The sequence below is a fragment of the Cerasicoccus arenae genome (assembly GCF_014651635.1).
GTDB lineage: Bacteria > Verrucomicrobiota > Verrucomicrobiia > Opitutales > Cerasicoccaceae > Cerasicoccus > Cerasicoccus arenae.
Genome location: NZ_BMXG01000015.1, coordinates 57,672 through 105,374, shown reverse-complemented (window position 1 = coordinate 105,374; position 47,703 = coordinate 57,672). Strand labels below are relative to the sequence as shown.

Here is a 47,703-nt window from a genome sequence, read left to right as displayed (position 1 = left end):
CGTACAAAATTGGATTGGCTTGAGCGACGACTCCAAGGCCAAGAATTGATAGGGTCGAAATGAGTGAAACGCGGTTATTCATAATCAATTAGGGTAGGTGTTTTGTTTTTTGGAGGACTGAACATCAAATAAATGCAATCCGGCTAACATTCAGCAATATGGCTATCTATCAGGCATAATAAACGATTTTCTCGTCATGACAGGTTAAAAAAAGCTGTGATTCTTGCACAAATTTGATGCCACACTAGACTACTTTTCTGGTGCCACCTCTTGAAAACTCGCACCAATTCGAATTTCGTCAAAGAGAAGTGCTTTGTCCTCAGGATCCTCCGAATTAATGGTCCCAATTCTCATGCGTGTGAATTTCACCGGCGCATTTGGTTTCCATATGTCCTCACCATCTACCTTTAACGCAGCGGCGCTGTCATCAGGCTGTCGACCGAGTAGAGGATTGATCCATAGGAATACTGAATCGCTTTTTCCTTCACGAGTATCGACTTCGATGCGTGCGACGAAAAAATTAACATCATTGGTGTAGATCCCAGAAGCGCCCTCCGTAAATTTTTTCTGCGAGCCATTGCTGAGGCGAATTCTCCAAGCATCCAAACGCCCCATTACGCCAAAGGTGACCCAATCAACGTTCTCCGGGCTACGCAATTGAAGAGAAACTTCGTCGCCACTGGCATCAAAAGGTCCCCCCTCAGCGCTAGCCAGAAAAGATACCCACATAACTAACGGCTCATCATTACCTGCTTCTATCGCCTCGAAATCACGATAGGTACCAGCAGTGGTAGCGCCTTTGACCGACGTGTATTCCCCCAAGACATTAAGCGACTTACCCGATCGATCCTTATAGGTAAAGGTTGGTGATTTTAATTCGACGCCACCAGCCCCGCTACGACGCCAATAGGATGTCCAAGAACCGACACCACCATCAGCACCATCCAGAAGCTTGGTATTGTAGTCAAAACCATCGTATAACGACCATTCAGCGCGTAAGCTCAGGCCAAAAAACAGGGAGACAAAAAGTAAGGGTAGGATTCGTGTATATTTCATAATATTATTCTTATCGTTCCCAAAAGGGCAGTAACTGTGCGTTTTGGTTTAATATTGCCACTTCATCGGCAGATATTGCCTGACCATAAACTGAGAACTTAACCATATCACCGGTGAAGAAGCCATTGGCAGGCATTTCATCGACGGCTTTGGTAACGAGAGGATTACCAGCTGGCCCACCTAATGCAAACCCTTCGGTAGAACGAGTGCCGATGCATGCAATGCTATCCTGAAATTCTCCATCCAGATAAAGTGAAAGCTCCCGGCCATTATAACTGATAACCGCATGGTAAAAGCGCCCGGCCTCAAGTGGCTCCTTGCTGAACGCCTTAACAAAAGGATTGGGATGGCGGCGATTTTCCGGTAGCCTTAATGCTGCCAAACGGCCATCTTTCTCAACCACCAATGTGGCCTGTGCGCCACGTTGCATTGCGATCACTTGATAGCGGCCGGTTTCGGTCAGACGAAAAAGCGCCTCGACTGCCACTGGGCCATTAGCCGCCGTATCGTGTTCGGACTTCAATATAGTGCGACCATCGAATCGCAGTGCCCGACCATTACCTGGCAAGTCGATAAAGGTAGAACCCATGTCCTCCGGAATGACAAGATCGTGCCCGTATATTGATCGGTCTGCAATGATGTCCTGAGGTTTATCAAGGCCTTTAACATTGCCCATCAAGGCTGGCTTGGGCCCGGTGAAGACCCATTCTGCCATCAGATTTTGAGTCGACACAATTGGCTCCGCAATGACCGTTGGAGAGTAGGCCCAACTGCCATCTGGAAATTGGGCAACCGCCGCAAAATAATCGGCACCACGCTCTGCAGTGATCCAACGCGTCTGCCACTCAGCGGAACTTTTCGGCATATCAGCCGTCTTCGGTTCGAGCACCACTTGAGTATTGAGCTGCGAAACTTCCGCACCAGATACATCCAATGGAGCTAAAAAACGCATTAAATGTCCTCTCTTTGAGGCAGCAACCAGAGCTGATTCTTGCTGAACATCGTATGCGATACTGTAGAGACCCGATCCGGTGACCTTGCCCTGCCCCACTCCATTGACAACGATACTCAAGCCATCGGCGGCCTTAGCAAGGCGATGTAACGGAATCGAATAGTACAGCTGATCCCCATAACTGGACGTCTGTGCGATAAAAATGTCTGGCAGGTTTGCGTAATCAATTGAGCTACTTTTGGCTCCTTGATATGTTGCACTTATTCGCAAAACGGTCGGTGCTGGAAAATCGGATGGAATATCGACTCCACAGTACCAAGGCTCCATTGATGTAAAATCAATTTCAGGGCTAGTCTCCTCCATCAATGTCTCACCACTTGCAGTCTTCACGATAACCGTCACACGCCCTTTCTTAGGCCCCAACTCACTGGGAAGCGGCAAGACTTCCAACTCAAGCGGTTCTCCCGGATACATTTCCTTTCGATAAGAAAGAACCAGCTCGGGCTCTCCAGATTTCCCCTTTGGCAGTGGCTGCTTAAAATAGTCCGAAAGCATACGTTGGACAATCTCCAGTCTCGCTCCGATATCTGAGTAGGAAGGGCAAAATGTGGTCGCCTCGTTGTAGTCATTCCATGTGGTTAAATGAACGAAATCGGGATTGCCCGCCTTCACAAAATTCCACATTTCGCGCAACTCGGCGGTGTGGCGATTTGAGATAACATTCCGGTTATAAGTGCGATTGGAATAATAGCCTTGGTGTATGGATCCCCCAACGATCAAATCAGGAAAATCATCGCCTAAGTGTTGACGCGCATAGCCCGGGAATCGGCCAGCATCTGTCAGCGAGGAACCACTAAAATGGAAAACACCGTCTGAGACCTTGGCGATTTCTCTGGCCTCGTCCAAATCCACTGTGCCAGAAAGAGCGACTTTGATGCCTCCAAAATTGTAAATCCAAACTGGGTCGAAACCAGACGCTCGCACTTTGCTAGTCAACTTCGTCCATAGCTCCGGCGTCATATCCATGTGAGCCCCGTTATGGTAAGTCAGAATAAACGGACGCCCATCAATCTTAAACCAGCGCGGATCATCACCAAATCGATCCAATAAATAAATCGTTCCATCAATCGCGGCATCAATGTCCTTAAGCTCCAACATTGGTACGATTTTGACAGTATCACTCCCATCTCCTGGAATAGAATCGAGTAGCCTTTTGAAAATAACCGCGCCAGCACGAACTCGATCAGTGTTGAAGAAAACGATGTCCGCCGAAACGACATCGATCCCACTCGCGTGCATGATTTCATATTGGGCAGTGACATTATCATAGTCCGGATTTGGCAAAAGCGGAATCACCGGAAAATCATATTGTCGCTGGTATCCCAGAGCAGTGTAATCTGCGGGGAACCAAGGTAGGTAGCAGGCGAAGGCGGTGTCAGTAATGGTTGCCGGCGGGCTCTCCTCTGCTGCTTCACGCAGTGGCGTACGGTAGCTAACATTTGACATCGCAGCCTGAGAGTCCGTGGCGCGGCGTACTGTGCCATCCAGAATGACGGGGACCTGTGAAGCGTTAATTTCCTCCACGGCACGAATAACGCCTTTTCCCCCAGCCTCAAAGAATAGGCGGTTTCCAACGCGAATAACGGCAAAATCGTAGGGTATATCATCAACCCTTTTCTCGTTCCATCGCTTCACCCAATCACCAGACTTCCAATGCTGTAAAATCGCCTGATTACCATTTAGTCCGAGGCGGTAAAGGCGTTCGCCTTGCGCGTCTCGCAACTCAATCCAAACTGCCTCATTGGCGGCTAATTCAGGTGCACTGGCCTCAAAGGCCCAGTCCGCATTGGGGAGTTGAATCGGCTCTCCGACACTCAAATGTGGAGACAGCAAAAAAGAAGTCAGGGCAATCACAAGTGTGTTAAAATATAGGGGTTTCAAAATAATGAATCGACGCATGAGATGTTGAGTTCGAGGTATGCTTAGAAGGGAAACACTTGTCCAATAATCAGGTAAAAATGAATATTTCTCCAAACAAAAATGTGTTGATAACTTGCACCATTTTGATTTTTTCGATAGATAATCCGCTACACCCCTAAAGCATACAAATAGTTGCTTTAACGACTCGTTACTAAATCATGCCCCATTTTCTTGACCTCATTTCTCCTCATATTCATCGGGTAGGACAAGGCTCTTTCAACCAATGGACCGGTCCGCGCCGCATCATCTATGATCATGAATTATTGCTGATTAGCGAGGGGGAATGCCGTACTACGATTGACGGGGAAGTGTTTATGAATGGAGCAAATAGCTACATCATCAAGCCACCACGAAAGCCCCATTCGGCAGTCCAAACTTCACGCAAAGCCGTGACCTTTCATTGGGTTCACTTCGACTGGGCATACAACGATTCCGTTCAGTATGGAAACATTCCCCTTGTCTGTTATTTGCCCGGCACGCCCAACCCCACGCATCTACGCGAAGCACCAGACTTTATTCCGTCGAACATACTGCGCGGCAAAATCAAGGCACCAGCGACCGCGTTTCAGCTCTTTTCCAGACTCAATGAGCGCTGGAACTTCGGCACCCCGAGGGAGCGCTCAACCTGTAGAGCAATCATGATGGAATTACTAATCGAAATTCTCGGCGAGCAAGAGGATTACTTCCCCAGTACGAACCAGAACTCCAACAAGAATCATACGGCAGAGAAAGTGCGCAATCTCCTGAACATCATGGTACAGGACCCAACTCCTGATCAATTCTCTCTTGAGGTACATATGTCCAAGCTCGGCTACAGCTATCCGCACCTCTGCCGTACATTCAAAAAGGCTTACCGCATTAGCCCAGTAACTTACTTGAACAATCTACGGATGGAACGCGCTAGTATGCTCTTACGCGACACCCAGATTTCCATAGCCGACATTGCAAGCTCGGTTGGGGTGCCCAACCCTGCATACTTCACCAGAGTTTTCACTAAATACTCAGGTAAAAGCCCACGAGAATATCGGTTAAATCCGTAAATCCAACTAAGCTTTTCGCACCAGAAATATCAAGAGCGTGCAACTAATCTACATTTCGTTTCATTGGATTAGTAGATAAGATCAGCAAAAATGATCCGTGATTCTACTAAGGAAACGGATGCAAAAAACTTTATTTGAGAGCTTCTCCAGCCCGGTCGTCGAAAAATGCGATGTGCTGATATGCGGTGGAGGCCCCGCTGGCGTCGCTTCTGCCTTGGCCGCCGCTCGCTCTGGCGCTAAAACGACCCTAATCGAAGTCCACGGATGCCTTGGGGGCGTGTGGACAGCTGGCTGTCTAAGCTGGCTCATCGACTACAAGAACAAGTCCGGCATAATGGCAGAAATCCTTCAGCGCCTTGAGCAAGCCGGCGGGCGGGCCATAACACGTGCCGGTGAGCGCTCCTCGGCTTACGATCCGGAAATCATGAAATGTCTGCTGGAAGAAATGGTCGTGGAAGCGGGTATCCATGTTAGACTCCACAGCCGAATTGTTGCAGCCCATGTCGATGATGAAGGACGTCTGAGCCATGTCATTTCGGAATCAAAATCAGGGCGTGAAGCGTGGTCAGCCAATGTCTTTATTGATGCGACTGGGGATGGAGATCTTGCCGCACAAGCGGGATGCGGATTCGACATGGGACATCCAGAGTCGAAAGAAACTCAACCCATGAGCCTGATGGCCTTGCTCACCGGCCTCGATCCAGAGAAAATAAAGGAATTTTTCGAAGAGACCTCTGGAGATGAAAAAGAGCACGCAAAGAGCCGATTATTTAATCACCTAAAAGCGCATGGACACTCCCCCTCCTATGCATCTCCGACGCTGTTCCGCATCCGCGACGGTCTTTTTGCGCTAATGGCAAACCATGAGTACGGAGTCCTCGGCATCAATGCAGAAGACGTTACTAAGGCGACGTTGAATGCGCGCAGAGAACTCAATTCCATCATCCGTACACTCAAAGAATCCGGCCCCCCTTGGGATAACATAAGCCTAGTTGCAACAGCAGGACAGATAGGTATACGCGAAGGACGTCGCATCCATGGCCGATACAGGGTTACAATCGAGGACTTATTGGAGGGCCGTAAGCATGAAGACTGCATTTGCGAAGCGACGTTTTGCGTCGATGTCCACTCAACGAATCCCAGGCAGGGAAAAGGCTATTCGGACATGGATTTAGAAATCGTCCCTTACCAAATCCCACTTCGCGCCGCAATTGCCGCCGATGTGAATGGCTTGATGATGGCCGGTCGGTGCATCAGTGGAGACTTCTTTGCCCACGCAAGTTACCGAGTAACTGGCAACGCAGTACTGATGGGAGAAAATGTCGGAAAGGCAGCTGCTTATGCATCGGAAAACAGCATTATGCCACACGAAATCATAAGCCATAAACTGGCTACCGTATAAGCGCTGGGACTTCATCCGCTCGTTTAAAAAGTAAAAGCTCAAATTGATGTATAACGTAATTATGGTCCTTGCGGACCAACATAATGCCGACCTGATGGGATGCGCTGGACATTCTCAAGTAATCACGCCGCATCTGGATCACTTTGCTTCCGAAGGCGTGCGTTTTACGTCAGCATACACACAAAATCCGATTTGCACGCCAAGCCGCGTTAGTATTCTCAGCGGACAATATTGTCATAATCATGGCTATTATGGACTCTCCGGGCCAGCACCTACTGGATTAAATAATTTCCTCCGGCATTTCCGAAACCATGGCTACCGTACTGCCGCCCTTGGAAAACTGCATCTACCCGAGTCACCACGCAACTGGATTGCTGACGATGTAGACTATTTTGGCGATGCTTATGAAACCATTGATGGCACGATAGGAGAATCAAAATACATCAGCCACCTCACAGAACTCGGATTACGGGACAAAGAAGACAGCTGGCATAACCCTTGGAACTATGGAAAACCGTCGATTACACATGACGCCAAGCCCTCTGAGCTCCCATACGAACATACCATGGAGATGTGGTGCCTACAGCGTGCGATTCAATTCATGGGTGAACAGTCCGATAAGCCGTTTTGCGTTAAGTTAGACTTTCAAAAGCCCCATCATCCATTGCTGCCAAATCAACAGTTTTGGGATATGTATCCTGAATCGATTGAACTCCCGGAAACTTTTAATCAGGACCCCTCTCATCGGCCTCCCCATTTCCAGAAAGCATTCCAACAATTCCGAGATGCGTCATGGGACTTCGCCGCTGAGGGTGACTCTTTTGAAGATGGTGCGCGACGTGCTTGGCGCGGAACTCTAGCATGTATCACGCAAATAGATGACGTTTTCGGTCAGCTCCTCAATTTCCTTGAGAAGAGTGGTCTCGCCAAGAACACGATCGTTGTCTACGGCAGCGACCACGGAGCCTATCACGGTATCCATGGCATTGAAGAAAAGGCACCCGGCATTTGCTCAGAGGCAGTTTGCCGCGTTCCGATGCTGTGGCGGGTGCCGGGAGTCACGGCTGAAAACACCGTCTATTCCAGTTTAGCTGAGAATATCGACATCGCCCCAACCTTATGCTCAATTTGCAAATTACCAGCGATGGATAGCACTGATGGCCACGACCTCTCAACTGCGTTAAAGGGGAGCCAAGAACCCGTCCGCAATACCGCAGTCACCGAGAATGTCTGGAGCAAAGCTATACGTTGGAAGAATTGGCGCTTCGTCCATTACCAGGAATCACAATTTGATGGAGTAAACACTGGAGAACTCTACGACATAGAGAAAGACCCGAATGAAACTAAAAACCTCTACCATGACACTGCCTTTCAGGGTGTTGTACATGATTGCCGGAAGAAACTCTTGGAATGGATTATTGAGACGCAACGAGTCACAACGGCGATGCCGAACAAGCCGCACTCAGTAAGTCAGGACAACCCACTCGATTCAGAGCCAGACTCTCCGGCTATCGCAAAAAAACGCCATTACCTAATGGAAACCGACAACCGAGGCCCTAATTCTGTCCAACCCAGAAATCGAACCGATCAACTTGAAATGTACCTATGAGCTGATTCGCAAAATGCCCACCAAAACACCAAGAGTTAATGCCACTTCCACCACTACCCCAGTTTGTTCAGAATAACCTAATGCGTCCATGAGTATATCCCTCAGAGAAACTGTTCAATTGGCCGCAAATACTTAAAGTAGATTTTTTATTTTTACCCCTTGACTGAGATTCACTCGAACGTAGTATCGCCCGCTTTCCTTGTTCTTACAAAGATTCTCGACAATTTTGATCGATATGCACTTGGTTTTAAAATGTGCTCGTCTTACAAAAGATGACCGCAGCGTATAAATCGGACGCGTAAACGTCAAAAGACCAATAATAGTCGGAAACATAAGTCTTTGTAAGTCAATAACATGCCTCCCTAGCTCAATTGGTAGAGCAGTTGACTCTTAATCAATTGGTTCGCGGTTCGAGTCCGCGGGGGGGTACCATTTAAATAGCCTGTCCAAAACGAAAAACAGCGCTACAACCAGCATAGATACTAATCTTGCGGTTTTTTTCGTGCCCGAAATTCGACTTTGGCGCATTCGGAGCAATTTTTTCAAAATATCCACTCTCGAACGTTTCATTGTCAATTATCGTTCAATGAATGGGAAGACGCCGACAAGGACCAAAGCTTTATAAGCTGAATCATCCTTCGACCCCATGGCAGGTCTATCTAAATCGTCTAGGTGGAAAGCCGATCAGTAGTATTTTTGATGTGTCTATTTAGCGCTTTGTTTTACATTCAGGCAAGCGCGTCAGCATGGATTATCTGTTTTATAAGTCCTTGGGACTATAGGCAATTAAGTATGGACGCGATAAGGCCATTTAGCACGGCATAACTAGGGCGCAGAAAGAAACCGCCAGAAACGAAGACGAAATGAACTGGGCTAATCGTCCAGTTGGAGCAAATCAAGGCGAAGCTGTCTGCCTTTTCAATGTCCCGATCAACGACCGAATGGGTAGCCATCCTGTCGGCGGACGAAGCTCCAGTAGAGGGCAGCGGCTTCGGTGCGACGGGATGCGTAGAGCTTGCTGAGCACGTTGCTGAAGTAGTTCTTGACGGTCTTTTCGCTGAGATTAAGAGCCACGGCGACTTCTTTGTTGGTCAGGCCTTTGGCGACTTGCTCAAGCACCCGTCGCTCTTGGGCGGATAGGCTATGCACCAAATCTTCCTGCTTACTCTGGTGGGAGTCACGCATATGGTTGACCACGTGCTGGGTGACTGACGGATCCAAAATGCTCTTACCGATCGCAACATCCTGAAGGGCGGAAATGATGGCAGCGCCGTTGATATTCTTCAGAATGTAGCCGTCGATGCCTTGTGCAAAGGCTTCAAAAATGCAGCGGTCGTCCTCACATGAGGTTAAGACGAGAATGCGGGCCTGGTGATCGGAGGCACGCATGCGGCTGCAGAGTTCCACACCATTGCCATCAGGTAGCATGAGATCAAGCAGGACAAGGTCAGGCTTGACCTGATCATAAAGCTGCAAGGCATCTCGGCAATTGCCAGCTTCACCAAGGATTTCAAAATCCTCATTGTCTTCGATAAGCTGGCGTAATCCGATACGCACCACTTCGTGATCTTCAACAATAATAATTGTCGTGGGTGTAACGGATGTCATCATGGTTTATCTATTATCGGCACTTTTATATGAACGCGTGTTCCGGTTGAGGGGCGTGACATAATTTTAACATATGCGCTCATTTGTCGAGCACGATCTTGAATGTTTGCCAGACCACGGCCCTCTAGGCGCAGGTCTTCGTGGTCAAACCCGACGCCGTCATCCACGATACTTAGCTCGACAGCATCGGGCTCGTGGGAAAGCCTGAGGACAATATTTTTCGCCTCGGCGTGGCGGATCGCGTTGCTGAGCAGTTCCCGCGAGAGCTGGTAAATATGAAGCGCCTGGGCGGTTGTTAGAGCGAGGCAGGCTCCGGGATTAATGCGGATATCGATGGCCGTATCCGTGCTCTTACGCGCGTGAATGACGAGCTGCTCCAGCGCATTATGCAGGCTCTGGCCCTGGAGTGGAGCGGGCGTGAGGCCCTTGATGAAGCCGCGCAGCTCGCGGATAATGCTATTGAGGGTGTCCTTGCAATCGTTGATGCGGTCCATCGTTTTAGCGGGGTCACGCTGGGCCATTGCGTTGGCGCGCTCTAGCTGGAGCCCGACCGCGTAAACGCTCTGGATGACCCCGTCGTGGAGGTCGCGAGCAAGGGTTTCGCGCACGAGAGCAGTCTCTTCCTGGATGCGGGCCTGCTCTTGTTGGCGATGCACTTCGCGGGTCAGCTCAAGCCGAGCCTCGGTGGATTCGGTAAGCCGCTGGGCAATGCGGGACCAATCGTAATCCTCGTTGAGGATGGGCTTTAGGACCGTGGGGTCGTCCTTTTCCAGTGCCTCAGATACCAGACGCACCGGATAGGCGAGCCACTTCCAGAGCACAGCAAAAAACAGGACGAGGATGCCCAGCACGCCAAAAGCGATGCGGTTCATCGCCTCCCGACGTTGCCTCAAAATGACCTGCTCGGCGCTGAGATCGAATGTGGCGGTGTAAGCAAAAACGGGCTGGCCCATGGCACCGAGGCCGACCTCGGTGGCGCGATATTCGCGACTACTGTTAATGAAGCCGGGGGGATGAGCATTAATCTCGGTGACCGGAAAGGCCTGCAACGTTGCCCCAGTCGATTCGCCGAGAGATGTCATGTAAACGCGGTCCCAGTAGCGTCCGCAGATCAGGTAGCCCGTCGGTTGGTCGTTGTCCGACTTCAAGGGGGCAAAGGCACATTGCAGCGGCCCACCGCCTACAGAGGTGGAGAAAAACAGCGCGTCTTCGCCTTCGTTGGCCAGATACCGGAGAATGCTCGGCGAAGGGATCAGGGCTTCCGGCGCTAGTTTATTTTTGAACTCGCGGGCGAAAGCAACGCTTAGGTCGGGGCGCAGGACAGCAAAGAAATCCACTTTAGCGTCACGGGCAGCATGGACGATGTCATCGTTGGCGGGAAGACCTTGTAGCGTGTCACGACTGTACTCGTAGGCAAACGATTCCAGAGAACGGGAAATCATTCGACTGGTGCTATAGAGCGAGACATGGCGACTGGCAGCGACGGACCGGAGCAGCTTTTCTGAGGCGGCCCAATCCGATCGAGACTGCCAAAGCAGGAGTACACCAATTATGGCCAGCATGACCACCATGACGCCGAGCAGGCGATTCCAAATACTGATGCCGGGATTCATTCGGCGTCAGACTAAATTAGGCAATCGCATTCAAGCAAGCGTGCGTGCGCATCAAATGGCCCAATTTACAGAGCAGCAAATTCGTTCCGATACTTGGTCTTGTCTGCTTCGGTGGTGAGCTCGTTCCAGCTTTCCATGCGATAGGAGTCCTCCTCAAAGAACAGATTTTTAAGTTGGATGTCGTAATGGAAACCATAGTTGCCAGTAACCTTGATGGTGTTGGCGACAATGGCACCTAGCAATTCACCGCCGGAACCACCGCCATTGAGCGAGACCGCAGCGTTGGGCGCGTAGATGACTCCGGCCAGAGCTGCATTACCGCTGTAGGAAAAACTCTGGCTGCTGTCCCCAGTGCCATAGATGATCAAGCTCTCCGGCTTGGGATAAGCGCCGGTCGTAGAGGGCGTTACGCCAAATGTGCCATTAGGCGTGGGGTTATAAGTGCCAGCCACGTTGACAATGCCGTTTCCAGCCACCGCCATATTGCCATCGATATACATCTTTAGTTTGCCGGTGGACTGGTTTATATTGATGGCGGCACTGGAGCCCGACACTTTGACATCGCCCTTCACCACCAAAGTCACATCGCCGTCGATGTTTAATCTCTTGCTGCCCGTGAGAGTAATCGAGTCAACAATGTAAGTGCCGCTGCTCAAGGTGGTGTTGCTGCTAATGACTGGAATGAATGTTCCACCGGAGGGAGCGTCGATTGCAGGAAAATCCGCTCGGAAGTCATTGGTAACCAGTTCCGGGTTGACGTAGCCGCTGGGGATCAGAGCTGGTGAGCCGTAGTCGTTGACGTCACCGGCGTCAAACACGCGGGCGTTCGGGCCCATATTAACCGTGCCACCTCCAGTTGCCACACCGCCCATCACGTCGCTGTTGGAGATGTTCGCCGCATCGTTGACAATGCTAGTGGTGGCGACTGTTCCCTCGTCTTCCACGCTCCCGATAATGTCGGTTGATTGGGAGTCGTAGGCGTCGAAGCCCACGTTGCCACCCGAAAAGGTGATGGTGTCCTTGGCGGTGAGTCCGTTGGGAGCGACCTGGCGGGGGACCAATTCGATGCGGAGTATTTTGTCCATTATCCGACCATCGGGGAGCGTCAGAACGCCGCGGGCAGTGATGGTGGGATCACCGGTCGGGTCTTCAATGATCATCTGGATCGAGGTGCTCTTGGCTTGGTCGTAATCAAAGCCCACTGCTTTCTTGTAAATGAAGTCGCCACTTGCTGAGGTGGCCCACGAGGAAATGTCGTCGTTATTGAGCGCCCAGATTGCTTCCTCAGCCCCGGCTTCGGCAAGGTTTAGCGCACCGTTACGCAGGAAGGACGTATAGGAGAACTTGGACTCGTGAGTCGCCATTTTCAGGTAGGAGGCGGAAATGACGGCGACAATCGCCGACAGGATCACGGCCAGCATCAGGGCAGAGCCGCGACGTTCAGGAAAAGTGCGTCTCATGATGGAACCTAGTTGGTGATAATGCGGTTGCGCATATTGAACCGGGCAGAAATAATGTGATCCGAGTTGTCATTCTTGACGTTCACACGGATAAGATCGATGCGCAGTTGCACAGCCTTCACTTCATTGATGTTAGACGTTTTGCCTCCCAAAATGTTGTAGTAGCCGATGTCCAGCGTGCTGATGTTATCCAGCAATACCTCTTTGGTGCCACTGGTCAGGGAGGTACGGATCAACTGACCTGGCGCGGACAAGTAGGCGTATTCCACTGTTTCGTCACCTGACGCATTAGCAACCACCACAATGAATGCGGTGCGGCTGATACTATTGACTTGGGAGGCCATCCGAATTTCGCGGCCAAATTTTTCCAGGAAATATGAGCCGTCTCGGTTCATCTCGGCATAATTGCCTAGGGAGACCGAGCTACGCAGCATGAAGATCAAAGTGCTCGTTATACCTGCCATGAGAAACCCCATCATGGTAGTTGCGATCATCACTTCCACGAGGCTGAAGCCTCGGCGGCTAGAAGACGCGTGTATAGTAATCACTGAGGCCCTCCTTTCCATACCATGTGGCATAAGACAGATCATGGCTGGTATGTTTGGAATCTTTCCATGTGGCCGTGAGTGTGATCTGTTTCATGTTCGTCTTCGTATCAACAATCATCCGCGTGGCAACCAAGTCGCGGATACGGTCTTCGTCTCCTTCAAAGTGAACCGTGAACTTGCTGGCTTTGCCTTCAGTGAGGACCAGTGCTTCAACCTCTTCCCAGCTCATTGAGCGGAGGGTTTCCATCTCAGTCTGCAATATTTGGGAGATTCGGGTAGCGTGCCGTGCGTTTTCAATACGGGTAAAGCCGTAGCCCATACTAACCACGGAGGAACCCATCACTAGCCCCATGATCATCATCGCGATCAATACCTCCAAAATCGTTGTCCCCCGATGTGCGCTTGGAACCCGAGTGGAATGGGAGTGAGCCAATGTCATTTTCACGACTCACTATACCATAAATCAAGCAACGAAAATAAGAGCCAATTGGCCACTCAATGAGCCCTAATTTGTCATGGGGTTTCGCTCTTAGTTACTGACCAAGAAGTATTTGGAACGGCTGACCATAGCCCATTAGACTGGGATGTTAGCGGTAGTCCTAGTGAAGTTTAGTCACCGGAAACGATAGGTGCATTTAGCGTCTGTTGTAAATATCCAGTCGTTTCATTTTGCTGATATTACCGACACAATGGGGGCTCAAGAGTCAGTTGTAGTAGGGGAATATGTTGGTACAGGCCAGATATTTTCACTCAATCCACCACATTAGTGATGCCAGATGGCCCTAGAGATACGGGGCCATGAACCATCCTAATGGCCTCTATTGTTTTTGGCCGATCCATAGTATACTCTGAAACTGTGAAAACAAGGCAGACATCGCGGCCCGAGCACGCTGGCATTACGCTCATTGAGCTGATGATTGGGATGATGATCATCGCGATGATATTCCTCTCCACGATGGCGACGCTTTCGATTGGTTTTCGGGCCTCTGAAAATGCCCGACTGAACGGGGACGCGCAGTATTTTCTGGAATCCGAGCTGGAGTACATACGGACCCTAAAATGGGCCGAGATCGAAACGCTCAAACAGGCCTACGAGGCCAATCAGAAGACGAGTGACTCGACGAAGTTTACGAGCATTTCGCCAGATCCACGCCTTTCCGGCATTGTCTCGATTACCGCGCGCAACAGCCGTTCTGACCAAGTAGAAGTATTACTCTCTGTTCAATGGAACGACTCCAAAGGAAAATCACATGACGCCAACATTGTCACCATTGTCACAAAAAGTGGCGTCACCGCATCGTAAAGCGCCCGGCTTCACCTTGGTGGAGTTGATAATCGCCGTTACGATCGCTACCTTTGTGCTCACGGGAGCCACTGCGATGTTTATCCAGTTCACCAAGACGAACTTGAGCATGGCGGCACGTTCTGAATTTGACCGACAGATGCGGGTCACGCTCCAGACCATCGCAACCGACACCCGTGTGGCCGCCAACGCCACGGTCAACGGAAATGTTGTCACTCTGACCATGGCCAGCGGTACGCCTACAATGATCCACTACACTTATGACGCCAGTAACAAACGACTCCTGCGAGCCGAAGACACCAATGCGGACCGCACGATGTTGGACAATGTGACCACGTTTACAGCTTCGAAATCCAACAACGATGTCAGCTACGACATTGTTTTCAGCAAACACGTGGGCGACCGCGACATCACCCTCGATCGCGCAATGACCTTTCGCATGAGGAATTAGCATGAAAAAACTGAATCTGTACCAATCGGGCTCCGGCTCAATGCTGATCGCCGCCATCATTTTTGCCATGGTCGCCTTTATGATGCTGGGCACCGTGTTGCCCAGTTACTTAACCGACTATCGGACTTCGGTGCGCAACCGCCTCCTCTCATCTGCATTCGCCCTAGCGGAAGCAGGAGGCGAGGAAGCCATCTGGTCGGCCTATCAGAATGGTTGGGATGTGGACGCCTGGAAGGCCGATGCTGACTGGAAAGCCATCACAGGGGCCGATGGAGAGACATATTACGTCCGCCGCGTTTATTTCCCCAACGTCAGTCTGGGCGGCACTTACACCGGTTACGCCAAGGTCGCAATCAAGGAACCCGTCAGGGGGGAAAGCATGGAAGTCGTCGCTCAGGGCATTATTATTGATGAAAAGGGCAATGATTACATCAACCAGATTGTCCAGGTAGATACCAATATGCTAAAGCCCTTCGTCGGATTCGTGTCCGAAGACACCCTTGACCTAGGCAGCGGCACGACAGTAAGCGCCACCAATACCGATAATTTCCCCACCATCGCGGAGGCATTGGCCGACCGTGACAGTAATGGCGTGGTCGGCTCTCTGAGCACGAGCAGCAACTCCGTGCAGCTCGCCAATTCCAATCAAAAAACACCGGCCAATGTATCTGCATTTCAAATTGGAACAGTCATCACCGGAGCGAGTGTCTTCAGTGATGCCGTGTCCTACAGTGGTACGGTTCTGAACCAGACGAGTAATTACACAGCGTCCTTTCCGTCCATCGAGCATCCTTCTGCTTCGGGTAACAATGGCCCAACATCCTTCTAACAAGTTTAATAATTTTCCACATTACGCCATGAAAATCAACCAACTCTCACATCTGATTCACACTCTGGCTTTCACTGGCGCGTTTGCCTTTGCTCTGCCCATGTATGCAGGTAACGGAAATGGTAATGGCAATGGCAAGGGGAACAGTGGTGGATCGACCACGACCACCACCACGACTACGACGTCATCCAGTAACGGCAATGGAAACGGTAATGGTAATGGTAATGGAAACAGTGGTGGTGGCATCACTGGCGATGTTGTCGGGGGCGGCGTCGACACCGCTACTGACACGGTCGACAAAGTCTCAAAAAAATCCGGTAAGGTCGTCGATGCGTCGAGTGACTCGCAGAATCCAACGGTTTACCATTTCGATTCCAACTATACCTTGGGTAGCGATGTGGTGATCAATGGACACGCGGTTATTGTAGCCGATGGAGGATTCGACTTCAAAAATAGCGAAATGCAAATTGGCCTTAACTCTTCGCTGATCATGTACGTGAAGGGTGACATCAACCTGCGCGGTAACGGCGAACTGAACACCCTGGCCCCGCCATCCAGCTTGATCATCTATGGCACCGGAGGTGACGGCCAAGCAATCGACGTTGGTGGGAATGCCGGTGTATCTGGCGTGATTTACGCCCCGGACGCGGATATACTCATCCACGGCACTTCTGGCATCCTGGGCGCGGCGATCGGCAAGACGATCACCAACAAAGGGCAAGGGAGTGAAAACAAATCTTTTAACGGGCTCAACTACGACGAAGCACTGAAGGACATGGCCCTGGGCGACGAGGCCATGATCATGGAGGACTATGGCATAATCAAAGCGAACGATAACTTTCAGGGGAATTCAAGTTATGGCGATTACGCCAACTTCTTCTCTCAGTTCTAACAAGCTCCAACATACTATTTTCAACAAGTGACGCTTTCCGAGGGGCGTCGCTTTTTAATATTCTTCTATCAGTGCGATCTTGCACTGCGCCGGGAATCTCTTTAAGATTTGGTCGGTTTACCCGATGAGAGTTAAGAAGTTATGAACTATCGCACTAGAGCCAGTTGGCCCTGTTCCGGCATGACGCTGGTAGAGGTTATGGTCGCTATGTCCTTGGTGGCCATGGTGATGGGCTCTGCTTTCGTTGCGCTAAAACCCGCCATGCGGGCCTCCGAAAACAGCCGTCTCAATGTGACAGCGAACGAAATTCTGATCTCGGAGATGGAGCGCATCCGCGCATTGAACTGGGATGAAGCGATTTCCCTCAAGGATGGCGATGCCTTCAAGACCACCATTTTCGACCCCCGGTTATCCTCCCGAATGCGCGTAAGCGAGCGCGAAAGCCGCGAGGATCAACTACTGGTCGTGCTTGAGGTATTTTGGACGGACTCCACCGGCAAAGCCCAGCATGCCCGCGTCGTCACATTCATCACCCAATACGGAATCAGTGCGTAACCGTCGTCCAGCGTCCATTGCACCCCACTCTGGCTTTTCCTTGGTGGAGCTCCTCATCGCCGCGAGCTTGGCCTCGGTGGTCTTTGTCATCGCCTTCACGGCAATGATCCGCTTCGGCAAAATCCATTACAGCCTGGCCACTCAGGCCGATCTGGACCGAGAATTTCGCTACGCTATCAATCTGATCACCGACGATTTTCGCGGCCTGAGCTCCATTGTCATCGAAGTCCCCGACGAGAAGGAGGCCGATGCGGACGAGCTACCCACCATCACCATTTCACTGCCCTCTCTAGAGAATGCGGCTGGCGTCACGCCTAGCCGCACCGAGGTAATCTACTCCATTGGTGAGGATGATGTACTGCGCCGCGTTTACGCCGAGTATTCCGACCAGGGCATCGTGCTGGCAAGCAAGAGCATACGACTGCTCACAGGGGTAACCGATTTCGATGTCAACCGCGTGGGTGGGTCGTCCAGCTTTGACCTGACTTTAACTTCTGAGCGCAAGGCTGGAGGGCATCAGTATGAGAAAACGTTAAATACACGCGTGGCCTCGCGCAACTAGACCGATGCAAGCCATGCAGCAATTCATCCCCCGACTGACCGCTTTCTACCGAAAGCGCGGCTCGGCTTTGATTGCGGCCTTCCTGTTTTCCATGTTTGTGTTCATTATTCTGGGCTCGCTAATGCCCATGGTGGTGAATGATTACGAAGCCAGCGTCCAGAATCGTCTCTACAACATGGCCTACTCCGCAGCCGAGGCCGGGGCAGACGAGGTTATGTGGTCACTCAACAATAACCGCTTTGATGATTCAGCCTGGTATGCTGACGGCTGGGATGTGGGCGAAGATTTCTATGGCGACAACTACTGGGCCCGGGAAATCCGGTTGCCCAAAGAGGGAGAAAAGCCCGCAGACGATGTCTATGCTGGTGAGCAGCGGGCTGTAATTCGCGTCGTCGTTTCCAAGCCCAACCCCGACGCGGATAGCCACCAATATGCGGTTTACAGCAAAGCCGATGTCAAGGACACCCGCACTGGCAACTCTGCCACCCGCATCATTTCCTTTACCGCCGAACTCAGCCCACCCTTTCGTGGCCTCGTGGTTAAAAATGAGCTCAATTACAATAGCCTGCTGGATAGTTACGATTCATCATACGGCACCTATGGCCTGCCCCCGACCAATATGCTGCGCGAAAATGCCACGGCCGCAACGACTTCGGACGAAGAAACCATCAAAGTATCATTCGGACCGCAGACTGATATTCGCGGCCAAGTCCTTACTGGCGCTGAGGATGCTGTCAACGTGGACTACAGTAAAGCCAGACAGATCACCGGAGGAGTTGCCGATGGATTCAGTGCAGAATTTCCCGTTATCACCGTGCCGGACACTAGCGATGCCACGATCTGGAGAAGTCACTTTTAATCCATTTTTCCCACCCAATAATCCATGAACCCAAAATATGACAACCAGCCTGGACGCATCACGGCGATCTTAATGATCTTCCTTGGGGTCGTTCTGTGCGCAGTTGCTTGGGCAAAAAAGCCCGTCATTGATCCGGTTACGCCTATCATCGAATCAATTACTGGCACAACTATCGGCGGGAGCGAAATTGCGCCGCTCTATTATCATATAACAGAAAACATCGACTTAGGTGACGTCACCTTCATCGGGCCAACGGTGATCGTGGCCGATGGCGACTTTAAGGTTAGCGGCAACCCCACGATCCACGCCAACGCCGAGGTCACCATTTACTTCGCGGGCAATTTCACAGTAAGCGGCTCGGCTTCAATCAACAATCTCGGGCGCCCCCAAAATTTAAAGATATACGCCACCCAGGAATTTGATGCTGACACCATGCTTGATGCCGACCGCCAGAGAATCACGCTCAATGGCAATGTCGATTTTACTGGTGCCATCTATGCGCCGGAGGCCATCTTTACGTCTAACGGTGGCGGGGCTAAGGGAGCCACCTACGGCGCGATCCTCGCCTACAACGCGACCTATAACGGTGCGCCCGGGCCATTCCACTACGACGAATCTCTGGCCGCAGAAACGATCCCAAATCAGCCGTTTTCGACCTCTGGCTACCGCCCAATCCGCGACCCGGATCAGCTAGTCAACAACGACCCTAACATGGGCACATATGCGGAATTTATTGACAGCTTTTTCGGCTCCTAGGAACACCCACCGTTCGTGGTAAGCCCCGTCGATCATTGCCCCGCCCATTGACCGGAAAGGTCGCTTTATTGGAGAGGAAGGATACCCAGATTTGTAATCATCTGCTACTGAAACAATTCACGTTGAGCTTGTTCAAATTCTTCTTTATCTCGCCTAACCTTCATCTTATCTGTGTGTTCTACTATATATAAAATTAGGGGCTGAAGTAGCTAAGCTATAAAAAATCCGCTATAAGCTACCGAAATGTATGAACGCAAAAGTCGTCTGAGTAAACACAAGCAGATGAGATTGATCGAAGATTTTGTCGCTGTCGCAACCGATCGGGCAGCTAGCGAGATCGTAGGGGTGCAGGCCAACATCCTGCACGACAATGTTGACGATTAACGACTAGGCTTGCAAGACTGTGTACATGACTACATCTCGCTCAAACATCATCTGGATTTTCGGAGACCAACATCGAGGCCAGGCGCTCGGATTCCGTGGTGACCCCAATTTACACACACCCAACATTGATCGTCTTGCGGCTGAAGGCGTAGTATTTGATCAAGCAGTGGGCGGTTGCCCGCTTTGTTGCCCGTATCGCGGCTCACTGATCAGCGGGCGCTATCCTCACCAAGCCGTCCCTGGGCACGAACGCCAATTGCCGCCCGAAATGCCAACCGTGGCAACGGCTTTTAATGAAGCTGGCTACGACACGGCCTACTTCGGAAAATGGCATCTCGATGGATTTCATGAGCGCGAGGGCCGTGCGGCAATGCACATCATCCCGCCGGAGCGACGTGGCGGTTTTAAGACTTGGTGCGGCTATGAAAACAACAACGCGCAATTCGATTGCTGGGTCCATGGCGGTGAAGGCGACGACGCCTTTCACTACCGCTTGCCGGGTTATGAAACCGACGCGATGACTGAGCTTTTCATCGACGACATTCGCAAACGCGCGAGTGGCGAACGACCATTTTTCTCCGTACTCTCCGTCCAGCCGCCACACAATCCCTATACCACAACTGAGGACTGGATGGGCCGCCACACGCCAGCCCACATCGAGCTGCGCCCCAACGTGCCGCCCAATCCTGCGATCCGCGAACGCGCCCAACGTGACCTAGCTGGCTATTACGCGATGATCGAAAATCTCGACTGGAATTTGGGCCGTATCCGAACTGCTCTAGACGAACTTGGCATCGCTGACGACACGCACATCATTTTCTTCTCCGACCACGGCGACATGCACGGTTCGCACGGCCAATTACTCAAGACTTCGCCTTGGGAAGAATCGATCCGCGTCCCCTGTATCATCGGCGGCTCCAAACCCTACTACGACAACAAGGTCGGGTGCCGCGACAATCCAGTCAACCATGTTGACCTCGCCCCAACGTCACTTGGCCTGTGCGGTATCGACGTACCCGACTGGATGGCTGGCACGGATTATTCCGCCGAACGTATCAAGGACAAGGCGACTCCCAATTACCCGAACTCTGCCTACCTACAACTCGTCGAGCCAACTGGACATGCCAACAGCATTGACCGCCGTTGGCGCGGTATTGTCACACGCGATGGTTGGAAATACGTGGCTCTTGAGGGGCAGCCCTGGATGCTGTTTAACCTCAATGAAGACCCTTACGAACTGGCCAATCTCGCCTTTAACAGCATCTACGGGAAAGTAAGACAAAGGCTTCAAACCGAGTTGGCAGAGTGGATCGAGCGCACGGACGATTCATTTTCGTTACCAGAATTATAACTCTCGTGATTGACTGGAAGTGAAATGCAAATGCGTCGATGATTCATCTCTCGACGCATTTTTATTAATCCAATGCATGCCGGGCAATTACTTTTTGCCTTGGCAGAGAACTGCCTGTCGACGAAGCTATTAAGTTTCCATCCATGTCTCCGCAACGCAAAGCCAAGAACACCAAGAAACTCGCCTATTTTAATCGGGAACTTAGCTGGCTCGCATTTAACCGACGAGTTCTCGACCTCGCTCAAAGCGAACAGCAGCCACTTTTGGAGCGCGTCAAATTTCTGTCCATTGTCAGCTCGAACTTGGACGAATTTTTTGAAATTCGCGTAGCGGGACTGACACAACAGGTGGAATCGGGCGTGGTCGAAGTGGGCATTGACGGTCTCGGCCCCAAAGAGCAACTCCGCCGCATCCACGCGATTTCATCGTCGCTGGTTAAGGACCAGTATAAATGCTGGCGCGAACAGATAATGCCTCTCCTGAAGCGCCAAGGCATTGTTTTTAAAAACCGGCAAGAACTGTCTCGCCGAGAGTTTGCCTGGGCCCGAAAGTACTTCGACGAGCAGGTTTATCCAGTGCTCACACCGATGGGCATCGATCCCTCCCATCCTTTTCCGCAGCTCATCAACAAGTCACTGAATATCTTGGTCAAACTGGCTGAACCGGGCCGCGGTAATCGGGAGACTCGAGTGGCCGTCATCCCCGTCCCCCGCATTCTCCCCCGCGTGGTACATATCGATCTGGGTTTCGAAACGGATCAGTCTTATATCTTCCTCAGCGACCTGATCAAGATGTTCGATGAGAAGCTCTTTCCAGGCTACAAAATGAAGGGCGCTTGGGCCTTCCGCATTACGCGCAACAGTGATCTCTACATCGACGAGGAAGAGGTCGAAAACCTACTGACCAAAATTGAGGAAGAGCTAAATAAAAAGCGCAAGGGAGACCCCGTCCGCCTGGAGATCGAACACGACGTGGAGGAAGAAATTCTCGATAGCCTACTCAGCGCCAACCAAATTCCGTCAGACTACGTATTCCGCATTGATGGACCGATCAATCAGATGCGCTTAATGAGTGTCTACTCTATGATTGAGCGGCAGGATCTTAAGGACAAGCCACTTCAGGCCTTCGTCCCCGCCCAGCTCAGCGCATCCTCCGATATTTTCGAGAACATTCGGGCGCGCGATCATCTGCTGCACCACCCATTTGATTCATTTAACCCGGTTGTGGACTTCCTTAACCAAGCCGCGCGAGACCCTAAAGTCTTTGCGATCAAGCAGACCCTATACCGTACAAGTGGCGACTCGCCCATCATCGAAGCCCTCAAGCTCGCCTGTCAAAACGGTAAGCAAGTCACAGCCCTCGTCGAACTGAAGGCGCGCTTTGACGAGGCCAACAATATCCAGTGGGCCCGCGAATTGGAAGAAGTCGGAGTGCATGTCGTCTATGGCCTCGTCCACCTGAAAACGCACTGTAAGTGCTGCTTGATTGTCCGCCGTGAAGGCAAGGGACTGCGCCGCTACGCACATCTAGGCACTGGAAATTACAATCCCAAGACCGCGAAAATTTACACGGACCTAAGCCTCTTTACTGCTCATCAGAAGCTGACCAGTGAAATCGCCGATCTCTTTAATACATTGACCGGATTTTCGCGTTCTCCGCAGTTTAAGCACCTGCTCATCGCGCCCTTCAATCTACACTCAGAAATCCAGAAACGCATTAGACGCGAAGTCCGTAATGCCAAAGCTGGCAAGCCCGCGCGCATCATTGCAAAATGTAACAGCCTGATCGAAAAAGAAACGATCAACAACCTCTACACCGCCTCGCGGGCCGGAGTCGAAATCGATCTAATCATTCGTGGTATTTGCAGCTTGGTGCCCGGTGTTGCAGGTATGAGCGAGAATATCCGCGTACGCAGCCTAGTTGGCCGTTTTCTTGAGCATAGCCGTATCTTTTACTTTGAGAACGGCGATCATGAGCCCGAAGTCTTCATTGGCAGCGCCGACTGGATGGCACGCAATTTCTTCCGCCGTATCGAATGTGTTTTCCCAATCCTCGACCCGGAGCTTAAAGCCCGCTTGATCAAGGAAATCATCCCCCCCTATTTGAAGGACACCAACGCCAAGGTACTCAAGTCCAACGGAGCCTATTCGTCGATTCGCCGCACCAAACCAGAAGATGAATTTTCCTGCCAACAATATTTCCTGGAAAACCAATTGGGCGGAACTCCCGCCCCCAATGAAACCTCCACAGTAACGCCCGACATACGGCAATCACTGTAATGCCAGCTTATGGAGCAGCGTAAACGGCCTCAAGCTGCTTCAGGATTTCGTAGCCTGCATCATTCAACGGCTTCTTCTGCGCATGAGCCAGCGCAACTTCCAGCGTATTCTGACGGACGGTCTCGGGAATACGCGCCAGTGCTGCACTTGCCTCAGTCGTCAAAGGTCCTGTCATAATGAGTCCAGTGAGTGAGCTTTGCGCCACCGAATTAGGCTGATTTACCAACATCAGCCAACGTTGACGCGCGGCATCAGAATCACCATGCCACCATTCATAAACTCCAGTGATGTAATTTACACGTGGCGAATAATTCGACAATTGTTGGGCGGCGTTTAATTGTGCCTCCAACTCCAAACCGCTCGGACGACTGCCCTTCTCGATCAACTGCGCAAGGCTTAAATTATACTGGGCCACGACTCGTAATTCTCGGGCGGCCAAGCGAGAGTAATCCTCGGTAATGGCGCGCTCCGCCCATTGGATCGCATCGTGATCTTGGCCAGCTTCCAGCGCAGCGTAGCCGAGTAGCAGATAGTCCTGAATCTCTGTTTTCGGTTCACGAACAGCAAACAGAGAACTGAAGCTCAACACACCAACAAGAAGCATGAGCCCCCCCCCCCCGACAAGACGTTTCCGGCCGAGTTCTCGCCAAGGTAACGTTGCCCAGCCCCCAACAATCACAGCCAACATCGGTGCCAGCGGTAAGCGAAACCGTGCGCTCACATAGGTCAGGATCAGACCTGCTGCGTAAGCTACCGCCGTACCGAGGATTAACATGAGCAGCAGTGGGTTTTTACGCCCCCAAATTAGTAACGGTGCCGTGGTCGTGAGCAACAGCCCCCAGCCAAGGAAATTGAATCGCAACTGTGGCGACAACGCCTTGTGCACAAAATACGTTTTGTTGTTGTACTGCTCGTAGTTATTGAGCAAATAGTAGCCCTTCCGCGCCAATCGACCAAGAAAGCCCACCGGATCCGCAATAATCATTTCGCGTGTACGTTGACGCCAGTAGTCATTGAGTTCATTCCAGTCCATGGAAGCATCCGCCCCTCTATCCTTGCGATAATGATAAATAGATTCAACCCGAGCCGGGTTCTCATGCTCATCGTTCTGATAGACTTCAATTTCCTGCGCAAAATATTTACCATGAGCACCAGGTTTATTGGCCGCCCAAAGATTGAACGGCCCCTGCGTCGGCATGATAACGAACTCGCCCGACACCTTTTTATTGAAAGCCCCCATCATCATGGAGGGCAGAGCCAGGCCGACCAACGTTAGCACAACTGGCCAACGAGGGGGGGGCTTGAGCGGTTTTTCGCCCGGCTGGATAATGTCCACATCGCCCTGACGATGGAAGGAAATCGCCAAAACAGCTAGAATTATCGGAATTGCCAAGGCGACGGACCACATTTGCGGCCGAGTCAAAGCCGCCAAAGCTAATAAGAAACCCGTCGCCAACGCGGATTGCGGGCTCGCAGTACGCAAAAACGCCGTCGCCCGGTCGAGTCCGCCCAATAGCAGAGCAATGCTTAGCGTGATGTCCAACGGATCTCCCAAGAAAAATAGCCCTACCGGATACAGAGCCCACACTCCGGTCGCCAAAAGTGCCGCACGCTCATTGCACCACAGCTCCATCGCCAAGCGACTAACGAGCCACAGGGACGTCAGCCAAGCCACAAGGTTAATCAACCGAGCAAAGTCTGGCCAAAGAAATTCCGGCAACCCAAGCCCCATCCCAAGTGAAATCGCCAGCGGATATACCGGGGCGCGGTAAAAGGGCTCATTCGCTAATATTCCGTCGGCAATCCCCCAAGCGAGCTGGAGGTTTTCTTTACCATCAAGCACTGGGTGGGCACCCATCGGCGTGCCCGCATACCACAAGCAATAAAACGCCGCATAAGCGAATCCGAACAGAAAAATAATGGCCAATGGCCGACGCCCACGGGTTTCTGACCCGGTTGATTTTACCTCCTCCATGCAGATCTACTGCGCTGCTTGCCAAGCGAGGTAGTCATCATAAGTCGGCGGATTATCGAGTGGTTTCTTGGTTTGCATTGTAACGAAACGATTCGTGCCTGGAACGCGTATAGGGTATTCATAATCAACGACTTCATAACCCACTAAACCGCGTTCGGTCTGCTCCGCGGCCAAGACAACCTGATCCGCAACTGGCTGACTACGAGAACATCCTGACAGACAGAATACGCCGATCACTGCGCCGAGGAAAAGGAGACTATTGCCCGATTTAATATCCATAATCCCAAGAATGACACACCACGTTCAAACTTACAAGCTCAAGCAAAAATCGGTGCACTACTGGCTCTCCAGTATAAAAGGCAGATAGATACTTTCATTCATATTGACCAATACCCCTTAATATCCGCGAAATATACCGATATAGCCCTCTAGTTTAAGGGGAATAGTGGGTAAGCATATGAGAACAGTAAGAATAGCAGTCATAGCAGTCATTGCAGCCATGATCAGTTTGATCGGTCTGTCGACGCTACATGCTGAAGATTTTTATTGGAAAGGCACCAGCACCAATATCAACGCCGCATCTAGCTGGGTGGGCAATAACAAGCCAGACTTTACCGGATCAGCTGCGGAAAATGATGTTTGGAACTTCAATGTTACCGGAAGCAGCCCAAATATCAGCAGCCCAAATATTCGCTTGGCTGGTTTTTATTTCCAGCCCAATAGCGGAGCCTTCAACATCTCCGGCAATAGCCCGCTGGATGTTTACGGTTTCACGGTCGGTAGCACCACGTATGCAATTTACAACAACACCGCCAACACTCAGACATTTAGCACCAACGGCGCAGTTAAGTTTCACGGTTCTGCCCTCACCTTCGAAACCGGAACGGGTAAACTACTCTTCTCAGCCTCCACGGACTTCACGCAAGTACAACAGATGGTGTTCACGGGGCAGGGCAACACCGAGTTCACTGGCAACGTCAACGTCAACAGTGTGCGCTGGCAGTTCTCGAACAGCGGTGTGAATGACGTCCGCGTGGCCTTCAATTCGGCGGAAGAACTCATCATTGATGGCGGCAGCACCACCACTTTTCACCAAAACACCTCCGTCAATAATTCCGGGACGCTAGTGACGAACTTCAGTGTGGCGCATTTTAACTCCACCTTCAATTCCAACAAGTTGACGGTGGACTACGGTGCCAAGGTTTACATCGGCGGCAACGCCTCCCATAACGGGGGCATCGACTTGAAGTGCGGCACGCTGTTGCTCAAATCCTCGAATGTTATCGGCAACCATAACCTGAACGCCATGGGCGGCATATTTAATCTCCAAGGCTTTTCTGAAGGGCTCAACAACCTATCGCTCAGCGTGAACTCCATGGTCGACTTCGGATCGGGTGCTGGCGCGAATAGCTTAAACTTTCAAGGCGCAGGTGCGTTTGCCAGCGGCAAAATGCTGACTGTGATGAACTGGACCAGCGGTGACTCGTTCCAGGTGCTCAACATTAGTAACTCAAAGGCGCAACAGGTGCGGTTTTATGGAGATTACGGCGTGCAAGGCGTCGGCTTTTACCAAGCCCAGCTCAATGGTAACACCCTGACCCCCGGCAACTTCCTCTACGCCACGGCACCCGATATGATCAACTGCGTCCCGGTCCCAGTCCCCGAACCGTCAACCTACATTATGGGCGGCGCACTGATGATCGCCCTTACCTGCTTTGAATGGCGAAGGCGGCGCGCTCAGAAATCCTCACCCAACGTGGGTGCGTGATCGCTCAGCTTACCGTCCACAAGCGTTACTAGCCGATCAGCTACATCCAAGATGCGGTTATCATGGGTGACCATGACGATGGTGTTGCCGAACTCCTTGGATAGACGCTGCAAGTGGCTAACGATTTCTCGCCCTGTTGGGCCGTCTAGCGATGCGGTAGGCTCATCAGCCAAAATAATTGCTGGTTGGTGCACCAACGCTCGGGCGATAGCCACACGCTGCTTCTGCCCGCCGGAAAGCTGCTCTGGTCGCTTGTGGACGTGGTCGCTCAAGTCAACCTCCCCTAGAATATCCAATGCACGCTGACGGGCCTTGCCGGGCGTCATCTTGGAATCAAAAGTCAGCGGCATCATTACGTTTTGGACGACGCTCAATGAACTGATCAAATGATGGCTTTGGAAGATGAAGCCAATATTTCGCCGCACCGCGACGAGTTCGCGCTGTTTCGCAGTCTCTATTCGCTGGCCATCGATCTCGATACTCCCCTCCTGAATCGTCCGCAACCCGGCAACCAGCTTGAGGAGTGTCGTCTTACCTGAGCCAGAAGGTCCGGCGATGATGGTGATCTCACCCTGCGTAAAGTCGGCCGTGATCCCGTGCAGCACCGTCTGTTGCGTTTCACCGTGACCAAACGCGTAGCGGAGATCGCTGATCTTAATGACAGACATGGGGAGGGAGTTAGGAGGTTACAATTTAAAGGTTTATAGCCCAGCAGGGCGTAGCGACAGGATTTACGGGTAACGGCGTGTTCATATTGTTAATCCTCAACGATTCTCTAAAAGATATCTGCTGGATTTGCATGACGCAGCTTCCGGGTCGCCAAGGCCCCTGCCAGCATGCACATGACAATTGTCAGCCCGAGAACGATGCCCGCGTTGTCCCACTGGAACTCCGTGGGCATGTAGGCCACACGACGTGTTACGTAATAGAGGCCAGCCGTGAGAGCTGCCCCCGGGATGAACCCGAATACGCTCAGGATGATCGACTCCTGCAAGATCAGACTGATGAAATAGCTGTCCTTAAATCCGATGGATTTCAGCGTCGCATATTCCTCCAGGTGATCGGTCACATCGGTGTAGAGAATCTGGTACACGATAACCGCTCCGACAATGATCGCTACGGTCATTGAGGCGCTAATAACAAAACCAATTGGCGTGCGCTCGCCCCAATAACGTTTCTCGTTATCGATGAATTCCGCACGTGTCATGATCTTTACATCATGTGGCAATTTTGCGCGCAGAGTTTCAGCCACCTTCTCGGCATCCGATCCTTCTTTGAGCATAATCAAGCCGACGGCGGCGAGATTGGGATCTTGTCCGGGAAAAATTTCGAAGAAAGTTTGCTTGCCGACGAGTAAATTACCGTCTGCGGCAAAGGTCGTGCCCATCTCAAATGAGCCAACAATCTCGGTCGCCCGGCCATTGGTTTCGGTAGTCACCGTCCCATCCTCCAGCCTTTCTACAATCGGCCCAAATTTGGCGTGTGAACGTTCGTCAAAAAGTGCATTTCCGGGAATTTTCAACATGCCCTGCTGCGCCTCAATTGCTGGGTCATCGAAGGGCTTATTCGCCGGATCAAAGCCAATGATAAAGATGTCTCGGTTGACCAGCGTATCAGGATTCTTGATCGGTAAATTAACCAAGTAAAGCGGGGCAACATCCTCTACTTCCGGCAGCGCAAAGGCCTGATTGAGCCGTTTTTCGGTAAAGCCGCGGCTGATGCCAAAATACTCATACTGCGGATTAACGATAACAATATCTCCGTTGAGCATCAAATGCGGAAACACCACCTGAGTAAACATCGCTGTCTTCAGTCCCATTTGGTAAAGCATCATCGTGACCGCGAAAATAATGCCCGCCACCGCGGCAAAGAAGCGCTTCTTCTCCTTTACCAAATTGAGCCAAGCAAGCGGAATGCCCAGCGGGACGAGTTTGTTGATCAGCGACATACTATTTCCCTGCGCCCTGAACGTTGATGCGGGCGATCACCTGCGCGTGAACTGGCGGTATGACACCAAATGGCGGACTGAGCTTGATGCGGGCGACCACCACACGCTTGTCACTGTATGCCATGGGGTCAGAGCTGAACACGCCCTGCGGATTTACCAGTTGGCCGACTTCTGAGACGACACCGGCAATCTCACCCAGAAAAGCGTCAGACTTCACCGTAACCTTTTGGCCCGGCTTCACCTTACGCACATCGTCAATGTAAACCTCTGCGTCGACATATAGCTCGGATAAGTCGCCTAAAATCACCACGCCTGCCGGCCCCACGGCCTCACCTGGACGCGCCCCAACATAGAGTACCACACCTGCGCTGGGTGCCTTAACTTCTGTCAGGTCTAAATGAGCTTGAGCCTGATCAATCCCTCCCTGAGCCGCTGCCGCAACGGCTTTGGCGCGGGTCAATTCAGCCTCAAGAATCGATTGCTGCACCTTGACGTGGGCCACATTTTGCCGGGCACTCTCCACTTGGGCTTGCACGACAGGCACATTGGCTTGGGCAGTGACGACTGCGGCCTCCGCGGCTGCCACATCTGCGTCTATGCGGGCTCCCATGGCGAAACGAGGCGCATCCGCGGCGCGGTATTCTTCGTTTAAAAGCTTTTGCTGAAATTTAATTTCCTCGGTTTCACGGCGAGGCGGGTCTAATTCATCCAAAGTGTTTTGATAGGCGGCGTTTGTGCCCGTAATTTTGGCGAGAGACGCATCCAGCGTTTCCATAGCCTCCCGACGGCCTTTTTGCGCCTGAACAACCCCAGCCTGAGCCTGGGCAACAGCCGCCTCTGCGGCCTTAACCTGTGCTTCAGCGGTGGCGACCTCTGACTCAGCAGCAGCGATCTGGCTGGCAATCGTATCAATCTGAGCCTGGATGATTGCCGGAGCGGTAGAAGTAGCAGCAACTTCCAACTTGGCGACAACCAGATCGGCTTCAGCGACCGCTCGACCAGCGAGAACTGCAATCACTTGACCAGCAACGACTTGCTCACCTGCCTTGACCTTGAGTTCATTAATAATGGCCTGACCGGTCAGACCAGCAGGCGCGGCGACGTGGATTAGCCCATTCTTGGGCGTGATTAGGCCCTGTGCGGCGACAAAATCATCTGCCGCAGCCTGAGCTGTGTTCGCGAACACGAACAGCCCAGCCAACATTCCGGCCAATAAACCGTTCCACCTGAGGCGTGAAAAAAGCAAACGCATAAGCCGGAAGACATAGGAAAGGATTGCCACTAGGGAAAGGTAAAAACGAACCAGCGTCGCTATTCCAACTTTGTCATCAGCTAACTTTTGCCTTTGATGTTTACCCAGCAAACGCTTTTAGTCCCGCTTTTGCTGTGATGACTATCGAGGAATCCTACCGCCGCTGCTTGGAGCTCACCCGGACTCATTACGAGAATTTTCCGGTCGCGCGCCTTGTGCCCAAGCGCATCCGCCCCTACATCGCCGCGGTCTACGCCTTTGCCCGCTACGCCGACGATATTGCCGACGAAGGCTGGGGCGAAGATGGTGCCCCCCCCCCCGAAGCACGCGTTGCCCGTCTGGACGCCTACGAAGCTGAGCTAATGGCCTCGCTCTCCGGCCAGCCTCTTGATCCGGAAACCGCATGGATATTTACTGCCGTCGCGGACACGATCACGCGCACTGGTGCACCCGTAGATCTCTTTACCGACCTGCTAAGCGCCTTCAAACAGGACTGCGTGACACTGCGCTACGAAAGCTTTCTCGACGTGCTCGATTATTGTCGCCGCAGCGCCAATCCCGTTGGTCGACTCGTGCTCATCCTACACAACCACACCAACGAACAGCTCTTTGAATGGTCGGATAATATCTGCACAGCGTTGCAATTGGCCAATTTCTGGCAAGATGTCGGCATAGACATCCGCAAAGATGGCCGCATCTACATCCCAGAGGAAGATTGGGAGCAATTTGGTGTGACACGGGAAATGTTCGACGAAAAAATCACGCCTCCAGAACTACGGGAATGCATCGAGCTACAAGTTGCACGGGCACAGGTACTCTTCGACGAGGGCAAACCGTTGGCGAATAAACTGCCTTTCCCTCTGAGTATGGAAATTCGCCTCACATGGCTCGGGGGCGCAACCATCCTCCAGAAAATTAAACAATTAAACTACAATACACTCCAAGAACGGCCAAAGATTGGAACTGCCGATAAAATCAAGCTTCTAGCCCGGGCCCTGACTAACATTTAATCGAAAATGCGATAAACATGCTGCGTTATATCCAGCAAGATTTAGCTTCACCGATAGCCTTATCGCCGTTAAAGTTGGCCTTTTCTTTATAATCCAATATCGCTTTAAGGAGACCCATCTCCAACCATGAGCCATAATAAGCAACTTTCACTTGTCTTGGGCAAAACACTATTTGCCGCAGCTTGGGCGGATGGAAAAATCCAGCCTCAAGAAATCGACTGCCTTAAAGACATCATTTTCCATCTCCCCGGCATGGACGACACCGCATGGGCTGAACTCGAGAAATACATGAGCTCGCAGATCGACACGGATGAGCGGCAGGGACTCTTGAATGAGTTACACCGCATGGTCGAAAGTGACGCCGATCGCGATTTCATCACCCAGGCCACAAACCGTGTATTCATGGCTGATGGCGTCATCACTACTGAAGAGCAGCAAGCAATCCGCGAGGTGTCCTACATCTTGCGTAAAGAATCTGACGCGCTCGACCTCAATGGCTTGTCCGATGCTATCCGCGAATCTCTTAAGCGACGCGATAACGCCATTCGAAAGTCCCTTCGCCCAGATGAAATCGACAAGCTCGGCCAAGGCGACCGCCTTCAACTCCTCATCATCTTAGAAGACCGCTTTGCGGAGCAAAATATTGAGCTGGATATCTCCCAACAGGAGAAACAGCGGCTAATTCTTTTTGGCGTGCTCCTAGCCCGAGTAGCCAATGCGGATGAGGAAGTCGCCCCATCCGAAGTGGATGTCATCGAAAAAGCCGTCGCAACGCGTTGGAACCTCTCACCACAGGAGGCATCGTTCCTGACTCAAATCGCTTTTTCTGAAGAAGCTCAGGGAGTGGACCTCCTCCGCTTGGCTCGCGAATTTTACGAAGTAACCACACAAAAGGAACGCTTCGACGCGCTTGGCGTGCTGATTGATGTATCCCGCGCCGATGAGGTAATTCGCCACATTGAATCAGTCACGATCCACGAAATTGCCGAACAATTGAAGCTCACTCAAGAAGATATAAGCGACGCCATGGTCAGTGCTCTGAACCGTGAGAACCCCAAGTAAGCGCCCCCCCCTACTCTGTAACTGATGACCCGCCGCCAATTACATGGCTGAAGTTTCCGCCACCTCCCTACCGGTTGCCCCGACCTCTGATTCTCCTGAGGCCGTGCAGGCTCGCAAGCAATCTAACTTGGCCTACACGTTGTTATCGCTGGACCGTGTCCGTCGTGAGGCAATGAACGTGTTTTACGACTTCTGCCGAATCGTAGACGACATTGCAGACGACCCCGATAAGCCCGACGCCGACAAAGCAGTTGCCCTGAATGCTTGGCGTAATGAAATTCAGGCCTGCTACACAGGCGGCCAGCAGCTCACTTTAGCCGCAGAGCTGGCTCCGGTAATCCGAGACTTCAACATTCGTCAATCGGACCTGCTCGCCATCGTTGATGGGGTTTCGATGGATATTGGTGGGAGGCGCTATGAGACCTTTGAAGACTTGCGTCAGTACTGCTTTGGCGTCGCCTCCGCCGTTGGTCTGGTGTCGGTACGTATCTTTGGCTGCACTCATCCCAATATTGATGAATACGCGGAGACACTTGGCTACGCCCTCCAATTTACCAATATCCTGCGCGACGTCGTTGAAGACTATCGAGACATGGGCCGTGTTTATCTGCCTCAGGCCGAAATGCGCGCCTTTGGCGTGACGGAAGAAGACTTCGCCGATCCAACCGACAACGAGAACTGCCAGCGCCTGTTCCGTCTCTGTCATTACCGCTGTAAGCATTTCTTCAATAAAGCTCGACGCCTGCTGCCACCCAGCGAACGCCAAAACCTCAAAGCCGCACTCATTATGGGCGCGTTTTACGAGGACATTTTAGACAAGATCGCGGCCAACAATTTCCGCCTGACAGGCAATCGCGTCCGCCTACCAAAACGACGTAAAATACAGCTTGTCTGGCGTACAATGCGCGAATTGAAACGCCCACTTCCCGTCCGACGCCTACCAGGCACAGCGGTCGTATGGGGGGGGGGCATTGCGGGAATCACAGCAGCGATTGAGCTTGGGCAACAAGGCTACACGCCCACATTACTCGAATCCAAAGCGTATCTAGGCGGGCGTGCCCATAGCCTCAGTGACGCCCCAACCGGCCTGACGCTGGACAATGGTCAGCACATTGTCATGGGTTGCTACACCGCCTTTCTTCAACTTGTAGAGCGACTCGGTATTGCGGAAAAATTTGCCCGACAAGACCGCCTTTGTGTCCCTTATGTGAGTCCAGATGGCCAATGGTCCGAGTTGGCAGCGAGTGACACCCCTGCCCCCCTCCATTTGCTGGGTGGGTTATTTAATTTTGGCGCACTTTCCAGCCGTGACCGAGTCGCCATTACTGCCTTTGGGGCCAAGATGCGCCTCGGCGCAGAGCCTGCAGACCACCAGACAGCCGAAAGCTGGCTCCGCGAACACCGCCAAACAGATGGTGCCATGCGCGCCCTGTGGGAGCCATTTTGCGTCGCCGCGCTGAACGAACCACTGAAAACTGCCTGTGCGAATCTGCTCTACGAAACAATCCGACGGTCACTCTTTGGCTCCGTTAACGATTCTGCTATATTCTTGTCCAAAGTCGGCCTAACGGAAGTCTTTGAACCCGAAACGGAACTCTACCTGAACGCGATTGGTGGTGCTGTCCGCCGGAAAACGCAAATACGCGAAGTGATCGCAGATAATGACTGCGTTAGAACGATTCTCACCAGCAAAGGAGAGGAAATCTCCGCGGACATTCATATAAGTGCTCTGCCCTGGACGGCTCTCCGCTCATTGTTGCCCTCTGGATCAGCGGTAAAAAACCGCGTTTCCTCAATCCCCTCCGCAGCGATTATAAGCATCCATCTACTTGGAGACACCAAGCTTTTTGACCATCCAACTGGATTTGTTGGCTTGCTCGATTCTCCCATTCACTGGGTATTCGACCGCACCGCTACCCTTTCCACTGAGCACAATGGCAAATATCTCTACGCCGTCATCATTAGCACTGCAGATGATTGGCTCCCGCAAAAAAGTGAGCAGATCATGGAACGGCTCCAAGGCGAATTAGACCGCTTTTTCCCCAACGCCAAAGCAATGACCATTGAGCGTTCCTTGGTATACAAAAGCAAAGACGCCACCTTCGCTGCAAGGCCCACGACTGCCAGCTATCGCCCCAACGTAGACGACGCCCCTTGGGACAATGTCTGGCTTGCAGGGGACTGGGTGCAGACAGGACTGCCAGCCACCATTGAAAGCGCTGCCCTCAGCGCATACATGGCAATCAATGCACTGGATGAGAGCGTAAATCCGGCCATAGAATTCGCGATTTAAAGCCTTTTTTTCTACGCCTGCTCGTCGATGCTCAGGAATGGAGGCGCACCAGCGCAGAATTCATTTTCGATCCACACTGATCGGCCCAATTGAAAGAAAATGATCAGAACAGGGCGTTATCAGCGCTGTTTAATAGATTATCTATGGTTAATCACTCGATTTCCTCTTTGAGTTTGCATTTTTTGCGCTTTGAGCAGATTCTTATCGGGTTATGTCAAGAACTCGTCGCAAAGTTAACCTACCCCTCATTGAAATCATCGTCGCCAGCTTAGTCATCCATATTGTTGGACTACTAATTCTGGGGGGGATCACCATTTTTAATCAGATCAATGTACCTGAGCCGGAGATGATCGCTCCTGTCGTAGCTGAGGTCGCTCCGCCGGTGATGAAAATGCCTGTGCAACTGACGCCCAAGCAGCAATCCGCCCCCACTAATGTGATTGCCATGGACATCAAGCAAATGCCCTTGAAAGACTTTAATTTCGATATGCCAACGGTCGATCAACGGGTCGGTGTTGGTACCGGCGGTTTCGGCAATGGCATGGGCGGCGGCAATGTCATTGATTTATCTGTTACCAATTTCAGCAGCTTCGTTGGCATCAAAGAGAAGAGCGAAAGCGTCCTATTTATTGTCGATTACTCGATATCGATGAAAGAAGAAATTAAGGGCAGCAAAACAACCCGATTTACACTGCTCAAACAGCAACTCACCGCAAGTCTGGAAGAAATGTCGGACCAGATGATTGTCAGCCTCATCTTTTTCTCCGGCCCAGCGTGGGTCGCTGGTGAGTCAGAAGCCGCGGCTCGTAAAAATTATTCTTTCACTCCCAAAGACTGGCATTCACACCGTCCAAAAGATCTGGAAACATTGACCAAACCGGTTTGGAACCGTATGACCAAAGCGTTTCGCAGCGAGCTCATTCAAATCGTCAACAAAGAGAAAATCACTGGCGGCACTGTTTGGAGTAATCCACTGCGGCTTGCAATGATGCTCGATCCAGCTCCAGAAGTGATTTATTTTCTGACTGACGGTGCCACTAGCGATGAAGACGTTAAGGAGACCTTAGCGCTCGTGGGCGAATGGAAGCGTGCAAACCGCAAGCTTCGTATTCACACCATTGCCCTTGGCGAACCCAAAGCTTCCGATGCCATGCGACGTATTGCCAACCTAACTGGCGGCAAATTTCGCTTGATCGAGTCCCTCGACGACATCAAGAAAGCGGATAATAACAACGGCTGAGGAGTCCATTACATTTGATGAGAGCCAAACAGGCTCACCATTGAGGATTTTTCTGGATCGAACAAGGTATAGAAGCTTTAAGTAGCCTCAATTGTAAGATTTTTCTCGTGCTATTCACAATGCCCCCCCCTCCAGTCTCGCCAATCTTTGTTGAAATGGACTCCTACTCCTCCCCTCTTCCAGAACCTAGCCTTGGCATAACAATGCATAGCCAGATGGGCGTGGCTGAAAATCACGGCCGATATTGGACAAGTCATCGACGTAACTAAGATTCTAAAAGGGTCTAGAGTTGGTGGCATAAAACAACGCGGCCGTCAGTTTTTGAGGCTATTACAGGATACGTAGTCAATAGAACAAACTCGTAAGCCACTCAACCGTAGTTAGTACCGTGGGAATATCCACGGTCTACAACCACTTCAACTAGCAGCGAAACAGTAATCCGATTAAAACGGATGGGCATCTAGCAACTCAGCGCCAGACCATGCTCCCGATTTACCGGCAGTCTCAGCGCGAACTTCAGCAACCGTCTCTTCGGCAACTTCGGGCGCACCATTATCAAAATTGCCACGAACCCATGTTGCTACAGCAGCGATTTTAAAATCATCCCAACCTGCACCACTTGGACCATAAGAAGGCATGGCCCCATCATAGCTGCTTCCTTCTACATCGATGGGACCAGAGAGACCATTGAGGAGAATCTTTACGATACGGTGATCGTCTCCCACGACCCACGAAGACCCTGCTAACGGAGGATAGGATCCTGGAACACCAGCACCATTTTCTTGGTGACACGCTTTACAATTGTTCATGAAGAGCCGCTCACCGGTCTTCCATTTGTCCTTAACGGCGGGTCCTGCCGTCATACCTGGTTCCCAATTGGGATCATAAACGTCCCAACGGAATTTCCCCCCGAAGTTAGCAATATAAACACCACCCCAGAAAACAAGTCCGCCAAAGAGGAAAAGAAGCACGATTGGAACCGGTGAAAAGCCTTCACTTGGCTCGTCCTTTTCGCGCATGAGCTGTGAATGGATGATGTGGATATCATCGTCATCATAGGGTGCGTCGTCACCCGGTAGCTGCTGTCGATTAGTAGGAGAGTCGCTCATCGATTATTCGGCGTTCCGGGATTCAGGAAGTTCGTAGTTGAGCTTCAGGCTCAGCATGTAGGCGACCAATTGCTCAGCACGCTCTGTTGGCACGATTTCATAACCCGGCTCCGGTTTTTCTTCTGGGAACGTGTCGGGAATTTTCAGGGCATTGGGCGAAGGCGCGTCGCCAATCTTCTGCGTGCGGTACAGATAACGGAAAGGCGGCATAATCGAACCTGGAGATGTAAACTGCGGATTGTAGAGGTGCTGGTGGTGCCAATCAGCACTCGGCTGACGCTCTCCAATCGTCATCAAATCTGGCCCAGTGCGGCTAGTCCCCAAAAGCACGCGCTCTTGAAGGATGTAATCGCGAGGCACGCTTTGACGATTACCCCAACCACGCTCCCAGTCAGCACCAAAACCTTTGCGGCGGACCTGCTGCGAGTGGCAGTAAATACATCCCTGACTGATGTAGACAAGCTTTCCCTGCTGGGCAACACCAACGCGCGCCTGAGGTTGCGGCACACCACCCTCCTCCATCGCAATAGGCTTAAGATCACCATACTGGATCACGCTACTGAGAATCAATCCAGTCCAAGAGAAGGCCAGCACGAAGAAAATGCCGAAAAATAAGAGCGGGAGATTTTTCATCGATTAGGCTCCTTTCCTTTCCGCTGCTAGTAAGGTCGGACCCTCCTTATAGCGAACAGCACGTGGGCCAATCAACATTAGGGCAAAATTAACGAAAAATGCAATGTGGGCAATGGTCAGTAAAATCCCGGATATTGAACGTGAGAACAGCCAAGGCTTCAATGCGCCTAAAATCGTACGCGCTGAGCTATCTGGGCTAAAGAACGGGATATCGGGATTGTTCAGGTCCATTCCCTGAATCCACCCACCTACATGTAGTGCGACAAGCATCATCCCGATACCAATCGCAGCGCACCAGAAGTGAACCTTGATTAACATCGCGGACGGCCATTCTCGTTCAAGAATTCGAGGCATCATGAAATAAATGCCGCCAAACATTGTCATTGTGAAGAACGCGTAGACTCCGTGATGCGCGTGTCCAATCGTAAATTGCGTAAAGTGCGTAACAACGTTAACGGAACGAAGCGCCATCCATGATCCGAAGAAACTGGCGAGCGTATAGCTCATTGCTCCGAAAACAATAAAACGCAGTGTAGGGCTCTGCCAAACTGCCCGTGCATTACCAACAGCCGACATGTGGTGGTTGATTGCGGTTACTACGACTGGAATAACCATCATCACACTAGCCACAATACCAGCTGAAATCAGCCAGACAGGAATCGGTCCGCCAATCAAATGGTGGACGCCAGCCCAGTTGTAAAAGAGCGCCAACGACCAGAAGCCCAAAAGCGACAGGTAATAGCTGTAAATTGGTCGGCCAAGCACCTTGGGTAATAGGTAGTAAATCGCAGCCAACCCCATCGGCGTATACCATAGGCCGAGGACATTGTGGCCAAACCACCAATTCGTCAGCGCTTGAATCGTGCCACGCGCTGGCTCCAAGAAAATCATGGTGATCGCCACAACATAGAGCCAAGGAAACCAGAACAGTGCGCCCAGAATATACCACTGGGAGACATAAACGTGACCACGCTCGCGGAAACGGAACATCAAGATGCCCCACATACCAATCAGAACATAAGAAAACGCCAACAGTGGACCCACTTGTGGCGGCATTTCGAGCCACTCCACTGAGGTTAATCCACCTGTCAAAATGCCAATAATCCCGATAGTTACGCCAATATTCCAAAAAACACCCGCGATGATCAACATTGAGGCATAGCGGATGTGGGCTTTGCACAAGCGAGCCATTATCCACAGGCCAACAGCAAAAACGGCATTATTAGCCCAGCCATACGTCATCGCGTTCAAGTGTGCTGAACGGACTCGGCCAAAGGTCAATGGCTCAAAGTTCGCCAAGAGCTCCGGACTATGCATTTTGAACGATGCAACAATCGCAAAGAAGGTTCCAATCAACAACCAGAGGATACCGCTAATTGTAAAGAGCAAGACCGGCAGGCGCATTTCATGGTCAACCTCGCTCAAGGCTACCTTGGGCTTGGTTTCGACCTGAGGGTCAATCTTGTTGAAAAATGACAAAAAGGGACTCATCGTTAGCGTATCTCGCGCAGCTTATCGCTGGCTTTGGCGGATTCGCCGGGAAAATAATCAGTGTGGACGCCCTCGGGTTCCTCATCGTCAAAGATTACCCGCGAGCCTTGTTCAAAGTTGCGCAGTTGTCCATGCTTGGCGGACCACCACAATGCCGCTACTGCAGTGGCGAAAAAAATCCCGCCAAACACAGCAATGATCATCAGGTATAGATTCCATTCAAACATGTATCAATAGGACGAACAAAAAAATAACGGTGGGCAAATGTAAGTTACTACTTGCTGGATTCCGTTTCGTTCAAGCGCGGAACCACAAGCTCCATCGCGCGTTCAATAGGAATACGGACTACACCTTTCGTCTGGTCAACCACACCATAGCTGGTTGCCAGCTCAGTTTCCTTGGCCTTAAGCTCGGCCAGCGTCGCTTGACGCTCGCTAACGATTTCGGCATTAACTGGCTCACGTTCCTTCGCAGGAATGTAATAAGCAATGACGATAATCAGTGCAAACAGCAGCAATGTTCCTAGTGCGCCGAGAATTGACAGCATCAGGTTGGAATGGCTGGTTTCGGGGGCTCCGTGCAAATCGTGTGCGTCGCTCATGGTCTCTGCGGTTTATTGGTGAGCGTGGAGTGATTCCTTGATCCGAGGATCGTTGAGCGGAATCGGTTTATGTTTAGCAGCACTGCGTAGCGTGGCCCAAATAACAATGCCACCTATTCCGACAAGTGCCGCGATATCCCAGACATTGGGGATGAACTGTTGCACGTAATAACCAAGTACACTGTCATCGGCTTCCTGCTTCGGCAATATGTTCCAATACATATCTAACAGCGTGAAGGCTAGAATCCAGCCGCAGATACCCATCAGGCGGTTGCGGATAACCTTGGTTTTATAAAAGAGAAGGACTAGAAACGGGATAAGGAAATGACCAAAGATTAGCGCCATTGAGACCCACCACCAAGAATTCTTGGAGCCATCCGCGTTCATTTCGCGAATATTGAACCAGAAGGTTTCCTCGGGGATGTTCGCGTTGTAGATCAAGAAATACTGTGAAAAGCTAATGTAAGCCCAGAATACTGTGAAAGCTAAGCAAAGGCAGCCTAAGAAGTAATTATGGTGCTTATTATAGAAGCCCTGAAGCCAGCCTTTAGTCCCAGCAAGATTGCAAAGAATTACCGTTCCTGCTAGTCCGGCGCGCATCGAAGCAGCAAAAAACCAAACACCATACATAGTCGAAAACCAGTGATAGCTCAAGCTCATGAACAGGTCAAAGGCCATGAACGTCGTCGCAAATGCTGTCAGGTAGATGCCAATGGCTGAAATTTTACGGCACGCGAGCCAGTTATTCGCGTCAGGTTGAGCATCGTTCTGTATTGAGTGCTTGCGCAAGAGACTTCCGAGTCCGCAGAAAACTGCGAAATAAATCACCAAACGAACAATGAAGAACGGAACGTTCAGAAATTTCTCCTTAGCGATGTAGAGCGCGTCATTACCTACAGTTGTTGCATGAATACCCGGCAGTACAAAGCTAGGGTCCATCCATTCCCAGATAGCTCCTGAACTGTCGCTGACGAAAAACGGCAGCGCAACAACGGGCACCAGAATCAGTGCCATCCAAGGGAACGCCGCAAAAGCGTTTTCCCACTGGCGGCGGACTACGACAGCCCAACCAGCATCAAATAAATACGTTAGCTGGGTCAGGAAAAGCATGCCAATGAGCATGGCCATCCAGAAGCCATAGGCTATCAACCAGCTTTGGCCAACCCGTCCCTCACCATGCGTGAGATCCATTACCAAACCGATCAATGCAATAGCTATACCGATAACGCCGATGATCAGCGCGATCATTGAATAATCCTTTTTTCCACCGGAGGATGCAGCGACGCTGGTGGAGGCGGTTGAAGCATTAGCACTCATAGTCCAAGCTCCTTCCGATATTGTGTGGGAACATCATTCACAGTAGCGTTTTGCGAGAGTTGCAGGGCGCGAACATAAGCAACGACCGCCCAGCGTTCCTGTGGATTCAATTTCATACCGTAGGGAAACATAGTGCCCTTACCGTGTGTAATGGTGTTAAAGATATCCCCGACAGAGAGAGCGCGCTTTCCATCATCGTGGTATGTCGGCGTGGCGCTCATGCCATATTTCTTGGTAATGCCCATGCCGTCACCAACTCGTCCGTGACAGGGCTGGCAGAAAATAGTGTATTTCTTCTGCCCCAGCTGAACTAAGTCATACGTAACCTCTAATGGAAACTCCGTGACAGGCTTTCCGCTCTCATTCAGACCAGTAAAAAGCGCTGGATTTTCGGCCTTAGCGAAGACGTACTCACCATCGAAGACTTCCTTGATGTCCGAATTGTAGCCACGTAGAACAGCGCCTGGAACCATAGGCCGGTCATTGCGCTCATCCGCGAAGAATTCGTTCTGCCCCTGAGGCAAATATTTGGCCTGTATGTCCATATCCGGGAATACCCAACGAGGGGCGGAACGGGACTTATCGCCACGGAATCCAAGAATGGAGACCGTCGCAACGACCACAAATAACCAGACTGCCAGAAAAATGCGCATCTTAGGCTTCGACCACGTGGACCTCTTCGGCCCCGATTTCAGTTAAAAAGGCTTTAGTTTTATCGAGATCGAATTGCGGGTCTGCCTTTTCGATCACGATGAAGAAAGTATCGTCACTGGACTTTAGGAAGTCCTCGTATTCAAACAGCGGGTGGTTATGCCGCGGGAGCAGGTTCATGGTGAACATGCCGAGCAATGTACCAAAAGCTGCATTAAGAATTGTCAGCTCATACATGACTGGGAACGGGAATACCGGGCTCCAGAATGGCTTGCCACCCACAATAAGCGGATAATCAAAGCCATTCATATACCAAGTGATGAGCGTGCCCAAGCAAAAACCGAATACTCCACCGCAAAGCGTGAAGATCGGAACCTTTGAGCGACCGACCCCCATTTGGTCGTCCAGTCCATGAACAGGAAACGGAGTAAACACGTCCCATTTTTTAAACCCGGCGTCACGCACTTTGGCAGTCGCTTGGAAGAATTCAGGCGTCTTGCTGAACGTAGCCAGCAACGCATAGGTCGATTTGGCGCTCATTAGTGGTGCCCTCCTTCCTTAGCAGGATAACCCTGACCTTGTGTTCCCGAACCATGCCCATGTCCATCAGCAGCTGGCATGACTGCCTTAATTTCGCCCATGGGCATCATTGGCAGGAAGCGGACAAACAGCAGGAACAGCGTGGAGAACAGTCCAAATGTGCCGAAGAACGTAAGAATATCCACAATAGTAGGCGAATAGTAGCCCCAGCTTGATGGCAGGAAGTCGTTGGCGAGTGATGTAACAGTGATAACGAAACGCTCGAACCACATACCCACATTAACGAAGCCACAGATAATCCAGACTAGCGCCGTATTTTGACGCACCTTCTTGAACCAGAACAGTTGCGGCGAAATAACGTTGCAAGAAACCATGATCCAATAAGCCCATGCATATTGACCAAAAGCACGATTCACGAATGCAAAAACTTCAAAATTGTTAGCACCATACCAAGCGATGAAGAATTCCATCGAGTAGGCGTAGCCCACCATTGATCCAGTCGCCAAAATAATTTTGCACATGCAATCGATATGATACTGCGTAATCAAATTATGCAGGCCATATACTGCGCGGAGCGGAAGCATGAGCGTTAATACCATACCGAATCCGGAGAAAATAGCGCCAGCAACGAAGTATGGTGGGAAAATTGTGGTATGCCAACCTGGTAGGTTAGCCGCAGCGAAGTCAAAGGACACGATCGTATGCACAGAGAGCACGAGCGGTGTCGACAGACCAGCCAACAGCAGATAAGCCATTTCGTAATTGCGCCAATGGCGGTTACTATTTCGCCAACCCATGGCGAACAGACCATAGGCCATTGCCTTGAGCTTACGACCGCCCTTCATTGCACGGTCGCGCATCGTGCCAAGGTCAGGAATCAAGCCCATGTACCAGAAGAGCACAGATACCGTTCCGTAAGTCGAAACTGCGAACACGTCCCATTCCAATGGACTACGGAACTGCGGCCAAATCCAGTTGCTGTTCGGCAACGGGAAGAGCCACCAAGCAAACCAGACACGACCAACGTGGAAAAGAGGAAAAAGACCGGCGCATACCACCGCAAAAATCGTCATCGCCTCAGCGGCACGGTTAATCGAAACACGCCACTTTTGCCGTAATAGGCAGAGAATCGCTGAAATCAATGTCCCCGCGTGACCAATACCGATCCAGAAAACGAAGTTAACGATCGCCCAGCCCCAATTAACTGGATTGGCCAAGCCCCAAACACCAACACCCGTCGATACGAGCCAAGTAAGGCCGAACAAGGTAAAAGTCGCCATTGATGCGGCGACCAAGAACATGATCCACCACCAACGCGGGGTTTTCGACTCGGGAATACCGCAAATCTTCTCGGTGACCCAATGAAAGTCGCGATCGCCGGTGACCAGCTCAGGGCGTGGGACATCGACCGGCTTGACCTGCGCCAGCACCTCGTCGCGCTGGCGCGCGGCTTCCGGGCTAAGGGTCAATTCTGCGGTGGAATCGGACATGGTTTCGGTGTCAAAGGTTGCAAGTTAGAAATTAGTGGTGGGCCTTTTCAGCGCTGTGAGCTTCATGCTTCGCCTCGCCCTGGCCTTCAGTTGTTGTAGCGTGTTCTTCGCTGTGCGTATCGTGCGATTCGTCGTGTCCTCCGTGACCGCTCTTTGCGTCGTATTCCTGACGCGACAGCGGTTTCGCTTTGCTGATAGCAGGATTCGGATTGCGAAGTTTGGCCAAATAAGTGGTGCGCGGACGGACGTTCAAGTAGCCAAGAACGGCGTAGTTACGGTCAGAAGACTTAGCTTTTGAGACAGCGCTTTCTGGATCTGCGACATCGCCAAATGTGATGGCTTCAGTTGGGCAAACCTGTTGGCAGGCTACTTTGATCGTACCATCCTTCACGCGAGTGTTTGCTGAGTCCTTGGCCTTGTTCTTCTGGTTGATCTTGGCCATTTCGATACGCTGGAGACAGTAAGTGCACTTTTCCATCACCCCGCGCATGCGCACGGTGACGTTCGGGTTCTTCTGCATCCGAGTCAGCTGACTTGCTTCGGTCTCGTATTTGTTCGGCCCAAGAGGCCCCGCATAGAGATCAGCGCGCTCGCGCTTGTTGAAATCAAAGAAGTTGAAACGGCGCACCTTGTATGGGCAGTTATTCGCGCAATAGCGAGTCCCCACACAACGGTTGTAAGCCATTACATTAAGCCCCTGTTCGTCGTGCACCGTAGCGTTGACCGGGCAAACAGATTCGCAGGGAGCCAGCTCGCAATGTTGGCAAGCCATGCTCATGAAATTCACCTGAGGATCTTCAGGAATCTCAGTAGTGTCTGCACCAGGATCAGTCGCAAAATAGCGGTCCAGGCGAATCCAGTGCATTTCTCGGCCACGAAGAACCTGATCCTTACCAACAATCGGGATGTTGTTCTCAGATTGGCAGGCAATCACACAGGCGTTACAAGCCGTGCAAGTGTTCAGGTCAATGTTCATGCCCCACTGCTGCGGAGCCTGATACTGGGCCTTACCCTCTTCCGTATTCCAAACACTGACGTTCGGAGCCGGCTCACCGAAGGCGGGAGTCTTGTAGCTAGAACCGCCCCGGGGGATATCAAGCGCCTTCTCGGCAGCCGAATCATTGCGCGCTGCGCCATAAATGGGCGGCGAATGTGACTCAACACCCATTTCGTTAACGAAACCGGGATTTTCCTTATACTCGTCCTTGTTAGCTTCGCGGATGATCGCGCGGCCTTCCATGGACCAGTGTTCCTGTGTGTTGGCGAGCTTGAAAGTTTCTTCGCTTTTCGTCAACTTGGCCCCTGTGGCCAGAGCCATTGAGTCCGTCGAGGTCAGTGGATAAGCGTCAAATCCGATGCCTTTGCCAACGTTCGGATAATAAATGTCGGTGCCGATGCGGCCCGTTTTCCGTCGACCAAATCCAAGTGAAACAACCACCGTGCTGTCAGCCAAACCTGGCAGAATATGCATGGGGCCAGTGACTTTATGACCGTTGACTTCAATCGTGCCAATGTGCGCCTCTTCCTTACCCTGCTTGAACTGATTGGCGTTCATGTGAAGCTCACCAAGCTTGTCCATCAAGATCGGGCTTGGCGTGATACCCAGCTTCTTGCCGAGTTTTGGGCTAACAAGGATCGCGTTATCCCAAGTCAACTTCGTCATCGGGTCCGGGCACTCCATCAGCCAGCCATTATTATTATAACGGCCATCATAGGCGTGCGTGCTCGGAATAATGCGCACTTCAAGTTCTTCAGCGGACACTTTCGGCGCAGAAATCGACATGGCGCTAGCCATTTGACCGGCCTTGACCGCTGGTTCCGAACCGATCGTGGCGGCAGGATAGCGCGCGTCCAGCCAGACGCCTTCTGCGAGCCAAGTTTCAAAAGAAAGATCATCGGTCTTGCCGGTAACTTCGCCAAAAGTTTCCTTGACCAACTCGTAACCATTGCCCGCCGGGTCAATGCCTTGCATCAGAGCCATGACTTCGATTTCCGAGAAACCTTGGAACAGTGGCAAAATCATCGGCTGAACTGGCAGATAGTCACCACAAATTGCGCGGCCATCATCCCAGCTTTCCAAATAGTGAGTCGAAGCGATGGTCACTGACGCCAGTTCTGACGTTTCATCGCCATAATAACCGTGGCGGATGACCTGCTCGGCCTTGCCCATTGCTTCAGCAAATTTCAAATCAGCTGGTGCATCGTAGGCTGGATTACCACCCAACACAACGAGCGTCTTGATCGAGCCATCGTTCAGGCCAGCCGCGACATCAGAAATGTTCTTTTCGGCGAAAGCAGGCTGCTCAATGTATTTGACCGTGTGGCCATCAGCGCCAAGCACGCCATTCATCGCGAAGACGAGCACGTGAACTTCTTCCGGCAAATGCGGACCAGCAACGATCAGCGACTTGCCCTTATTGGCGAGCAGATCCTTGACGCATTCGTTGATCCACTTCTGGTCAACTTCGAGGCCCTTGCCTTGAGCTTTAAGCTTATCGACAAGCTCGGCACTCATGCCACTCTGCTCCATCAGCGCCGCTGCAACGAGCGCGGTGAAGGCCGGAATATGAGCCGTAGCGGCACGTAAACGGTGGTCAGCCATCCCGCCAGTCAGTGAGAAATTCGATTCAACCGCATAAAGGCGGTTCATCTGGTCGACTTCGTGCGAATCTTTGACTGCACGGCCTTTGCCAAATCCCTTGCTGAAGTGAATGTGCCCAGGCTCGGTGGCGAGGAAATCACTGTCCAAAGCAAGAATACGATGGGCCTGATCGACTTGATAGAACGGGCGTAACGGCTTGCCAGTCAGCTTCTCGATCGCACGCGTTGGCGCGCTGGTGTCAACGGGTTCGTATTCTGCCCAAATGACTTCCGGAAACTGCTTTTTCAAGGAGGCAACGAGGCGTCGGCGCGTCGGCGAAGTGGCTGGCTGGGCGAGTATCGCCAAGCCCTTACCCTTATTGGCCGCATAAGTGGCCTGAAGGTTCGCTAACATTGAACGAATGCTCGCTTGGTCGACTGGCTTACCACCCTTTTGGAAGGACTTCTGGAGGCGGTCTGGATCATAAAGGTCCAGTACGCTGGCCTGAGCAAAGCTATCGGTTGCGCCAGCGTATCCAGGATCACTGGGGTTACCCTCGATCTTGGTTGGGCGAGCATCGTTGGTTTCAACGATCAGCGGAATATTCTCCTGCGAGCCGGGAAATGACGATGCATAATACATCGGCACGCCGGGGACCATCAGCTCGGGCTGCTTGGAATACGGCATGATGTGGCGTACCGGCATGCGGCAACCAGTCAGGCCGATACCAGCGAGACCAGCGGAGGCACCCATCAACTTCAGGAAGCTGCGGCGGTCGGTTTCATTGGCTTCGGTGGAGCCTTCAGGAAACTCGCGCTCAAGCCATTGCTGAAACTCAGGCGTTTTGGCCAGCTCGCCCGGGCTACGCCAGTATGTCGGCGCGGCCTGTTCACGTGCAGTGGGCTCGGGATGGTGGAATTTGCGCTTCATCGGTGGCACCCGGAACAGCTTTGCGGTGGGTTTACTTTCCAATCGTGCACGAATTTCGTGCCCTGCTCGATCTGTTCCTCACGGCTATCGTAGCGGAAATTAAGGTTCGTCACTTCATCGATAGGTCGAATGAAGTTTTCAGGATTGCGGTGACACTCCAAACAGAAAGCCATGGAAAGCGGTTTCGCGTGGTAAACCTCCTCCATTTCATTGACTTGACCGTGGCAGTGGACGCAAGAGACGCCTCGGTTAATGTGCACCGAGTGATTAAAATATACGTAGTCTGGAGTGCGATGAATCTTCACCCATGGCACTGGCTCACC

The 47,703-nt window shown here is 51.7% G+C and carries 41 protein-coding genes and 1 tRNA gene (1 of these 42 cut by a window edge); 19 read left to right on the top strand and 23 right to left on the bottom strand.

All coding sequences use genetic code 11. The annotated features are described in order from the left end of the window. Nucleotides 1–249: 249 nt before the first annotated feature. Entirely contained in the window at nt 250–1,056 is an 807-nt protein-coding gene (locus tag IE065_RS12490; protein ID WP_189515571.1) for a hypothetical protein, read from the bottom strand. Nucleotides 1,057–1,066: 10 nt separating this feature from the next. Then, complete coding sequence (locus IE065_RS12485) at nt 1,067–3,922, bottom strand: LamG-like jellyroll fold domain-containing protein (protein ID WP_200163311.1); 2,856 nt, start codon at nt 3,920–3,922, stop codon at nt 1,067–1,069. Between the two features lie 224 nt (nt 3,923–4,146). Between IE065_RS12485 and IE065_RS12480 the strand changes: the two genes are divergently transcribed. From IE065_RS12480 to IE065_RS12465, 4 genes are all read left to right on the top strand, one after another. Continuing rightward, on the top strand, nt 4,147–5,028 hold the full coding sequence (locus IE065_RS12480) for a helix-turn-helix transcriptional regulator (protein WP_189515567.1): 882 nt from the start codon (nt 4,147–4,149) through the stop codon (nt 5,026–5,028). 118 nt (nt 5,029–5,146) lie between these two features. After that, on the top strand, nt 5,147–6,430 hold the full coding sequence (locus IE065_RS12475) for an FAD-dependent oxidoreductase (protein WP_189515565.1): 1,284 nt from the start codon (nt 5,147–5,149) through the stop codon (nt 6,428–6,430). Nucleotides 6,431–6,476: 46 nt separating this feature from the next. Then, complete coding sequence (locus IE065_RS12470; protein ID WP_189515563.1) at nt 6,477–8,039, top strand: sulfatase family protein; 1,563 nt, start codon at nt 6,477–6,479, stop codon at nt 8,037–8,039. Nucleotides 8,040–8,395: 356 nt separating this feature from the next. Beyond that, a tRNA-Lys gene (locus IE065_RS12465) sits at nt 8,396–8,471 on the top strand. Nucleotides 8,472–8,969: 498 nt separating this feature from the next. Here the strand turns inward: IE065_RS12465 and IE065_RS12460 are convergent. From IE065_RS12460 to IE065_RS12440, 5 genes are all read right to left on the bottom strand, one after another. Then, nucleotides 8,970–9,650: a response regulator gene (locus IE065_RS12460; RefSeq protein ID WP_189515561.1), complete on the bottom strand. Its 681-nt coding sequence runs from the start codon at nt 9,648–9,650 to the stop codon at nt 8,970–8,972. Then, nucleotides 9,647–11,260, bottom strand: coding sequence for a sensor histidine kinase (locus IE065_RS12455; RefSeq protein WP_189515559.1), 1,614 nt, complete (start codon nt 11,258–11,260; stop codon nt 9,647–9,649). The genes IE065_RS12460 and IE065_RS12455 overlap by 4 nt, the downstream gene beginning before the upstream one ends. Before the next feature lie 65 nt (nt 11,261–11,325). Further along, the gene (locus IE065_RS12450) at nt 11,326–12,720 is read right to left on the bottom strand and encodes a DUF7305 domain-containing protein (protein ID WP_189515557.1); all 1,395 of its coding nucleotides are present in this window, start codon (nt 12,718–12,720) and stop codon (nt 11,326–11,328) included. A gap of 8 nt (nt 12,721–12,728) precedes the next feature. Continuing rightward, on the bottom strand, nt 12,729–13,286 hold the full coding sequence (locus tag IE065_RS12445; protein ID WP_267908194.1) for a PilW family protein: 558 nt from the start codon (nt 13,284–13,286) through the stop codon (nt 12,729–12,731). Further along, complete coding sequence (locus IE065_RS12440; RefSeq protein WP_484484290.1) at nt 13,243–13,707, bottom strand: type IV pilus modification PilV family protein; 465 nt, start codon at nt 13,705–13,707, stop codon at nt 13,243–13,245. Before IE065_RS12440 ends, IE065_RS12445 begins: the two co-directional genes overlap by 44 nt. 417 nt (nt 13,708–14,124) lie before the next feature. Between IE065_RS12440 and IE065_RS12435 the strand changes: the two genes are divergently transcribed. The 10 genes from IE065_RS12435 (at nt 14,125) to ppk1 (ending at nt 23,489) form a co-directional block, all read left to right on the top strand. Beyond that, nucleotides 14,125–14,571 carry a prepilin-type N-terminal cleavage/methylation domain-containing protein gene (locus tag IE065_RS12435; RefSeq protein ID WP_189515551.1) on the top strand — a complete coding sequence of 149 codons (447 nt, stop codon included), beginning with the start codon at nt 14,125–14,127 and terminating at the stop codon, nt 14,569–14,571. Beyond that, complete coding sequence (locus IE065_RS12430; protein WP_189515549.1) at nt 14,552–15,022, top strand: PulJ/GspJ family protein; 471 nt, start codon at nt 14,552–14,554, stop codon at nt 15,020–15,022. The genes IE065_RS12435 and IE065_RS12430 overlap by 20 nt, the downstream gene beginning before the upstream one ends. Before the next feature lies 1 nt (nt 15,023). Beyond that, nucleotides 15,024–15,851 carry a hypothetical protein gene (locus IE065_RS12425; protein ID WP_189515547.1) on the top strand — a complete coding sequence of 276 codons (828 nt, stop codon included), beginning with the start codon at nt 15,024–15,026 and terminating at the stop codon, nt 15,849–15,851. 28 nt (nt 15,852–15,879) lie between these two features. Further along, the gene (locus IE065_RS12420) at nt 15,880–16,743 is read left to right on the top strand and encodes a DUF7305 domain-containing protein (protein ID WP_189515546.1); all 864 of its coding nucleotides are present in this window, start codon (nt 15,880–15,882) and stop codon (nt 16,741–16,743) included. Between the two features lie 141 nt (nt 16,744–16,884). Then, nucleotides 16,885–17,298 carry a PulJ/GspJ family protein gene (locus tag IE065_RS12415; protein ID WP_189515544.1) on the top strand — a complete coding sequence of 138 codons (414 nt, stop codon included), beginning with the start codon at nt 16,885–16,887 and terminating at the stop codon, nt 17,296–17,298. Continuing rightward, entirely contained in the window at nt 17,291–17,860 is a 570-nt protein-coding gene (locus IE065_RS12410; protein WP_189515542.1) for a PilW family protein, read from the top strand. The genes IE065_RS12415 and IE065_RS12410 overlap by 8 nt, the downstream gene beginning before the upstream one ends. Before the next feature lie 13 nt (nt 17,861–17,873). After that, complete coding sequence (locus IE065_RS12405; protein WP_189515540.1) at nt 17,874–18,719, top strand: hypothetical protein; 846 nt, start codon at nt 17,874–17,876, stop codon at nt 18,717–18,719. 24 nt (nt 18,720–18,743) lie between these two features. Then, complete coding sequence (locus IE065_RS12400) at nt 18,744–19,475, top strand: DUF7305 domain-containing protein (RefSeq protein WP_189515538.1); 732 nt, start codon at nt 18,744–18,746, stop codon at nt 19,473–19,475. Between the two features lie 409 nt (nt 19,476–19,884). After that, nucleotides 19,885–21,210 (top strand): sulfatase family protein, encoded by a 1,326-nt coding sequence (locus IE065_RS12395; protein ID WP_189515536.1) that lies wholly within the window; start codon nt 19,885–19,887, stop codon nt 21,208–21,210. A gap of 143 nt (nt 21,211–21,353) precedes the next feature. Next, nucleotides 21,354–23,489, top strand: coding sequence for a polyphosphate kinase 1 (ppk1, locus tag IE065_RS12390; protein ID WP_189515534.1), 2,136 nt, complete (start codon nt 21,354–21,356; stop codon nt 23,487–23,489). A gap of 7 nt (nt 23,490–23,496) precedes the next feature. Here ppk1 and IE065_RS12385 read toward each other — a convergent pair whose 3' ends face one another. After that, nucleotides 23,497–25,464, bottom strand: a complete 1,968-nt coding sequence (locus tag IE065_RS12385) for a hypothetical protein (protein ID WP_189515532.1) — start codon at nt 25,462–25,464, stop codon at nt 23,497–23,499. A gap of 6 nt (nt 25,465–25,470) precedes the next feature. Beyond that, nucleotides 25,471–25,743 (bottom strand): hypothetical protein, encoded by a 273-nt coding sequence (locus IE065_RS12380; protein WP_189515530.1) that lies wholly within the window; start codon nt 25,741–25,743, stop codon nt 25,471–25,473. Between the two features lie 220 nt (nt 25,744–25,963). Between IE065_RS12380 and IE065_RS12375 the strand changes: the two genes are divergently transcribed. Beyond that, on the top strand, nt 25,964–27,232 hold the full coding sequence (locus IE065_RS12375) for a hypothetical protein (RefSeq protein WP_189515528.1): 1,269 nt from the start codon (nt 25,964–25,966) through the stop codon (nt 27,230–27,232). Here the strand turns inward: IE065_RS12375 and IE065_RS12370 are convergent. The 3 genes from IE065_RS12370 to IE065_RS12360 form a co-directional block, all read right to left on the bottom strand. Beyond that, nucleotides 27,202–27,900, bottom strand: a complete 699-nt coding sequence (locus IE065_RS12370; protein WP_189515526.1) for an ABC transporter ATP-binding protein — start codon at nt 27,898–27,900, stop codon at nt 27,202–27,204. The two genes, IE065_RS12375 and IE065_RS12370, sit on opposite strands and share 31 nt — an antisense overlap. 107 nt (nt 27,901–28,007) lie before the next feature. Then, nucleotides 28,008–29,180, bottom strand: coding sequence for an ABC transporter permease DevC (gene devC / locus IE065_RS12365; RefSeq protein ID WP_189515523.1), 1,173 nt, complete (start codon nt 29,178–29,180; stop codon nt 28,008–28,010). Nucleotide 29,181: 1 nt separating this feature from the next. Continuing rightward, on the bottom strand, nt 29,182–30,462 hold the full coding sequence (locus tag IE065_RS12360) for an efflux RND transporter periplasmic adaptor subunit (RefSeq protein WP_189515522.1): 1,281 nt from the start codon (nt 30,460–30,462) through the stop codon (nt 29,182–29,184). A 107-nt stretch (nt 30,463–30,569) separates the two neighbouring features. Here IE065_RS12360 and hpnC point away from each other — a divergent pair, with 107 nt between their 5' ends. From hpnC to IE065_RS12340, 4 genes are all read left to right on the top strand, one after another. Next, nucleotides 30,570–31,442, top strand: coding sequence for a squalene synthase HpnC (gene hpnC / locus IE065_RS12355; protein WP_189515520.1), 873 nt, complete (start codon nt 30,570–30,572; stop codon nt 31,440–31,442). Nucleotides 31,443–31,568: 126 nt separating this feature from the next. Continuing rightward, complete coding sequence (locus IE065_RS12350; protein ID WP_189515518.1) at nt 31,569–32,504, top strand: tellurite resistance TerB family protein; 936 nt, start codon at nt 31,569–31,571, stop codon at nt 32,502–32,504. Between the two features lie 43 nt (nt 32,505–32,547). Beyond that, nucleotides 32,548–34,797, top strand: coding sequence for a hydroxysqualene dehydroxylase HpnE (hpnE, locus tag IE065_RS12345; RefSeq protein WP_189515516.1), 2,250 nt, complete (start codon nt 32,548–32,550; stop codon nt 34,795–34,797). Between the two features lie 211 nt (nt 34,798–35,008). Further along, a complete protein-coding gene (locus IE065_RS12340; protein WP_189515515.1) occupies nt 35,009–36,037 on the top strand; it encodes a vWA domain-containing protein in 1,029 nt (342 codons plus the stop codon). 443 nt (nt 36,038–36,480) lie between these two features. Here IE065_RS12340 and IE065_RS12335 read toward each other — a convergent pair whose 3' ends face one another. The 11 genes in view from IE065_RS12335 to IE065_RS12285 are tightly spaced (at most 47 nt apart) and all read right to left on the bottom strand, a layout consistent with a single transcriptional unit that may run on beyond the window. Continuing rightward, nucleotides 36,481–37,146, bottom strand: a complete 666-nt coding sequence (locus IE065_RS12335) for a c-type cytochrome (RefSeq protein ID WP_189515513.1) — start codon at nt 37,144–37,146, stop codon at nt 36,481–36,483. Nucleotides 37,147–37,149: 3 nt separating this feature from the next. Then, on the bottom strand, nt 37,150–37,779 hold the full coding sequence (locus tag IE065_RS12330; RefSeq protein WP_189515511.1) for a cbb3-type cytochrome c oxidase subunit II: 630 nt from the start codon (nt 37,777–37,779) through the stop codon (nt 37,150–37,152). A gap of 3 nt (nt 37,780–37,782) precedes the next feature. After that, nucleotides 37,783–39,270: a cbb3-type cytochrome c oxidase subunit I gene (locus IE065_RS12325; RefSeq protein WP_189515509.1), complete on the bottom strand. Its 1,488-nt coding sequence runs from the start codon at nt 39,268–39,270 to the stop codon at nt 37,783–37,785. A gap of 2 nt (nt 39,271–39,272) precedes the next feature. After that, nucleotides 39,273–39,497 carry a cbb3-type cytochrome oxidase assembly protein gene (locus IE065_RS12320; RefSeq protein ID WP_189515507.1) on the bottom strand — a complete coding sequence of 75 codons (225 nt, stop codon included), beginning with the start codon at nt 39,495–39,497 and terminating at the stop codon, nt 39,273–39,275. 47 nt (nt 39,498–39,544) lie between these two features. Beyond that, nucleotides 39,545–39,871 carry a hypothetical protein gene (locus tag IE065_RS12315; RefSeq protein ID WP_189515505.1) on the bottom strand — a complete coding sequence of 109 codons (327 nt, stop codon included), beginning with the start codon at nt 39,869–39,871 and terminating at the stop codon, nt 39,545–39,547. Nucleotides 39,872–39,883: 12 nt separating this feature from the next. After that, nucleotides 39,884–41,188 (bottom strand): hypothetical protein, encoded by a 1,305-nt coding sequence (locus tag IE065_RS12310; RefSeq protein WP_189515503.1) that lies wholly within the window; start codon nt 41,186–41,188, stop codon nt 39,884–39,886. Continuing rightward, entirely contained in the window at nt 41,185–41,841 is a 657-nt protein-coding gene (locus IE065_RS12305; protein ID WP_189515501.1) for a c-type cytochrome, read from the bottom strand. The genes IE065_RS12310 and IE065_RS12305 overlap by 4 nt, the downstream gene beginning before the upstream one ends. Before the next feature lies 1 nt (nt 41,842). Then, entirely contained in the window at nt 41,843–42,379 is a 537-nt protein-coding gene (locus IE065_RS12300) for a DUF3341 domain-containing protein (protein ID WP_189515499.1), read from the bottom strand. After that, the gene (gene nrfD, locus IE065_RS12295) at nt 42,379–43,869 is read right to left on the bottom strand and encodes an NrfD/PsrC family molybdoenzyme membrane anchor subunit (RefSeq protein WP_189515497.1); all 1,491 of its coding nucleotides are present in this window, start codon (nt 43,867–43,869) and stop codon (nt 42,379–42,381) included. The genes IE065_RS12300 and nrfD overlap by 1 nt, the downstream gene beginning before the upstream one ends. 31 nt (nt 43,870–43,900) lie before the next feature. Further along, nucleotides 43,901–47,380 carry a TAT-variant-translocated molybdopterin oxidoreductase gene (locus IE065_RS12290; protein WP_189515495.1) on the bottom strand — a complete coding sequence of 1,160 codons (3,480 nt, stop codon included), beginning with the start codon at nt 47,378–47,380 and terminating at the stop codon, nt 43,901–43,903. Further along, nucleotides 47,377–47,703: the 3' portion of a cytochrome c3 family protein gene (locus tag IE065_RS12285; protein ID WP_189515488.1), read on the bottom strand. Its footprint extends 327 nt past the window's final position; 327 of the gene's 654 nt are visible here — the last part of the coding sequence; its start codon lies off the right edge, out of view; the stop codon is at nt 47,377–47,379. Before IE065_RS12285 ends, IE065_RS12290 begins: the two co-directional genes overlap by 4 nt.

Bases quoted from the DNA above. Each gene is read 5' to 3' on its own strand.
- ppk1 (WP_189515534.1), top strand. From the start codon at position 21,354: ATGTCTCCGCAACGCAAAGCCAAGAACACCAAGAAACTCGCCTATTTT.
- hpnC (WP_189515520.1), top strand. From the start codon at position 30,570: ATGACTATCGAGGAATCCTACCGCCGCTGCTTGGAGCTCACCCGGACT.
- IE065_RS12370 (WP_189515526.1), bottom strand. From the start codon at position 27,900: ATGTCTGTCATTAAGATCAGCGATCTCCGCTACGCGTTTGGTCACGGT.
- IE065_RS12380 (WP_189515530.1), bottom strand. From the start codon at position 25,743: ATGGATATTAAATCGGGCAATAGTCTCCTTTTCCTCGGCGCAGTGATC.
- IE065_RS12415 (WP_189515544.1), top strand. From the start codon at position 16,885: ATGAACTATCGCACTAGAGCCAGTTGGCCCTGTTCCGGCATGACGCTG.
- IE065_RS12290 (WP_189515495.1), bottom strand. From the start codon at position 47,380: ATGAAGCGCAAATTCCACCATCCCGAGCCCACTGCACGTGAACAGGCC.
- IE065_RS12335 (WP_189515513.1), bottom strand. From the start codon at position 37,146: ATGAGCGACTCTCCTACTAATCGACAGCAGCTACCGGGTGACGACGCA.
- IE065_RS12325 (WP_189515509.1), bottom strand. From the start codon at position 39,270: ATGAGTCCCTTTTTGTCATTTTTCAACAAGATTGACCCTCAGGTCGAA.
- IE065_RS12460 (WP_189515561.1), bottom strand. From the start codon at position 9,650: ATGATGACATCCGTTACACCCACGACAATTATTATTGTTGAAGATCAC.
- IE065_RS12350 (WP_189515518.1), top strand. From the start codon at position 31,569: ATGAGCCATAATAAGCAACTTTCACTTGTCTTGGGCAAAACACTATTT.
- hpnE (WP_189515516.1), top strand. From the start codon at position 32,548: ATGGCTGAAGTTTCCGCCACCTCCCTACCGGTTGCCCCGACCTCTGAT.
- IE065_RS12450 (WP_189515557.1), bottom strand. From the start codon at position 12,720: ATGAGACGCACTTTTCCTGAACGTCGCGGCTCTGCCCTGATGCTGGCC.
- IE065_RS12310 (WP_189515503.1), bottom strand. From the start codon at position 41,188: ATGAGTGCTAATGCTTCAACCGCCTCCACCAGCGTCGCTGCATCCTCC.
- IE065_RS12320 (WP_189515507.1), bottom strand. From the start codon at position 39,497: ATGTTTGAATGGAATCTATACCTGATGATCATTGCTGTGTTTGGCGGG.
- IE065_RS12490 (WP_189515571.1), bottom strand. From the start codon at position 1,056: ATGAAATATACACGAATCCTACCCTTACTTTTTGTCTCCCTGTTTTTT.
- IE065_RS12475 (WP_189515565.1), top strand. From the start codon at position 5,147: ATGCAAAAAACTTTATTTGAGAGCTTCTCCAGCCCGGTCGTCGAAAAA.
- IE065_RS12330 (WP_189515511.1), bottom strand. From the start codon at position 37,779: ATGAAAAATCTCCCGCTCTTATTTTTCGGCATTTTCTTCGTGCTGGCC.
- IE065_RS12305 (WP_189515501.1), bottom strand. From the start codon at position 41,841: ATGCGCATTTTTCTGGCAGTCTGGTTATTTGTGGTCGTTGCGACGGTC.
- devC (WP_189515523.1), bottom strand. From the start codon at position 29,180: ATGTCGCTGATCAACAAACTCGTCCCGCTGGGCATTCCGCTTGCTTGG.
- IE065_RS12425 (WP_189515547.1), top strand. From the start codon at position 15,024: ATGAAAAAACTGAATCTGTACCAATCGGGCTCCGGCTCAATGCTGATC.
- IE065_RS12455 (WP_189515559.1), bottom strand. From the start codon at position 11,260: ATGAATCCCGGCATCAGTATTTGGAATCGCCTGCTCGGCGTCATGGTG.
- IE065_RS12420 (WP_189515546.1), top strand. From the start codon at position 15,880: ATGAAAATCAACCAACTCTCACATCTGATTCACACTCTGGCTTTCACT.
- IE065_RS12315 (WP_189515505.1), bottom strand. From the start codon at position 39,871: ATGAGCGACGCACACGATTTGCACGGAGCCCCCGAAACCAGCCATTCC.
- IE065_RS12300 (WP_189515499.1), bottom strand. From the start codon at position 42,379: ATGAGCGCCAAATCGACCTATGCGTTGCTGGCTACGTTCAGCAAGACG.
- IE065_RS12400 (WP_189515538.1), top strand. From the start codon at position 18,744: ATGAACCCAAAATATGACAACCAGCCTGGACGCATCACGGCGATCTTA.
- IE065_RS12480 (WP_189515567.1), top strand. From the start codon at position 4,147: ATGCCCCATTTTCTTGACCTCATTTCTCCTCATATTCATCGGGTAGGA.
- IE065_RS12375 (WP_189515528.1), top strand. From the start codon at position 25,964: ATGATCAGTTTGATCGGTCTGTCGACGCTACATGCTGAAGATTTTTAT.
- IE065_RS12440 (WP_484484290.1), bottom strand. From the start codon at position 13,707: ATGACATTGGCTCACTCCCATTCCACTCGGGTTCCAAGCGCACATCGG.
- IE065_RS12340 (WP_189515515.1), top strand. From the start codon at position 35,009: ATGTCAAGAACTCGTCGCAAAGTTAACCTACCCCTCATTGAAATCATC.
- nrfD (WP_189515497.1), bottom strand. From the start codon at position 43,869: ATGTCCGATTCCACCGCAGAATTGACCCTTAGCCCGGAAGCCGCGCGC.
- IE065_RS12395 (WP_189515536.1), top strand. From the start codon at position 19,885: ATGACTACATCTCGCTCAAACATCATCTGGATTTTCGGAGACCAACAT.
- IE065_RS12445 (WP_267908194.1), bottom strand. From the start codon at position 13,286: ATGGAAAGGAGGGCCTCAGTGATTACTATACACGCGTCTTCTAGCCGC.
- IE065_RS12385 (WP_189515532.1), bottom strand. From the start codon at position 25,464: ATGGAGGAGGTAAAATCAACCGGGTCAGAAACCCGTGGGCGTCGGCCA.
- IE065_RS12405 (WP_189515540.1), top strand. From the start codon at position 17,874: ATGCAGCAATTCATCCCCCGACTGACCGCTTTCTACCGAAAGCGCGGC.
- IE065_RS12470 (WP_189515563.1), top strand. From the start codon at position 6,477: ATGTATAACGTAATTATGGTCCTTGCGGACCAACATAATGCCGACCTG.